The organism is Brevibacterium sp. LE-L (assembly GCF_050214925.1).
Classification (GTDB): Bacteria; Actinomycetota; Actinomycetes; order Actinomycetales; family Brevibacteriaceae; genus Brevibacterium.
The window spans coordinates 1,893,354-1,951,024 of record NZ_CP189759.1 but is presented as its reverse complement, the minus strand read 5'-3'; the positions used below and the strand labels follow the sequence as shown (position 1 = coordinate 1,951,024).

Below are 57,671 nucleotides of genomic sequence, written 5' to 3'. Positions count from 1 at the left end.
GCGGAGTATATCGAGGTGTTCTACAACCGGAAGAGGCGTCACTCGGCGTTGGGCTATGAGATCCCTGCCCGGGCGATGGAGTCGTTCTTCGATCGCACCGAGACGGAATCATCGGCAGCCGACCGGGCTGCTTGAGGAAATAGTGTTCTCCTGTCGAAACAACTTGACACAGTCCAAATGATTACTCGGATTACCGCACTGCTGCGTACCGAACCTGATACGTCCGACGCCATCTCGATCTCGCTCGAGGAACCCGACTTTGCGAATTATCAGAAAAAGGTCAGCATGGCAATCGCCAAGATCAAGAGCCGCGCCTTGGACAAGGTTGTTCTCTCGAGGGTCGTGCCACTTCCCGCTGAGCCCAAGATCGACCTGCCGCAGACTTATCTGTCAGGTCGCCGCGCGAACACGCCAGCGCGTTCGTTCCTTATTGACGTCGGCGGGTGGAAGGCAACTGGGTTCAGCCCTGAGACCATTGTCGAGGTTGACCCGACTGGACGTGTGCGTACACAGCCGCTGGCTGGTACTCGCGCGCTGCATCACCATCGTGAAACAGATAGTCGATTGCGTTCAGAGCTACTCAGCGACGCGAAGGAAGTGCATGAACACGCGATCTCTGTTCGTCTCGCTCTCGACGAGACACGATCGGTGAGCATACCGGGCTCGGTGGCCGTTACAGAGTTCATGGACGTAGAAGAACGTGGATCGGTGCAGCATATCGCCTCTCGCGTCACTGGGCAGCTGCAAGAGAACATGTCGTCTTGGTCGGCATTCGCAGCGCTCTTCCCAGCCGTGACCGTTACCGGCGTTCCGAAAGGGGCTGCGCTGCGAGTCATCCGAGAACTCGAGGGCGAGGAACGCGGCCTTTACGGCGGAGCGGTTCTCCTGGCTGACACGCAGGGTCAACTGGATGCCGCGTTGACACTTCGCACTGTCTTCCAGCGTGACGGACGAAGCTGGCTTCGTGCCGGTGCGGGTGTCATGGGCGAGTCCACGCCCGAACGTGAGTGGGAAGAAACCTGCGAAAAGCTACGCAGTATCGCCCCCTATCTTCGTGGACTGCGAATGTGAGTCCAGATCGTCCATCGTCCTCAGTGCACGGCGAAGAACGCTGATAGCAGGAGCCAGACGCGCGCCGTCGCCGATGCTCACTTACATCCGGAGCACCGGACCCTTGAACGGCCGTTTGCTGTGCCGCGTCCGTCCGCACACCCGGTGACTTTCAAGTTCCACGGCCCACACGATCGACCTCTTTCAAACCCATATGAATCGAGCTGTGCTGGACGAACCATCGTCTTCGATCTCTGCATTGATGATTTCGGCAAGATCAGTCGGACGGGAGTACCACGCGCTGTGGCCACTATCTACGGTGAAGTGACGCGTCCGTTTGGGGAGCGAGTTCACATACTCGTGTTGCATTCGCGGCTTAATGGCTCGATCGCGGGTTGTGAGAACATAGCTGACTCCGACGTTCTCTGGAATCTTGTAGCGCAATTCGGTGTCGAGTATCTGCACTGGTTCAGGAACGAGGCTATCAAGGAGTCGGTCTTGGTCCTCACGCGACAGATCATTGCAGAACACCGCTCGGGCCATCCATCGTGGCATGATCGTCGTTTTGTCTCCGCTCAGAAGGAATCTGCCAAACCATCGCAGAGGCGCAGGCAGCATATCCCAGAAACACGAGCCCGATGGGGGAACTACTGCAGCAACGAAGACAATTTTCTTGATCTTTCTCGGAGCCCGTTCCGCGGCCGCCAATGCGACTATCCCGGCCAGTGAATGGGCAACTATGACAGCTTCTCCTGGTTCATCGTTGATGGCGTCGACGATGGCTTCGGCAAATCCGTCTAGTGTCGGCGGCTGCTTCCCTGCCCCGGGTCGGCCGGGCAAGTTGATAGCAATCGTCCGATGCCGCAGGTGTGGGATCACCCTCTCCCAGCACCAAGCGCCGTGCATCCCGCCGTGGACGAGCAGAGAGAAACTACTCGTCATGTCTAGCCGTCTTCCTATTGAGGTGGTCCAGGGCGAGTCCGAAGGTGTCCGGTTCGAGTGGGACGTCTGCTGTGAGAGTTTGATCTCGGACCAGGAGCATTCTGGTGCAGGCCTTCCGGATGAATTCTGGATCGTGAGTGATCACCAGAATCGTTTTACCGCGCTCGGCCTGTTCGGTGATGCAGTCGACGACGCGGCGGAGATTTCTCCCGTCGAGTCCCGAAGTCGGTTCATCGAGCATGATGAACTGTCGGTTTTGCATGAGCGCTACAGCAATGGTCAGGCGTTGCTTTTGCCCACCGGACAGCGAGCCTGGGTGTCTGTTCCGGTACTCCCACAGCCCGAGTTGTGTGAGAACCCGTTGCGCTTGGGCCATAGAGTCGGGGGTGGACTTGGCGCCGTGCGTCATTTCTCCGAGCACGCTGTCTGAGAACAACTGGCTGTCGGCGTCCTGCATGACGAACCACGTGTTCAGGGACCGTTTGGCTCGGCGGGAATGGGCTCCGCGCAGGCAGATCGTACCCCTGCCTGCGCGCTCGAGTCCGCACAGGGTGCGGCCGAGCGTGGTCTTCCCGGCGCCGTTCGGTCCGGCGAGTGCGACGACTTCACCCGGTTGCAAGGTGAACGACAAGCTCGTCAACAATGATGCGCCGCGCCCTTTCCTGCGGACCGTGAGGTCTGTGACTTCGACGGTAGGGTCGCCGCCGAGCGAAGTGTGGGAGACATGCCGTGCCCCCGGTTCCGTGGTGCGGAGAACCGGGTCACGCAGGCCGAGTTCTTCGAGCGTGGCCTGTGGCAGGTTCTGCAGCTGGGCAGGGGTGTATTCGTGTCGGATGTCCCCGTCGTCCATGTAGACGATCCGGTCGGCGAGGTGCATGAGGTAGGTGAGGCGGTGCTCGGCTATCACGATGGTGCTGCCGGACTCCTTGAGCGTCGTCAGCACGCCTGCGAGTTCTCGGGTGGCGTCGAGATCGAGGTTGGCGGAGGGTTCGTCCATCACATAGAGGGGAGGGCGTGTGCCTGCCGCAGCGGCGACCGCGACCTTCTGCTTTTCGCCGCTGGAGAGGGTGAGGAGTGCGCGATCGAGGAGATGGCTGACACCCAGCCGGTGCGACAGGTCCTCGATGCGTGCCTGAATGTCTTCGGGTGGGAACCCGTAGTTCTCACATCCGAATGCCAGCTCGTCACGCACGACCGGTGCGAAGAACTGGGTCTTCGGATCTTGGAACACGCTGCCGACGAGCCGACCGTACTCCCACGATTGCAGTTCGCGGGCGTTCGTTCCATCGATCTGCACGCCGCCTTCGAGTTCCCCGCCGTAGAACCCGGGGACGAGCCCGTTGAGGACCCGGGTGAGGGTGGTCTTGCCACAGCCGCTGGGCCCGGTGAGGACGACGAACTCGCCGCGGCTGACTTGGAAGGACACGTGGCGCAGTTGCGTGGCCCCGGCCGTGTACGAGAAACTCACGTCGTCGAGGTGGATCATATCGATGTACCTGTCACGAGCTGGTCTGCCAGCACCCATCCGAGCGCCGTGATCGCGCATGCCGCGGCGATCACGTCGACCGGTTGGAAGCGAAGCTGCCGCAGCGATGTTCGGTGACCGGGGTTGTCGGCCCCGCGGGTGGCCGCAGAGACCGATAGGTCGTCGGAGACCTTCATGCTCCGCATCAGCAGAGGCACGTAGATCGATTCGACGACCATCATAGGGTGTGCCGCAGTTCGCCACGACAGCGCGGACAAGCCACGCAGTTTCATCCCGTCGCGAATCGATGCGAACTCCGACCTGATCGTCGGCAGAAAGCGCAGAATGACCGCGCAGGGAAGCACGAGCGCACGAGGCGCCCGGAGCCGCTGCAACGCCCCGACGAGCTCACCTGGCGGTGTCTCGGCAAGGCATTGCACCAGCATCGCGACGGGCATGATCCGTGCTGCGAAGAATACCATGAAGCCGAGCATCAGCCCTGGCCCGGTCGCATACTCAACGATTCCGTACTGCACCAGATACAGCAGCACGAACACGCATACGCCGGTCATGGCCTGCAGCCACATGCCCGTGAGCAGCAGATAGGCCGATGCTCCGGCGACGAGACAGAACAGGCCCGCTGCGTCTACGAGGAGCGTGAGCACGCTGCACAGCAGGAGCAGGAGCATTGTCGTGCGCGGGTCGAACCGCAGCCAGCCTGGTCTCATGCGGCGCTGATGATCCCGGCCTTGACGAAGTGCTTTGACAGGAGCTTCCGCCCCATCCAGTGCCCGAGCAGGGCCAGGACGGCACCGGCGATCACGGACACTGCCACCGCACCCGGGGAGGTCGCGAAACGAAGGAACAGTTCGGCCGAGGCGCCCATGCTCTCGAACTGGTCATAGTAGGTGTCGCCGAAGAGGTAGATGGGCAGGTAGGAGCCGATCGAGAACATGATTCCGAAGATCATGTAGGTCACAGCGTTGAGCATGCCGTTGCGGTACGCTCGCGGTCGCCACAGAATGGTCTCGCAGATCAGGCCGGCGGCCAGGTAGAAGGGGATCATGTAGAAGAACCCCGGCAGCGCGGAGATGATCGCGATGATCAGGTAGAACAGCACAGCGGTTCCGCGCTTAGCGACTCGATAGCTCATCAGGACATACACCGGGGCTGAGAACAGCGCGCACAGGCCGCCGACGACAGGGTAAGCGAAGCCATAGATCGGGGTGAGGATCATGCCGATCACGGTGTTAATCACCATCGCGAGGACACCGCAGATGCCAATGGTGACGAGGTCTTTGACCCCCAGCCGCCTTCGCGGCGAGGTGGAATTGTCCCGGGTTGAAGTGTTCATAGCGGTCCTTTCGAGCAGTGTTTAGGCAGGAAGTCACCAGTAGGCATTTGGCGCGAGACCGTACCGTCGAATTGGTGCGTGCCGGCCCTCGACCTCCTCGATCCGTGAGGAGCCAGGCTCATATGGAGGGCGAGTCTAAAGCTGTGATCCACTCCGATCGTGTCCCCAGCGTTCCTGGCTCGGCCACTCACCGAAGCAGGCTCCAGGCTCCCGGTGATGCCTGCCACGACGTTTGCCTCAACGTTCATGGCCGGCGTCCTGCGTTGGCACGTCCGAATTCGTCGCATCGCCTTCGGGCGGAGTCGGGATGCGTCGGAATCGGGGGTGAAGGAGAACGAACACGGAGACGATGGCCATGATGGCCGCGCCGACGATGATCGGCAGAGAGGTCCAGACGCCGTACAGGACGGTACCGGCGGTGGGTGCGACGACGAAGGTGAGACCCATGTTGGCGGCGATGAGCCCGGCCAGGCCTCCTTGTTCCTCGCGGGAGACCAACAGTGTTGGTCCGGCGGTGTAGCCGGGCATGGCGGTACCCAAGCCCAGGCCGATGAGGGCGATCGATCCGAAGAGGGCGACCGGCCCGGCATCGGGGATCAGCACGAGGAATCCGAGCAGCGCAACCACGCCGCCCACACGCAGCAGGGTGGCCGGGCCCCATCCCGTACTAGGAACAACGACTGTCTGGGCGAGGATCATGCCGATACCTGCGGCCAGGAGGGCCGCGCCGGTGAGCACTCCGGCTGTCTTCGCGTCCAGGTGAAGTCGGTCTTGGACTATGAAGCCCGTGACGATCTGGATGAACCCCAGGGCGGTGAACATGCCGAACCCGGCGAGCAGGAACGGCCACACCCGCGAGTCTGTCGGCCGGACGCTCGTAGGCTTCTCGATCAGTGTGGTGCGCGCCTCGGGGCGCAGCCGAAGGGCGACCAGCACGAGGCCGAGGGCGAGGAGCACCGGGACGGAGAGGATCGGGGCCATCAGCCCGAAAGCGGCGAGCAGGCCACCGACAACGGAACCGGCGATCTGAGCCACGCCCTGGACCGCGCCCACACCGGCCATGCCCTTGATCCGGGTGGTCTCATCGGTGGTGACATCAGCGATGTAGGCCTGCGCGGTTGGTTGGATAGCAGCAATGGCGGTGCCGAACCCGATACCGCGCAGCACGACGAACAGCGCGAACAGAACGGTGCCGCTGAGAGCGCCGATCATGCCGACCTGGGAGATCAGCGCGAAGGCTGCCGTCGCGATCGCACCGAGGGCCAGCGCCGCGAGGAGAACGCGTTTGCGTCCCAGCGACTGCGACCGGCGCCCCCATATCTGAGCCGTGAGCACCACCATGATCGCTGCTGTGCTGATGGTCACCCCGACCTGCCATTCGGCCAGGCCGACCTCGCGTGAGAGCGGGGCAATGATGGGGTTCAGCGTCATCTGCGCCAGGTAGGCCAGGAACACCGCCGTTAGCACCAGCTTGATCTGCGCGGGGTTGCTTGTCGTCATCCTCGGGGGTCCTTCAGTGCATCCGGGTCGGTCACGATGACGGCGTAGCATGTGTGCGCACACCGCGCTGTTCTCGCGTGTCGTTTCATGAGGCGTCGGTGGGGTGGGTGACGCGCCAGCCTTGGGCCCGTTCGCGTTCGGCCCAGAAGTCGGCGTACAGACCTGTGCCGGCGACGAGGTCGGTGTGGGTGCCGTGCTCCACGATCGCGCCGTCATCGAGGACGAGGATCTGGTCGGCTCCGGCGATCGTCGTCAGGTCGTGGCTGACGATCAGCATGGTTCGGCCTTCAGACAGTGCGGCCAGGCCGGCGTGGACGGCGATCGCGTTCTCCGGATCGAGCGATGCGGTGATCTCGTCGAGAAGCACGATGGGCGAGTCCTTGAGGAAGGCTCGCGCGATGGAGACGCGCTGACGCTCTCCGCCAGAGAGCGCGACTCCGGCCTCGCCGACCTGCGTGTCGAGGCCGTGGGGCATCCGGTCGATGATCTCGTCGACGCGGGACAGACGGATCGCCTCGCGCAGTTCGTCGTCAGTGGCCTCCGGGTTGCCGAAACGGATGTTGGCCTCGATCGTGTCATCGAGCAGGTAGACGTTCTGTTGGACCACCGAGAGCTGCTCCATCACGGTCTGTACCGGCAGCAGCCTGGCATCGACACCGCCAATGCGCACAGTGCCTGCGTCGGGTCGAAGAACCTGGCGGCCAGCTGCAGGATCGTGCTCTTGCCCGATCCTGACGGCCCTACCAGAGCGGTAGTGGTTCCCGGGTGCGCCGAGAAAGTCACCTCGTGCAGCACTTGTCGACCCCCGGGATATGTGAAGTCGACGTGGTCGAAGGCGAGTTCTCCGGCCTGTTCGATGCTGTCTGTGCCCTCGGGTTGCGCGGGTTCGTCGAGGACATTGTCGATGCGATCCAGGTCGTGACCGGCGAGCCGGAGCGCGGAGCCGAGGTCGGCGGCGTCGATGAGTGGACCGGTGAAGCGTGCGGCGGCGAACAGCACCACGGCGGCGGTCGCCGCGCTCGCCGCGCCGGTGAGGGACTGCCACACGGCGATGACGATGACGGCGGCGAACATCAGCTGCACGGCGGTCGCGAAGCCGATCAGGCCGGGCAGGCTGGTGCGCAGCGAGCGGCGGGAGGCTTCCTGTTGGGCGCGGTGTGCTCTCGCCAGCATGCCGTTGCCGGCCTGATCGGCCCGGAATGCCCTCATCACCGGCTGGGCGCGAGTGAACTCCACGACGCGGCTGGCCGCCTCAACCGCCGCCTGGTCGATCTGATCGGCCGAGCGCTCAGCGAGCGCGGCCGCCCACCGGTACACCAGATACAGGAGTGGGGCGGCGATCAGCATCGTCAGCGCCACCGGCCAGTCGATGAACAGCAGCCCTAGCGCGATGGTCATGGGCGTAACGACGGCGGTCACCAGCGGCTGGATCAGGGTCGAGGCGGCCGTCCACACGGCGGTCGTGCCCTGGGAGACTGATTGCGAGAGTCTTCCGGTGCGATCGGAGGAGAACCAGCCCACCGGCAGCACGCCGAGGTGGTCGATGATGCTGCGGTGCAGGCCGCGCATCAGGGCGAGCCCGATCCGGGATCCCAGCACGCTCTGGATCGAGAATGCGATGCCCGCGATGACAGCGGCACCGATCACCGAGAGGATCCACGGCCAGCTCGCAGAAGCTTCACCTGCGAGCAGGTGGCGTAGTGCGGGGATCGCCAGCAGCAGCGCGACGCCCTGGAGGATCCCGTAGGCGACGCAGACGGTGAGGAAGGCGCGCATCTTCGCCCGGTCGTCCGATGCGAGGATCGGCAGCAGCTTGCGGATCATGCGGTCGTTCCTTCCTGGGCGTTCCACAGAGCGGCGTAGAGTCGGCCATGGTCCAGCAGTTCGTCATGGCGGCCGGTCTCGACGACCCGGCCGCCCTCGAGAACCACGATCTGGTCCGCGTCGGTGATCGTGCGCAGCCGGTGCGCGATGACGAGGACCGCACGGCCTGCGATCAGCGTTGACAGGGCGTCCTGGACGGCTGCTTCTGATTCGGGATCTGCGAAGGCGGTGGCTTCGTCTAGCACCACGATGGGAGCGTCAGCGAGCATGGCCCGTGCGATGCACAGCCGCTGGGTCTCACCGCCGGACGGAGTCACCTGCTCGTGCACGATCGTGTCGTAGCCATGCGGCATGGACATGATCACGTCGTGGATCTGCGCCGCTCGCGCTGCCGCCTCCACGGTCGCGTCGTCAGCGTCCGGGGCCGCTAGGCGCAGGTTGTCGCGCACGCTCATGCGCAGCAGAACGTTGTCCTGGAACACGAATGCGACTCGCCGGTAGATCTCTTCGGGAGCCGCGTGCCGCAGGTCGACTCCGCCGATCCGGATCGCACCGTCGGTGACGTCCCAGAACCGGGGCAGCAGCCGCGCCAGCGTGGACTTGCCGGAGCCCGATGGGCCCACCAGTGCTGTGACGGTGCCGGGTCGCAGTACGAGGTCGATGTCCGAGAGCACGTCGGTCTGCCCATCGTAGGAGAATCGCACGCCGTCGTACTCCACCACGGCACCCTCCGGGGTGCGTGGATGCGCGACCTGCGGTAGTACCGGGGTGCGGAGCAGGTCGCCCAGCCGCGCCGCTGCCGCGGTGGCGGTGCGCATTGCCTGCGCCCCGATCCCCATGTTCAGCACCGGTGCACCCAGTCCGACCCCGATCATCAACGCCAGCAGCACCTCGGCCGGCGCCCCCCACCCTGAATGGACGAACCAGGCCCCTGTCGCGAGCACCAGGGCGATCACCGTCGGCGGTGCCAGTACCGCACTCGCCAGCGCGTTGACGCGTAGCAGTGGTCCCATCCAGCGTTCGAAGAACACGGCCAGCTCGTCACCGACTGCGTGGTAGCGCTCCTGAGTGCTGCGCGTCCGGCCGAATGTCTTCACGACCGCGATGCCCTGCACGAACTCCACGATCCGGGAGTTCACCCGGCCCAATGCCTCGTCCCAGCGTGCCGCGTTCTCCGTGTTTCCGCGCATCATCACGCTCAGTCCGACGAAGTACAGCAGCACCGGCACCAGGCACACCAGGCCCAATCGCCAGTTGACGACGAACAGCAGTACGAATCCCGCGAGCGGGGCCACTATGGCTCCCACCAGGTCGTTGATCGCGTGTGCCACCAGATGATGCACGTCGTGCACGTCATCTTGCAGGCGGCGCTTCACCTGACCCGAGGAGCGTTCTCCGAACCAGCCCAGCGGCACCCGCCACAGCCGATCGGTCAATCGTTGCCGAAGCGCCTGGCCCACCGTTCCGTCCGCTCCGTGAGTGATGGTGTATGCCGCCCCTGTCGCGGCAGTGCGCACCAACACGCCGATCACGGCGATGACCGCCCACGCCCACACCACGTTCCCGCTCGCGCCTGCCGGCTGCAACAGTTCCTCGACGATCCGATAGATCGCGACATACGGCACCAAGGACGTCAGCGCGCCAAGCGCTTGGAACGCCCCCGCCAGGATCAGCCGCCCACGCACCGGAGCGAGCAGCGAGCCGAGGCTCTTGTCACTACCAGCGGCTCTCGTCTCGGGCTCAAGCGTATCCGGCGCCGACTCGGATTGAGCGTCGGGCAACACAGCCTGAGTAGCGGTCGCATCATCGGGCATGAGCCATCCTTTCAAGCATCCACTCATCGACGGTCTGCACGGTCCCCGATCGCGGGCCCTGTGCAGTGCACAAATCTTTGAAGTGAGTGTACCCTTACCCGGCGCGTTTGTTCAACGGACAACTACGCCGGGTATCGTGGTGGCACGACACTCCGCGGATGGGAGCCGAGCATGACAAAGCCGAAGGCAAAGAAGAGCAAACGCCAGCGCGGACCGCGCACCGCCGCGGACGAAGCCCCCTTGACTACAGAGCAGATCATCGAAGCCGGAGTCCGCCTCACAGCCGCCCGCGGCCTAGCCGGGTGGTCCACTCGGGACCTCGCGAAAGAGGTCGGCTGCTGGCCGACGGCGATTGCGCACCGCGTCGGCCCACGCCACGAGGTCGACCGCGTCATCGTCGACGCCGTCATGTGCTCAGTCGACTTACCGTCACCAGAACTCTCGTGGCGACCGTGGTATCAGCAGCTCCTCACCTCGCTGCACGACACACTGTCTGCGCACCCCGGCGTCGCCCGCTGGCTCGGCATGGCCGCCACGACCGTCCCTGCGGCGGTGCTGATGATCGATACCGGGGTCAGCAAGCTCGCTGAGGCCGGCTTGGGCGACGAAGCACCCGCCGCACACATCATGCTATTGAATACCGCCGTGCACCTGATCGCCTCCGAAGACGAGCGAGATGTCGACCCCAAGCTTCAGGACGCGATCCTCGCAAGCCTCGGCATGTTGTCCGAGGACAGTCAGCATCCAGGGGCGGCAATGTTCGCGGACACGCTCGCCCATGCCTTTGACCTCGATAGGCTCTACAACTACGCAGTCGAGCGTGCACTCGACGGCGTCGCAGCCCGCATTGCGACGAGACAGCCGATGAAACCATAGGCAACATCTCATTAGGGTAGCCTCACCTAAAGGCATCGGGTACACTAGCACCGATCGATAATTTGTGCACTGCACACCTGGCATCGGATTGTCGGTCCTACCCGGCGCGGACACCCTCCCCAGGCGGATCTCCGGTCACCCGCGCTTGCCGAGCCCATCGGAGGTGATTGCCTTGTCCGCGACAGACAGCACTGACGCCTGGCCGCCGGACTCCGATGAGTCCCTTCGGTCAACTCGCAGAGCGTCGCCGCCAGCGCACAACGATCTCGACGAGTCACTGATGGACGCAGACCCCCAGCTGCACACCCTCGTGTCGGAGGAAATGTCACGTCAGCGGCAGACGTTGGAGATGATCGCATCGGAAAACTTCGCGCCAGTCTCCGTGCTTCAGGCGCAGGGTTCGATACTGACAAACAAGTATTCCGAGGGATATCCGGGCCGTCGCTACTATGGCGGATGTGCCCATATCGATGAGATTGAACGTCTCGCGATTGATCGGGCTCGGAAGCTGTTCTCGGCCGACCACGCAAATGTGCAGCCGCACTCTGGAGCTCAGGCGAACGCCGCTGCGTTCGGCGCCCTGATGAAACCTGGTGACACGGTGATGGGTTTGGCCCTTTCCCACGGCGGGCACCTCTCACACGGCACGACAATGAATGCTTCAGGAACCTTCTACAAAGCTGTCCGATATCACCTGGATTCCGATACCGGGCTGGTGAACTTGGAGACCGTGGCCCGTCTCGCGCGCCAGCATCGACCGCGAGTCATCGTTGCAGGGTGGACAGCCTATCCGAGGACGGTTGACTGGGCCGGGTTCCGACATACCGCCGACGAGGTCGGCGCCTTTCTCGTCGCGGATATGGCACACCTTGCTGGCCTCGGTGTGTACCCCTCGCCGGTGCCGTATGCCGATGTCGTCACCAGCACGACCCACAAGACTCTCGGAGGTGCGCGCGGTGGGCTGGTCCTCTGCCGGGGCTCACTGGCCGACCGAATCGACGCGGCTGTTTTCCCCGGGCACCAAGGCGGAGCGCTCAATCAGAGCATCGCCGCCAAGGCTGCCACCTTCCATCTCGCCGGCCGACCTGGGTTTGTCGAGCGCCAACGGCGAACACTTCAAGGCGCGAAGATCATCGCCGAGCGGCTCTGTCAGCCCGACATCAGATCATCGGGGATCCAGGTGGTGACCGGTGGCACTGACTGTCATCTCGTGTTGCTTGATTTGTCCGAAGCAATAGAACAAGGCCAGTTCACCGACGGTGCAGACGCAGAACAGTATCTGGAGAGTATTGGCGTGACAGTCAATCGCAATACGGTTCCGAACGAGACGCGCACATCCCGTCGACCTTCTGGGCTTCGGCTGGCCACTTCGGCCCTTGCGACTCGCGGTTTCGACGACTCCGCCTTCGCCGAGGTCGCCGAGATCCTGGCCGACGCCCTAACCCGAGCGGAGAACGGTCCCAGCCTCGCGAGCCGCGTCTCCGCACTGGCCAACCGGTATCCGCTCTATGCCACAACCAGCCTGCCCTGAGCACCCATACACTTCAAGGAGATCCATGTCGTCCAACGTTGATCGAGCTGTCCCGTTAGGGTCATCGTCTGAGGCCGACGCGCGTCCGTCGGACATCATCGCGGACTTGATTGCCGCGCGGCTCGGCTGCGATGTCAGAGCTCTCAGCGACGATGCCGAGCCGTTGAAGCTCGGCCTCGACTCGCTCGGGATGATGTCCGTCATCAACCAGGCACGCCGACTGGGAGTATCGGCCACCTTTGAGCAGCTCGCGGAGCGCCCGACTTTCGGCGCCTGGCGGCAGTTGCTCGATGCCCCGCGCGCCGAGCCCGAGGCTGTGGACCCGGCACCACCGGTGAGTCCTGGCGAGCCGTTCGACCTGGCGCTCATGCAGCATGCATATTGGGCCGGACGAGACGCGGACATGGAGTTCGGAGGTGTGGCAACGCATCTGTACAACGAGTTCGATGGCCCCTGCATCGATACGGACCGACTCGACAGAGCCGTGCGGCTGCTCTTAGAACGCCATGGGATGCTCCGAGTCGCGATCGGCGACGACGGGCGGCAGCGTATTCTCCCGCAGCCGGCGTGGCCGGGCCTCACCATTCATGATCTGCGTGACCTCGATGACGCGGAGCAGGCTGCCGCGTTGGAACGTGTTCGTCACGAGGCCTCACATCGACAACTCGATATCGCGTCCGGACAAGTATTCGATGTCGCGGTGTCGCTGGTGAGTGAGAGCAGAACGCGATTGCACGTCAATCTCGACATGATTGCCGCCGATGCAGCCAGCTTCAGGGTCCTCATGGCCGATCTCGCTACCTACTATCACGACCCGGACTCCGTACTGCCGAGCCTGACGTACAGCTTCCCTCAGTATCTTGCCGACCGCCGTCAGGCGGAACAGTCCGAGACTCACACGCGGGAGTATGCCGAGGCTCGCGACTGGTGGCAGGCACGGTTGCCCACACTGCCTGGTGCTCCTGACCTGCCGCGTCTGAGGCAGACACCCGGGCGGACGCCGATGATTCGTCCCGGGTTTAATGGAGACCAAGCCACGAATCCCGAAAGGACCAAACAACAACCATGGCGACCTCCAAATATCCCGACGAGCTCCGCGACCGGGCCACCCGCCTTGCCCTCGACGCCCGCCGCGACGCCGACACCCGCAACGGGGCCATCGCGCGCATCGCTGAACAGACTGGCGTCGGAAAGGAAGCCCTGCGTACCTGGGTCCGCAAGGCCGAAGCCGCCGACATTCCGCCAGAGCGCGAAGATGCTGAAGGCCGGATCCGCCGGCTGGAGAAGGAGAACCGTGAGCTGCGCCGCTCCAACGAAATTCTCAAAGCCGCAACAGCGTTTTTCGGCAAAGCGGAGTTCGACCGCCTACAGAAGTGATCGTCGCGTTCTGCGATGAGCACCGGCAACGGTGGGGACTCGAACCGATCATCCAGGTCCTCAAACACGATCTGGGACTGCCGATCGCCCCATCGTCGTACTATGCGTTCAAACAGCGCCCCATCAGCGCTCGCGCTGCCCGCGATGCTGTCCTGAAAGAGAGAATCATGACCATTCACGCCCATCCGAGGAAACGCGTGTACGGAATTCGTAAGATCCACGCCGAGCTGAACCGCACCTTCGACCCAGTGGCCCGATGCACCGTCGAGAGACTGTGCCAGGAACTCGGTCTCCGCGGTCTCGTCCGCGGAAAGTACCCGTGCACGACACGGCCCGCACCAGAAACGAAGAGACCGGCTGACCTCGTGAAACGAAACTTCACTGCAGTTGCGCCGAACCGGTTGTGGGTCGCCGATCTCACCTACGTGCCCACGGATTCAGGGTTCGTTTACGTCGCATTCGTCCTCGATGTGTTCTCCCGGATGATCGTGGGGTGGAAGGCATCGTCGAGGATGTTCACCGACCTGGCTCTTGACGCTCTGAACATGGGTATATTCGCACGTCAACGGGCTGGTCAAGGTGTTGAAGGACTCACCCACCATTCGGACCGCGGGGTTCAATATCGTGCGGTGCGCTACGCGAAGGCTCTTGAGGAGGCTGGCGCGGTAGCGTCGGTCGGGTCCAAGGGCGATTCTTACGATAATGCGATGGCTGAGGCGCTGAACTCCTTGTACAAGGCTGAGCTCGTCTTCCTCGAGGGGCCGTTCGCGGGACTCGACGATGTTGAAGTCGCGACCGCCCAGTGGGTGCACTGGTTCAACACGGAGCGCCTGCATTCGATGCTGGGGTACCGTACTCCGGCCGAGGTTGAAGCCGAGTACTTCGAGGACAACGAAGTGCTTGCCGATGCTGCCTGATCACTGAACGACCGTTCATCCTCCACAAAAACCGGGACTTGACAGTGTTGTTCACACGTAGCGTACGGCCCGTGGCCGTTTACCTCGGACGAGGCGGCCGATGAATTCCACGACTCGATCAGCTTCCGAACCGAAAGGGTTGTCCGTGACCATATACGTCCACGTGGAAGACGGCCTGCGAAGGCCAAGATCCTCAATGGCACGTGCCTCGTCATGAGCCCTGCACAGAGTCTCCGCACAACGGGCAAGGTAGTCAGACTCAAGATGCGCTAACGACTCGTTTGCGATGATGAGGAACTCGTCGAGTGGATTCTGCCTACCCAGAACTCGCAAGTGTATTCCTTCTCGAACGCCAGCTAGGTGTTCAAGGTGATCGGCCCAGCCCTGATCGATATGGAAGAGCACGACTTGGCGAACAAGCTCTCGCTTCTCGGGTTGCTTCCATCGCTGCCTCGCAGCTGACGCATCGGGAAAAATGCTGTCAAGGAGACCGTCGAGAGACCCTGGGGAATCGGAGAGGATCTGCTCGCGAAGGCGGAGGGTCAGGACTCTGTGTCTGTCGGTCACGGTGTGGTAGGACCGGGTCGTGCGGTGGAGCTGTAGCGCTTTGCCTTCGGCCACCCGTTGGGCGTGTTCGTAGACTTCCTGGAACCAGGCGTCTTCAATGAGTCCAATTCCGGACACACTATCGGGGGTGACACCAATCTCCAGGTTCTCCGTGACAACGGGGTCCTCGAGGCTGGTGTAGAAGACGGATTCTCCTGGATCGCTCTGACGGCCGGCGCGTCCTCGCAGTTGATGATCCAGTCGCGTGCTGTCGTATCGTGCGAGGCCGAGCACTAGCAGACCGCCCGCACGAGACGCCTCCTCATCGAGCATGATGTCGACTCCTCGGCCGGCCATCTGCGTCGACACGGTGACAGTACCGGCGGTACCGGACCGTGCGATGATTTCTGCTTCCTCCGCGTCGTTCTTGGCGTTGAGGACGGCCGCCGAGATTCCGTGGTCGGCGAGGACGGAGGCGAACTCTTCAGACTCTCGGACGCTTCCCGTTCCGACGAGCACAGGTCGGGACCGTGATCGAGCCTCTGCGACGTGGAGTGCCGCTGCCTCGTTTCGTTGGGCTCTTGTGAGGAAGAGGCGGTCGGGCAGGTCCGTGCGGCGAAGTGGACGGTTCCGCGGTATGACTCCGGTGCGGAGTTCGAGGTCCTCTTGGATGCGTTCGGCGGCTTCGGCCGCGGTGCCGCTCATGCCGGTCAGGGCGGTGTACTCGCGGACAACGGCCTCGACGAGCATCTGGTCGAGTACTCGTGCCTGCTGGGACACTGGCAGACGTTCTTTCTGCTCTACGGCGGCCTGGAGGCCATCGGGCCATCTCTGGCGGTCTGCGACGCGTCCCCGTGTGGTGTTGATGAGTTCTATACGGTCGTTTGACACGACGTAGTCGATGTCGCGGTGGACCAATGCGTGAGCGTGGAGGGCGAGGTGTGCTGCCGTGAGCAGGTCGTTGGAGTCGTCGTCATAGAGGTTCAGTCCTCCGAGGGCTGCCTCCAGCGACTCTACTCCCTCTTCCGTGAACGACGCGGCGAGTCCGTCGGCATCAACTACATAGTCGACATTGGGCCGCAAAGCTCGAACCGCGTCGACGAGCTCAGCGTCTGGCGGCTGACTGTCTGCTTCACCGGCGATGACGAGAGGAACCATTGCGTCATCGATCAGGACGGCGTCGATCTCGTCGACGATCGCGACATCCATGGCGTCAACGATGGTGTCGGGGTTCTGTGTGCGTTGGCGATCCCGGAGGAGATCGAATCCCACCTGATGCACGGTTGTGTAGACGACTTCGGCTTTGAATGAGTCTCGGCGGGAACGGCGGGGCATCGACTGGGTTACCGCACTCACCGACAGTCCCAAGGACTCAAAGAAGGCAGACCCGAATTCAGCGTCTCTTTCTGCAAGGTAGTCGTTGGCTGAGAGTACGTGGACCCGTCGGCCCATGGTTGCGTACGCCGCGGCTACAAGAAGGCCGACCAGAGTCTTTCCTTCACCTGTTGCCATATCGACCACGCGTCCGCGAAACATGTTCATGGCAGCGAGGAGTTGCACGTTAAACGGACGCAATCCGAGACGTCGGCGAGCAAGCTCACCGGCGACCGCAAAGAAGCCCGTGGACTCCTCGGGACTCGGCGGATTTCGCAGAACCTCATCTACGACATTTTGGAGCTCCGCGGACGTTGCCGTCTCCAACTCAATCATCCTGGCATAGCAGCTCTCGGCGGAGCGTTTGAGTCGCAGCAGGTTCTCGGACCCCGGTTCCTGCTTCCACGACCGCACCCACCCTCGAACTGTCGCCCAGGGGGACCTCCGATCAGACAGCCGCGGCTCAGTCACCGTGCATCACTCGTCTTAACTTGTGCAATCACGATCGCTTGGGCCTCCGGCGTGGCCACTGGCGAGGCTACTCCAGGCGTCACGCAGGAAGGGTTCGTGCGTGGCTGCGGCAAGGATTGCAAGCGCGCATCCGGGTCCATGCCCGGTTGCCGATTGACTGTACACATATCAACACAGTCTATAACCAAACTCGCGCCTTGGTACATGCCGTCATCCTGCCACGGAGGAGGCTGGTAGTGTACCGTAACATGATCACCAAGCAAGAGGGACGCCCCAGGAACCCAGCCATCAGCCAAGCCCTCCGCCAAGCGGCTGAACGGCGCATGGAAGCTGACGGGTTCGGCAGCCTGACCGTCGATGGCCTCGTCAAAGAAGTGGGAACTACCCGGCAAGCCTTTTACCGACGATACTCAAGGGTTTCCGTACTTGCCTTGGAGGTCATTCTTACCCGTTTCGGCGAGTCGAACCCCGTGGACACCGGATCGTTAGAAGCCGACCTCCTCAAACTTCAGCGAGACGACGTGTCCATGATGACCACGTCGCTGGTCCGCAAGAATCTCCCGGGCATGTTCGAAGACATTCGCACCATCCCTGAGGTCTGCGCCATCTACTTCGAAAGGCTGATCTTGCCACGTAGGCAGAATGTCGGAAGGGTTATCGACAACGCCGCAGCGCGGGGCGAGGTGAATCCGCCTCACGTCGATGCAGAATACATCTGCGACTTAATGTTCGGCGCCATTCTCTCCCGGCTGCTTCTACCCACAGGCCTACCTGTCGACGACCATTTTGCCCGAGAGACGGTTGCGACCGCAGTCCATATACTTACGTGTCCGCAGATGAGCGTTTCATCAATCGCCGCTGAAGGAAGGTAGTACACGCGACCTGGAGTGCTACAGGGGCAGAGCAGGCCTCTCCCATTCCCGCCCAGACCGCGACGCTCATCGTCGTCCATCTTGCAATTCCGATTCGTTAGCACATCAACGTCCCGGGCCCCCTGGTTCTGTGGTCGAGTCGAGGTCTTGGCTTACTCGACCGCTACTGGCCAGGAAGGTGGTGATGCTCGCCAGTAGCTGCGCGGGGTCCGGGCGGTCAAATGCGTGTTCGAGTAGGTGGGCGATCTGATCGAGGATGCGGCTGTCATGCTCAGCAGGAGGAAACGCAGCCGACGCGTCCACCTCAGGCCCGCTGCTGGTGGGGCCGACGACGACCCTGAATTGGCTTTCGCCGTCGAGGCCGGTCGCCGGGTAGATGCCGGGATCGATCCATTTGTGGGCCTGTGAGGCCGGTCCCTCGTATAACTCTGGGCCCTCCGGATCATCCGGATCCGGGATGCGCACCTCGACATCGGCAGCCTCGAGCAGGGCTATCAGATGCTCACGATGGTCCTCGGTCAGAATCTGGCCGACCACCTGAGGGTCGGCGGACAGGAGCGCCTGCAACGTGGTCACGGCGATGAGGTCGCGAGGCACCCACTCGCGGTGGAACTGCGGCGGCAGATTCGCCGTGCGCGGCCCCGCCTCGCGTGCCGCCTGCCCCAGAGCCTGCTCCCGGGCGGTCACCGCCTCGGCGACCAGATCTCGCCACCGGGCATGGTCCTGAGCGTAGGGCTCCCACACGAGGAACTCGCCACCGGCGGCGATGTCCTCGGCACTGGGCACATAGTCTTCGCGCCGGGGCTCTGCCGGCAGCTGATACCTGTCAAGGACGTCAAGGATCGCGTCCCGGCCCTGTTCGGCTTGCTTCATCCGCTCGAGCAGCTCCGGCAGACGACTGGCCTGTGTTGCAAGCGTCGTGCACGTCTCCACCCACTCCCGGTGCGCAGCCTCGAACGCCTCATCGTTGCCGTAGACGACGTCTTCGGGCTCGGGCGGGAACATCGCCGCGAGCGCTTCGACCACGCGTGGCTGGTGCAGCGCAGCCGGCAGTGGGGAAGAAAGTTCCCTCGGCTGCTCTAGCTCATGCGGATCCGCCTGGTTGGGGGTCGGTGTCATGGTGGGCCGTCCTTCTCATCGGTGATGCCCGAAGAGGAACGGGCAGGTCTGCGTTCTGGCTTACCCGCCGCCGCACTGGCACGGCGAGGGTTCGGGGTGAAGATGCGCGAAACCGTCGTGAACATGCGTCAAACCGTGCCGAACCAGGCAGTGTTAGAGCCCTCGCCGCCAGGCAGTCTCGGGGCCCGAGTCGCGGCGGGAGCGCTGCGGTTCGGTGCCGCCGAGGCGGTCGACGCGGGCTTCGAGCATCGCCCCGACCGTGTCCGAATCCGCGGACCGTCCTTGTCCCTGTCGGGTGTGCTGCCAGCCGAGGAGGCCTGTCACATCCCCGTCGGGGCGCACGCGCTGTCCGCGTTGGACCACGGCCGGTGTTCCAGGCTCTACGTTCCCGGTCAGGGCGTCATCGACCATCTGCTCAGCCTCGCCGCGGGTGCGGGCGGAGACCTCGACATCCAGCGACACCCGATACGTGAACAGCTCCTCATCCTCGGCAGGCGAGGCAGCCGTGCGCTCGACGCCGACTGCGGTAACGGGGCCGGCCGGCGTGCGGGGTGTCTCCTCCGGTGCGGTTCCCGGTGGTGGAGCACCGACGCCGACGCTTTGGATCGAGATCGCCGGCAGCGGTGTCACCTGGTCGAAGGCATCGAGCCAGGCATCGACATCCTCGGGCCTGTGCCACTGTTCCGGCGAGAGATGGGTGTCGAGGAACGCGGCAGCCCCGTCGAAGGCGGGGTTGCCGTCGAGGTTCTCATACAGTGTGGTCGCGAGATTCCGGGCGAGGCGTACCGGATTGGTGTCGACGAGGATCGTCGGGTCCTCGTCGTCGAGATCAGTCCAGGTGATCACTCCGACAGACACCCGCTCCGGACCCTGCGAACCAGCGACGGCTGGCCGAGGCTCACTGGATTCAGAAGTTCTCTCCACATCGCCGGTACCGGGGCGTTGCGGGGTGGACGGCACCTCGGTCGGGACTGCTCCAGCGCTGCTGGTGTGCAGTGCTTGGGTGAGGGCTTCGTCGCGGCGTTGGCTGACCGTGAGGTACTCATCTCGCCACTCATGGTGAGCCTCGTGGAAGGCGTACCAATCCTCGTAGTCGTCGCGTAGCGGCTCGGCGGGCTTCCGATAGTGTTCCAGGACCTCGGTGATCGCCTCGACGGTGTGCTCGGCGCTGTCGAGACGCCCCAGTAGTTGCGGGAGCTGGGCGGCGGCGATCGCACGGTCGAGGCATTGCTCACGCCAGTCGGCGTGGACGTCTTCGAACGCGTCCTCATCGATGCCGCCGCCGGCCAATCGGAAGTCTTCCATCGCTGGTTCGGGCTCAAACATGTCAGCCATGAGGTCGAGCACGCCTGTTCCCTCGAACTGTCCGAACGTCTCCACGAGGATCGGGTTGGTGAAGTCCCACCCGCGTAGCGCCGGCCGTGTCCCCGACGAGGCCGCGTGCCGGGCGGAACCGTCCTCGGTGAGGCCGGTCATGAGCTCGTCCACGACCGTCCGCGCTTCCGCCAGTGTCGGAGCCTCGACATTGAAAGACACCGATACCTGATGGTGGCGCGCCGTGGCGCTGGGCTTGTCGTTCTCGTTCACACTGCACCGTCCCTCTCATCATGACGCTCTGGGCTCACAGGTATGCCCGCCACCTCCACCCACATGCGCGAAGCAGGCTGGGTGGACTGTGTCAAGTTGTTTCGACAGGAGAACACTATTTCCTCAAGCAGCCCGGTCGGCTGCCGATGATTCCGTCTCGGTGCGATCGAAGAACGACTCCATCGCCCGGGCAGGGATCTCATAGCCCAACGCCGAGTGACGCCTCTTCCGGTTGTAGAACACCTCGATATACTCCGCGACCGCCAGCCGTGCCCTTGCGCGAGTAGCGAATCGCTGACGATGGAACATCTCATTCTTCAACGAAGCGAAAAACGCCTCCGCGACCGCGTTGTCCCAACACACCCCAGTCCTGCCCACTGACAAGCGAACCTGCATCAATCGTGCGACTTCCGCATACTCCGCAGAGGTGTACTGGCTGCCTCGATCCGAATGCGCTATTGCGCCCTCGGCAACGTATCCGCCCTGGTAGGCGACCTTAAGAGCATCGATGATCAGACTCGTGCGCATATGCTTCGCCGTCGCCCACCCCACCACCATCCGGGTCGTGAGATCGATGACCGTGGCCAGGAACAACCACCCCTCACCCGTCTTCAGATAAGTGATGTCGCTGACCAGATGCGTCGTGGGTACCGGCGGGTTGAACTCCCGCCGCACCAGATCCGCCCTGTCCTGGGCATCGGCGGCAGGGATCGTGGTTCGCTTCGTTGCCCGGGGTTGGACACCCGCGATCCCGAGCTCGCGCATGATCGCAGCGACCAACCCCAGCGAAACGGTGATCCCTTCGGCTGCGAGATCCTTGTGGATCCGGCGAATGCCGTAGACCTTGTTCGACGCCAACCACAGGGCGTAGACCCGGTCGGCGACGATCTGGCGGCGACCACGCCTGGACTCAGGGTCCGGTTCGGTGTCCTGCCGGTTCTTCCACGCATAGTAGCCGGTGCGCTCAATTCCCAGAATCTGGGTCATCAAGGTGACGGGGAAGGCGCCTTCTTCGGTGTGGATCAGCTCGTACTTCGCGCTCACGGCTGTTCCTTCGCGAAGAAGGCCGCGGCTTTTTTCAAGAACGCGTTCTCCTGCTTCAAACGAGCGATTTCCTTGGCCATCTCGGCCGGGTCATCACTGTTGGCGTCGGGAGCGCGTCGAGCTGATCCGGAGCCGGTTCCTTCAGTGCCAGTGGCCTTCGCGACCCACCGGCCCAGCGTCGACTCGTTGATGTCGAGGTCGCGGGCGACTTCGGCTCGGGACTTCCCGAGGTCGGTGACCATCGCGACGGCGTCGGCCTTGAACTCCGAGGTGAACTCTCTGCGGGGCCGCCGCGGGGATTGGTTGGTAGTCATGTGCAGCAGTTTCCTTTCATCGGGTTCTGCTGTCTACTCAAATCATGACACCCCAGGGCTGTGTTATCCCCGGGGCCGTCGGGTCCCGGCCGGCCTTCCCTCCGGTGGAAGCGGTTGGTGGAGTCCTCGTCGCCGGGCAGCTCAGCTGCACGCTTCTCGAGCACCGGCTGGTCTCGGGGCGTGGGCTCCCGGCTGTGGTCCGGTCGATGCGTGCCAGACGGGCCGGCCTGATCGTCACCGCTGGGAAGTCGGTGGTGCGGGCCCGGTCGCGCAGCCAGGTCACTACCGTCATCTGCGAGTCCCACTGCTCCGGCGGGGCGTGCTGGGCGAGGAAGCCCGTGGCCCCTCATAGGCTGGGGAATCCTGCAGCTCGTGATGCACGATAGTTGCGACCTCGCGCATGAACACGAGCGGGTCGGGGTCGGTGAAGCACTCCGGATCTGTGTCCGGTGACCACCGCACTTCGGCGAGGAAGACCTCCTCCGGAGCCTTCATCTGCTCTTCCGGCGTTGGGCCGAGCCATCGCGCTCCCAGATTCCGCGCACGGTTGGGTTCGACCATCGCTGACCACCTTCCTCACGCGCCGCTTATCCTGCCCGCGAGTCGGCCAAGGCACACCGGCTTCCCGACAGGTATGACGGCCCGACGAGGTGTTGATGGTCGCTTCCATCCTCGCTGATCTTCAAGTCCCCGGCAGCAGTACCGCCGGCACTCGGACGCGACCACCATCTGCAGGCGAGCGCGGGGGCCACTGCGCCTTCTGTTCGCCGCAGTGGCCCTGGCTGGTTCTCCGGCCTGCTACCGGCAGGAGCAGGCCGGGTGGGTGGTCACCCGTGGAGGCGGTCGAGGCGGGATTCGATCAGCGGCAGGTAGGACTCGTCACGTTCGATCGCGACGACCTGGAACCCGGCCAGTGCGGCGGCCTCGATCGTGGTGCCCGACCCGGCGAACGGCTCGAGCACGATCCCACCGGGAGGGGTGAGCAGAGATACCAGCCACCGCATGAGTGCCAGAGGCTTGACCGTCGCATGCGAGACGCCGAACGCCCGCGGCCGCTCGGCGGGCCCGGGTTTCGTCTCGAACCGGAAGATCGGGAAGCGTCGAGAGGTCGGCTCGTCGCTGTCCCACGTGCCGGTCAGGACATCGAGAGCGTCGGCCTGCCCGGGATCCAGGGCCGCGTTCGTCGGCCACTTCCCGTCCCCGAACCGGCCAGCGTCGATGCCGAGTCCGCCGGTGCCGTGCTCGAGGAGATTGTTCACCGTGGTCGAGGACATCGGGGCGCGGGCGATCACGATCGGTTCGAACGCCGGCCGCAAGGCCGTGCCGTATCCGTCCCACTTCTGAGCGTCCTCAGTGACCGGGGTGCCGTGGTCGTCGACCGAGCGCGTGATGCCGAGGATGCCCTCGGTCTGCCCCTGCTGCACTTGCCGATCGGGTCGCTGCACGCCGTGGTGCTTATCGAGCGCGTAGGACACGTCCATGCTCTTGGGCATGCCCGCCGAGTGCAGCCATGCGATCTGATCGCGGATCTCCAGACCTGCACGCTCGAGGCCGTGCACCATGCGATGCCAGGTGCGCGTGCCGCCGAATGCTGCAACATGTGCACCCGGTTTGAGTGCATGCAGTGCACCGCGGCCCCAGGCCGTGCACCACTCCTCGAACACGTCTGCATCGCTCATGCTGCTCGTATCGACGTCGGTCAGGGACTCGCGGAACCCGTCGGCGCCGTCCCACCGGTTTCCGTTGAACGAGAGCCCGTAGGGCGGGTCAGTGATCAGCGCGTGGACGGATGCGGGTTCGAGCCGCGAGAGTAGGTCGATGGCATCGCCGTGGAAGACGGTGATGCCGTCCCGCTGGATCGCGGGTTCGGGGCGGGCGGGGGTGGTGGGCAGCGTGGTTGTCACGGAAACGGCCTCCTGGTCTCTGCCGTGTCCGTCGCCGTTCGACGTCCATCGGCTGCCACCAGGTGCGGCGTTGTCGCACCGATCCCCCCGGGAACCTCAGTCCGCTGCCAACAAGCGCGAAAATTCGAACACGTGTTCCCTGACCGTTTTCTGAGGATCGCTGTTGGCTACAGCGCCTGTTCTATTCTCGCGGACAGCCGGTTTTCCATCAGGCTCTGAGGTGGTCCACACGATCGGCAATCGACGTTCCGGCCACTCAAAATCGGGCACGATGCGACGCCCTCATGCGAGCTCCAGTCCGGGAGCCACCGAAGCCCGAATCTGACCGTCAACGAGCTTCAGGAGCGCTCGGCCTGACTGCGCCGCTCACCCATAGACGGAATCAACCCGCGAGACAGGAGCAGGCCGATGGACAGCGTCACCGAACCCACCCGCGCCAACAGGGCGAGCCGGGCGATGGCCGCCGCTGTCTTCGAACCCGGCGCCGGGGCACTGATCCGCACCGAGGGAGCAGCGGGCACTCTGAGCATCGCCCGTCACACCGGGGCGTTCCCGGACTCGGAGCAGGGTATGAGGACCTCTGGCGGGCACGCGCACAAGCGTCTCCGGAGGATCTCGGCGACCAGATCGTTGCCGAAGCCGAGCATCTCGGCCTGCGGATACTCATCCACGGCGGCCCCGGTTGGCCAACCGAGCTCGAGCAACTGGGTGTCCGTGCACCTTTCGCACCGTGGGTCCGCGGGAAGCCAGGCATCCTGGGGCACGATGCGCCTGCACGCCTGGGCATCGTGGGTGCACGAGCTGCAACACCCTACGGAGCAGACACCGCAACCACTATCGCCGGGGACCTCGCTCAGCAAGGCGTGCACATCGTCTCCGGCAGCCAGTACGGCATCGACGCGGCAACGCACCGTGCAACCCTGCTCGCAGGCGGAGTCGCCATCGCCGTGATGCCTTCTGGACTCGACCGGCTCCATCCAGCCGGCAACGCATCTCTGCTCCACCACGTCGCTGAGAACGGGCAGTTAGTCAGCGACCTGTCGCCAGGCACCGAGCCCACCCCGCACCGGACACAGCAGCACGGACGCATCATCGCCGGGCTCGCCAACGGCGTCCTGGTTCCGGAGGCCGGCGCGAACGCTTCGTCTCTCCGTGTAGTCAGCGAAGCACGAGCCCTCAACCGGACTATCGGCGCTGTTCCCGGACCAGTCACGAGCCCGACGAGCACTGGATGTAACTGGTTCATTCAGGGAGACGGCGAGCAGCTGACCATGGGAAGCGGTGATGCCCGCAGGTTCTTGCTCAGCGGTGGGGCACGCCTGGATTGTCAGCTCGACCTCACTGATCAGGCATCTGGGCTCCACCGTCCGATTGAAGTTTGTGACAACGGGCCCTGCCGCTAGGCTCCGCCTCCCGTTGCGAAGCTGTGTCCTCACGACGTAGTAGCTGCGCTCCGCGAAGGCGTGGGACCAGTGCCTGTCGTGCCGCAGGAGAGGTCTCTTTTCGTCACGACCAAGGACCGTCCGGGCCCGATTGCGGCTACGCGACCCTGTGTTGTCTGCCTTCGAAGTGCGTCGCCGCAAAGCTCTTGGGGCTCACTCCGTATCGCTTCTTGAATGCGCGGCTCGCTACTGTCGGATTGGACCAGCCTGCCTGCCGGGCCGCCTCGCTGACTCCGATCGTCATGGTGCTTAAGAGTTCGGCCATCCGATCGGCTCTCACCTGCCGCAGATATGTTGCCGGTGAAACCCCCAGATCAGTACGAAAGATCCGCGTGAGTTGTGACGGTGATATTAGGACTTCCCGGGCGAGGTCATCCACGGTCCAGGCCCGACCTGGATGCGAACGCAGGATACGCGTTGCAGCGGCTACCTCATTGCGCGGCAGCCGCCTGTTCTCACTTGCCGTGATAGTAGCGCTGCCGCTGGCCCTGCTGATGATGTCGAAAATTTCCGACGCTGACGCTAAGAGTGCGAATTGTCGTGATTCGACGATCGACAGCCGAACGATGCGCAACAGCGCCGGGGACAGCGCATGCATGACTGTTGAGGGCAGATCAAGCCTGCCGAGCGTCGACGCGTCCTGGACGTTTCGGTGAAGCTGATGCACCAATGGATGGTCCACGGGCAGCCACCGCAACTGTTCGACGAGGTAGCCAGGATCCACGAGAAGAGTAATCGTGCGCAGCAGACCGTAGGGCTTCAGCATCGTCTTAGCACCGGCGGGGATCGTCAGAATGCTGCCACAAGTAAGGGGAACCTGCCGTTCCGCACCCACAATCTGCGCCCACCCGTCTATGGTGAATACGATCCTCTCGAACTCACTCGAATCTGCCATTGACCGAGAGGAGATGGTCCACTCGCTTGCGAGTAGAGGCGCATCGTTAAAGCGACCAGGGTTGGAGTGCCATTGTGACTGTTTGCTCCTGAAACTCGTGAGGACTGGCAGGCGTCTATTCGGGACTTTGCCCTCGATAACACTTATCGCCGGCGCAGCTGGCATGCCAACCAAGCACCTGGGAGTCGGGCCAGCGTCGGCACGACGGTCTTCGTCCCACCGTGGTTGTGCTGCGTCAGCGGCCGTGGGGGTCATGATGCGCTCAGAGCAGGATTTCGCGTAGTCCTGAACACATGGTTCGCCGTGGTCGACGTCCAATATGAACCGTACGCGGTGAGGGAGCTACTTCACCCATTCCGCGCCCAATTGCGCAAGGGGGCAAGCGGTCAGCTGCCAAGGGACGCCCAGATCTATGGGTGCCACAGGTGCTTCTCGACGCTCCGGCAAAATCGAGGGTGCCACGATGGTCGGAGCCGGTAGAAAGGCGGGCACAGCAGTCCGGAAACATCCCCAGGGGCAAGTTCTCAGGTGCCCGAGTTCCATCGGTCAGCGCACGAGGAGCCCTAGGCAACACGCTGGGCATCGTCGGCTCGGCATCTCGGCACATTCTTCCCCCTCGTGAATTGCGTAAATACGTCGGTGAGGTCGCTCCTCACCTGAGACCAATGCCTGAACGTGTTCGGCGCTGGGTGCAGTGCCGTGCTGCCCGCTTATCGAGATGACAAGCCAGCAGCACCGCGCCTGCGTTTCACCGGCTACGTGGCCGGCGATCGGCATCAGATCTCCTCGAACCAAAAGATCTGCTCGACGTTTGGACCGATAAACGCGCCGGTGTCTTGGCCGAAGTCTCCGATGCTCGTGATCGTGGGGGACTCATACGCTGTCGACATGTCGTCACCTCCTCTCCGTCAGTGAATGGACAAGAACGTCTGGGTCGTTTGCGGCCCCTCTATCGGTGTCGCCACGGACGTGACTACATCTCCTGGAGCACTTGGGTGATGCCCCCGATCCAGGCCACAAGCATCACGATGTTCAGCACACCGACGGCCGTTGCCACGATCATGGCGAAGAGAGCAGGCCTATTGCCCTTGTTCTGCCTGTACGCCCGAAGCCCGATGAACGCGCCCGCGAGAGCGAGGAGCACACCGATGGGTGGGAACGGGACCATGAGAAGCAGACCGATCCCCGCGAGGATGTACGCCGTGATCACCAGCCCCTGGCCTGCCTGGGCTCGAGCGTGGTCGGTTTCCGCGGATTCGATCGGCCGATCTGGGTAGTTGGAGGCCGTCGTGGACTGCTGCTGGTTCCAGAAGTCGGAGGGCTGATGGGACTGATTCGGTGAGGACATTGTTCTCTCCTTCGGCGTTGGGCTAGTCGGACTGTGGTGGGTCAGGCGCGAGTATCGCTGCGGTTGAGGATTGTCGATGTTCCGGCGATGATCACCGCGGTGAGCAGGGCCGAGAGTCCCAGAGTGATCGCAATTACGCCGGGAGTGAGAGCGGAGACGTCGAAACTCGTACTTCCGGACATGACTGCAGCGCTACCCGCCTGGGTGGTCTGGGTGAGGAGTGCGTACGGAGTCACGATGATGCCGGGGATCTTCATCAGTAGCGCCATGGTGCTCGCTCCGGTGAGGAGAAGACCGATCGCGACCGGGGCGGCGAAGGAGCGGAAGAACGTCGATAGTGCCGATTGGAATGCGATGACTGGGATCTGGGCGGCGATTACAAGCGCTCCGGTGATGTAATAGTCGGTGGGGAGCATTCCGGGAAGGCCGAATACGAATTTGCCGAGCACGATGACGGTCGCGATGAAGATGATCTGCATGACTGTCGCGAGTACCGAGATCGCTGCGATCTTCCCGATCACGATTTGCGAGGTGGTCACTGAGCGGCTCATCAGCGCGTTCCAGTTGCTGTTTTTGTGCTCGACTCTCCAGACCAGTGATGCGAGCACAGCGATGCCGATCGAGAGGATTGCCATGCCGTAGAAGCCCACGGTTCTGATCCACAGGGTGTCCCAACCTTCTGTGAATTCTCCTTCGCCGACGAATGTGCTGAAGGATCCGAAGAAGACCATGAGAACAGGTAGGAGGATGACTACCGACCAGCTCATGGATCGCTTGAGTTTGAGGAACTCGGAGATGATTGAGCCCATGGTCATGCCTCCTGTCGGTCGAAGCGTCCGGTAATGGCGAGGAAGAGTCCACCGCCGACGACGGCGAGGCCGAGGACGCTGAAGTAGGGAAGGTCGAAGTACACCGGTTCCGTTCCGACGTATGCGGACTGAATGGTCAGTGCGTAGTAGCCCCACGGGGTGAGATGTGAGATCCAGTCAGGGAGGATCTGGCTGAACATGGCGATGAGGATGCCAGCGATGCCGACACCGACGCAGACGAGTTGATTCTCGATCTTCGCGGAGAGCAGGATATGGAACGCCAGAACGGCGAGATTGATTACGATGAGTGCGCCGATGTAGGCCGTCCATCGTCCGCCGGGAATGGGTGACTCTATTCCGATCGCGGCGCCGAATCCGATCAGGGCAGCGCCCCATGCGATGGTCGCCAGGATAACCAATCCGCCGAGGGCGATGAACTTAGCACGGCACATTTGACCGGGCGTGAGTCCCGCGGTTGAGGATGACAGCCAGCCGTTTCCGGTGTGTTCGATCTCGACCTGTCTGCTTGCGAGCACGGCGAGGAGAATTGGTGCTACGAGGGAGACGCCCATGCCGAGGCCGCCGAACATGACCTTCCAGCCGAAACCGTCAGGATCGTCGAGACGGTCGAGGAGGCCCGAGCCAAGGCTGGTGTATGCGGTGAGCGCGGATGCGCTGACCGCGAGCAGGGCGATGATGAGGCCGATTTGACGATGTCTCATCTTGGCGAATTCGTTGGTCACGGCTTTCGCGTTCATCGATTGCCCCTTTCCGAGGGTCGAATCAGGCTCGAAGCTACTCGGACATGACCCTGTTCAACGTGTGATCGCCGGAGCCATACTCGGGCGCACACGGTGCCCACAGCCACGAGGGTGAAAAGCGCTGGAGCCCCGAGCAACAGGGTGCGCTGACGCGGAGTGATCTTCGTCTTTCGGAGCTTCTTCTTGCCTGTCTTAGGGGCCGCCGGAGAGAGGTTGCCAAGGACCTTGCCTGCGGTCGTCGTCTTCTGGCGCTCCCGATTCACAGCCCGCCTCCTTCGGTGAGGCCCATGAACACCTGCTCGAGCGTCTGCTCGTCGCGGCGGACCTCGTAGATGCCGATTCCTTCGCCTACGAGAGATGCGATGACGCCGGCCGTGGCTTTCTCTCCGATGCCGGGAACGCGTACATCTGTGCGGTCCAGGCGACTGTCCAATCCGCTGGAGAGCACGGCGTGCGCGCGGTGGGGGTCTGAGCATCGGATGAGCACGTCTGGGGTGGCTGCGGAGAACAGTTCGTCGCGGGTCCCTTGGAAGATCATCCTGCCGCCGGAGAGAATGCCCAGGGTGGTCGCCGTCTTGTCGATCTCGCCGAGCAGATGCGAGGAGACCATGACGGTGACTCCGCCTTCGGCGAGACGACGCAGCAGATCGCGCATCTCCTCGATCCCTGCGGGATCGAGGCCGTTTGTCGGCTCGTCGAGGATCAACAGCTTCGGTTGCCGGGCCAGTGCCATGGCGATTCCGAGCCGCTGCTTCATCCCGAGGGAGTAGTTGCGAACCTTCTTGTCCATCTGCCCCTGCATGCGTACGGTCGCGATCGCGAATCCGATCTGCTGATCGTTCAACCCGAGGAGTCGTTGGATGATCCGCATGTTCTCTCGTCCCGTCAGGTGCCCGTAGCCAGGAGGCGACTCGATGAGTGAGCCGATCCGTCCCAACTGCCCGCGACGGGTGGACCGTGTCATGGGCTGTCCCATGATCTGCACCTCGCCGGTGGAGGGCTGAATGAGTGAGAGCAGCATCTTCATGGTCGTAGACTTGCCCGACCCGTTCGGGCCGAGGAACCCATAGATCGCCCCCTCGGGGACGCGAAGGTTCAGGTTCTCTACGACAGTGCGGCTGCCGTAGCGCTTGGACAGGTTCTCTGTGGCGACGATCGTTGACATGCCATCTATGCTTCTCTGATCAGCGCTTTATGTCGTCCTCCCTGGTAGTGAACCTGCAGTAATCCTTCTGAGCGAATCGGGCTCGAACGGCACGATTCGGCGACCCTGTGAACTGCATTCGCGCCGTCACCGACGGCCGACGATGCCCGTGTTGTACGCGAATACCACCGCCTGCACCCGGTCGCGCAGGTCAAGCTTGGTCAGAATCCGGCGAACATGAGTTTTCACCGTGTTCTCGGCGATGAAGAGCTCTGCGGCAACTTCAGCATTTGACATTCCTTGCGCGAGTGCCTTGAGCACCTGGATCTCGCGCTCGCTGAGCATGCCAACCTGACAATTTTGCGCTTCCACCTGGGCCGAGCTTTCCTGGCCGTTGGTGGAAAAGTGCTCGATCAAACGCCGTGTGGTGCTCGGTGCCACGACTGCATCACCCCGATGGACGTGCACGATCGCAGAAACTAACTCCTCGATTGGTGCCTCCTTGAGGATGAAGCCGCTCGCGCCGGCTCGGAGAGCGTCGTAGACGTATTCATCCAAGTCGAACGTGGTGAGAATCAGAACCCGGGGCCCTTCGCTCTCACAAATAGCTGCCGTGGCCTCAACCCCATTCATCAGAGGCATGCGAACATCCATCAAGACGACGTCAGCATCCATCGATCTAGCGAGGTCGACGGCCGTGACCCCGTTCTCAGCCTCTCCGACGATGTCGAACTCGGAGCGCGAGCCCAGCACCATGCGAAGTCCAGCACGGACCATCTCCTGGTCATCTACGAGAAGGAGCCGAATTGTCATGAGTCTTCTCCGATCATGAGTCGTACGGTGAGGGCGAAGCCTCCTGAAGGCAGATTTCTTGCTTCAACGGTCCCGGAGTAGAGAGACGCACGTTCACGTATGCCCACGACGCCATGACCGCCTTCGGATGAGCTGGCGCGCCTCCCGCCGCCGTCATCGCGGACATCCACGAGGACGTCGTTGGGGGTGTACCCGAGGCACACGTCCACGCGACTCAGGCCGGTGCCGCCATGCTTGCGTGCATTGGTGAGCCCTTCTTGAACGATTCGGAAGACGCAGAGGTCCAGGCCGGCCGGCAGGTCACGTGGATCTCCCTGGGTCGTCAGCGACGTGGCTATTCCTGTCGCACTCGAAGCTTCGATGAGCGTGTCAACATCAGCGACACCAGGCTGCGGTGACAGCGATGATGCTTCACTGGTGCGCAGCACGCCTACCATACGGCGCATCTCCGTCATGGCAGTACGGCCAGTATCGCGGGCCGTCGTGAGGGCTTCAGTAGCGCCATTGGGATCATCGCGAATCCGAGTCATCGCTCCCTCGGTCATGAGTACAACAACGCTGAGGCTGTGGGAGACGACATCGTGGATCTCCCTCGCGATGCGATTGCGCTCCTCGGCAGCGATGATCCGAGCTTGAGCTTCCTTCTCGCGTTCGAGCTGCAGTGTGCGCTCTTTCAAACTTGCTATATATGAGCGCCACACTCTGAGTGAGACTCCGATGAGCCATGCGGCGATGGTCACAAGTATGAGGCTTGATTGAACACCGAATTGGACGCCATAGTCGATGATTGCGGGAGCGAATGCAACCAGAAGGCAAGCTGATGCCAGCATCGCGGCGAGGGATGACACGGGGAGCTTGTAACGGGTCGCAATATTGAACACGGTGAAAAGCACCATGACGTTCGCCCCGAGTATTCCCTCGTTGACGATGAGCTGGAGAAGACACGCTGAGCAAATCACAGCGTAGCTGACGAGCGGATAACTCCTTCGCCAGAGGTAGGGAAAGCACAGTCCGATCGAGACGAGCAGGCCAGGGAGGGGAAAAGTACTCGGGTTGGGAGCCAACGCGAACACGATCGGCAAGTTGTAGAGGAACACGCCCATAACGAGGGCCGTGTCGATCGCCCATGCGTATCGCGCGGTCACTGTTGCGGGTTGAATTTCGGGCGTGAGAATCGAGGCGAACGTGCGTCGAATCGATGCTGGCATGGCTCCCGCTCTCGTCAGTGGTTCCGTGTGCCGTTCTCGCGCTGGCCGGCGCGCCGAAGGACAACGCCTGCGACGATTGCGCCGAGCACTGCCCAGGTCGCCAGCACTGCAAGCGTTGCTCCTGGCACCCATGCTCCCGTGAGTACCTCTGTGTTGACTGTGGGCGGCAGCAGAGCCGACCGCATACCGGCACCCAACCAGTACAGGGGAAAACCAAGCCCCAGCCACTGGAGGAATACTGGGATCGTGGTGATCGGATAGAAGATCCCGGATACAACGGTCATCGCCATCATCGCAAGCGAAATGAAACTCAACTGTCGAGGCCTACTCAAGAACGCACCGAAAATGACGCCAATCGGAAGAGTCGCCGCAAGACCCAAGGGAACAATCCAAAGGAGGGAGAGTATCTGCCACGCGGGCTCAGATTGCACGCCGCCGAGCATGACGACAGCGAACGTCGTCACGAGAAGAAAGGCGATCAGCGCGAGGGACGATTGAGCGACAATTTTTCCAACGAAGTAGGACAACGTTCCGTGTGGAAGGCATTGCGCGCGTAGGAGCGTACCGTCGTCCTTCTCCTGCATGAGGGTTGAGGCGATGCCCATGAGTCCGGACAGTATCGCGTTCAATGCGATGATTCCCGGGATCGCGTAAGAGCCAACCGAGGAGTCAGTGGACTGTGTCAAGTTGTTTCGACAGGAGAACACTATTTCCTCAAGCAGCCCGGTCGGCTGCCGATGATTCCGTCTCGGTGCGATCGAAGAACGACTCCATCGCCCGGGCAGGGATCTCATAGCCCAACGCCGAGTGACGCCTCTTCCGGTTGTAGAACACCTCGATATACTCCGCGACCGCCAGCCGTGCCCTTGCGCGAGTAGCGAATCGCTGACGATGGAACATCTCATTCTTCAACGAAGCGAAAAACGCCTCCGCGACCGCGTTGTCCCAACACACCCCAGTCCTGCCCACTGACAAGCGAACCTGCATCAATCGTGCGACTTCGGCATACTCCGCAGAGGTGTACTGGCTGCCTCGATCCGAATGCGCTATTGCGCCCTCGGCAACGTATCCGCCCTGGTAGGCGACCTTAAGAGCATCGATGATCAGACTCGTGCGCATATGCTTCGCCGTCGCCCACCCCACCACCATCCGGGTCGTGAGATCGATGACCGTGGCCAGGAACAACCACCCCTCACCCGTCTTCAGATAAGTGATGTCGCTGACCAGATGCGTCGTGGGTACCGGCGGGTTGAACTCCCGCCGCACCAGATCCGCCCTGTCCTGGGCATCGGCGGCAGGGATCGTGGTTCGCTTCGTTGCCCGGGGTTGGACACCCGCGATCCCGAGCTCGCGCATGATCGCAGCGACCAACCCCAGCGAAACGGTGATCCCTTCGGCTGCGAGATCCTTGTGGATCCGGCGAATGCCGTAGACCTTGTTCGACGCCAACCACAGGGCGTAGACCCGGTCGGCGACGATCTGGCGGCGACCACGCCTGGACTCAGGGTCCGGTTCGGTGTCCTGCCGGTTCTTCCACGCATAGTAGCCGGTGCGCTCAATTCCCAGAATCTGGGTGGACTGTGTCAAGTTGTTTCGACAGGAGAACACTATTTCCTCAAGCAGCCCGGTCGGCTGCCGATGATTCCGTCTCGGTGCGATCGAAGAACGACTCCATCGCCCGGGCAGGGATCTCATAGCCCAACGCCGAGTGACGCCTCTTCCGGTTGTAGAACACCTCGATATACTCCGCGACCGCCAGCCGTGCCCTTGCGCGAGTAGCGAATCGCTGACGATGGAACATCTCATTCTTCAACGAAGCGAAAAACGCCTCCGCGACCGCGTTGTCCCAACACACCCCAGTCCTGCCCACTGACAAGCGAACCTGCATCAATCGTGCGACTTCCGCATACTCCGCAGAGGTGTACTGGCTGCCTCGATCCGAATGCGCTATTGCGCCCTCGGCAACGTATCCGCCCTGGTAGGCGACCTTAAGAGCATCGATGATCAGACTCGTGCGCATATGCTTCGCCGTCGCCCACCCCACCACCATCCGGGTCGTGAGATCGATGACCGTGGCCAGGAACAACCACCCCTCACCCGTCTTCAGATAAGTGATGTCGCTGACCAGATGCGTCGTGGGTACCGGCGGGTTGAACTCCCGCCGCACCAGATCCGCCCTGTCCTGGGCATCGGCGGCAGGGATCGTGGTTCGCTTCGTTGCCCGGGGTTGGACACCCGCGATCCCGAGCTCGCGCATGATCGCAGCGACCAACCCCAGCGAAACGGTGATCCCTTCGGCTGCGAGATCCTTGTGGATCCGGCGAATGCCGTAGACCTTGTTCGACGCCAACCACAGGGCGTAGACCCGGTCGGCGACGATCTGGCGGCGACCACGCCTGGACTCAGGGTCCGGTTCGGTGTCCTGCCGGTTCTTCCACGCATAGTAGCCGGTGCGCTCAATTCCCAGAATCTGGGTCATCAAGGTGACGGGGAAGGCGCCTTCTTCGGTGTGGATCAGCTCGTACTTCGCGCTCACGGCTGTTCCTTCGCGAAGAAGGCCGCGGCTTTTTTCAAGAACGCGTTCTCCTGCTTCAAACGAGCGATTTCCTTGGCCATCTCGGCCGGGTCATCACTGTTGGCGTCGGGAGCGCGTCGAGCTGATCCGGAGCCGGTTCCTTCAGTGCCAGTGGCCTTCGCGACCCACCGGCCCAGCGTCGACTCGTTGATGTCGAGGTCGCGGGCGACTTCGGCTCGGGACTTCCCGAGGTCGGTGACCATCGCGACGGCGTCGGCCTTGAACTCCGAGGTGAACTCTCTGCGGGGCCGCCGCGGGGATTGGTTGGTAGTCATGTGCAGCAGTTTCCTTTCATCGGGTTCTGCTGTCTACTCAAATCATGACACCCCACAGATCCAGCGATCGTCACATCGCGCAAAAAGTACAGAACGACGATGGCGACGAGCGGGAAGAAGATGTATCCGCCGATCGTGTTTATTGAGTTTCGAAACTCGATAAGTCCGCGGGAGAACCCTGCCTGCAACGCGACTGCCAACTGGCTCCTATTTACTATTGGCTTCACCCGGCATCCCTCCGATCAACTTCAAGTACGCGTCTTCCAACGTCGGTCGGTGAACCTCAAGGTCAGTGAGATCGGCTTCGTGCCTGTTCAAGACTTGGCGGACGAATTCAACGGTCTGCTGTGGATCTATATCGTGCTGGTGCAGCTCGTCGGCAACGCGGAAGGAGACTCGATCAGAGCCCACCATTGAACTGGAGACGGCCCCGGTCGAGCCGCGCCTTACAATCGTTCCGTTGACGAGTATGGCGATGCTCTCGGACAGCTCTTCCGCCTCGACAAGATCGTGTGTGGTCAGAATAATGCTCGTGTGCCACTCTCGGGATAGGCGGAGAATCATCTGGCGAAAGTCTCGACGTGCGACCGGGTCGAACCCGACGGTCGGTTCATCAAGGAATAGGAGTTCCGGGTTTCCTATGAGCCCGATTGCGACATCCAATCGGCGGCGTTTGCCACCCGACAAGGCACCCACTCTTTTCCTGCCCTCGGCAGTGAGGCCCACCTGTTCGAGAAGTTCATCCGTGGAGAAAGGGCGCGCGACTTCCGGCGACGAGTACGGCGAGTAGTAGGTGCCCATGTGATGAAGTAGTTCTCGGACTCGCCATCGTCGATGATCACGCCAAGATTGCAGCACGATACCGATTCGTGCGCGCCAGGCATCGTCCGCGAGATCAGGATCCAGACCGAGCACTTCGACGCAACCAGAGGAGCGACGTTTCAATCCGGCGAGCACGGCGATCGTCGTGGTCTTGCCTGCACCGTTCGGTCCGAGAAGAGCGACAACCTCTCCTGCACGGACTTCCAGATCTACGCCGCGGAGTACGTCGACGTTGCCGTATCGCATGCGCAGATCTTTGACGCGGACGACCGGGCGTTCGCTATGATGGGTCATTGGGCGACGAGCGTAGGCCAGTCGGCTACGATTGCACCAGTCTCACTGTGCAGCAAGAACGGGCTCGCTGCGGGGCAGTTACCATCCACAGCGAGCCCGCCTTCCCTCGTTAGACCCGAACGCCTGGTGGTCGGTGTCCAGCATGATCGGTAGTCATGCTGGGCATCGATTGGCTTGTTCGTGCCTGAGGGTTGCTGAAGTGGGCTCAGCCCTCATCCGAAGCTCTCGTTCTGTTCGAGAAACCGTGCGCTGAGGCGGAGACTCTCGGGCAGCTGAGCATTGGCCTCCTCGATCGCGATGGCGAGGCCGAGGTTGGCCGGGCCGAAGCCGACGCCGAGGACATCGATCTCGTCGCCCTGGGCCGTGAGTCTTCCGTTCGCCGCCGAGGACTCGATCGGGGTGACCGGGTCCGGCTTCACGCCGGTCGTCGTATGCATCTGTGTCTGTGCTCCTCTTCGGATCGGTGGCGTTCGTATCGGACGGGCCGCTCGGTGCACCGCGGTCAGCGGGCGGAGACCGGACCCCGCCCAGAGGCGGACAGCTCGACAATATCACCCGAAGTAAGGTTAGGCTTAGATGAACTTCAGATTCACCGACAATCACGATCAACATCGAAGGCCGAACGCTTTGCCGCAACTCCCCACCTGGTTCGAAGCTCCGGAGGAAGCCCCTTCCGAGGAGCTCATCCGCATCCATCCCTCAACCTCGGCGCCCGGCCTCGGGTGGGCGATCATCCGCTCCGCACGATGGTTTGCCCTGGCAGGGGCCGTGCTTCTCGTGCTCTTCAACGTGGCGAACATGCTCCTCCCCGTCGCGCTGGGAAGGACGATCGATGAGGGGATCGCACCTCTGACGAACGGTTCTCCATGGGAGGACACGGTGCCGAGGTTCCTCTTCTGGCTGGGTGCGATCGCCTGCCTCTACGTCGTGATGAATCTCACGTTCAGATTCGGCGGCCGCCTCGGGTGGTACGGGGTGCAGCGCGCTCAGTACGAGCTGTCCGCGAAGATCCTCGACAGGATCCTCGACCCGCGCGGGTTCGGCGATCGTTCTCGGATGCCCGGCGAGCTGCTCGCAGTGACGACCCTGGATGTGCGGCGTGCGTGCTTGGCACTGTACGTGGCGGTGTATCCCATCGGAGAGCTCGTCGGAATCCTCGTCGCTGCCGTGTCGCTGTTCCTCATCCACCCGGCGCTGGGATTCGGCGTGGTCATCGGGGCACCCGCGCTCCTCGTCATCATGTCACTGGCGTCCAGGCCCCTGCAGCGCCGCAGCGTCAGCGAACAGGAGCGCACGGCCGATGCCACAGGAGCGGCGACCGACCTCGTCGCCGGCTATCGCATCCTCGCCGGCATCCACGCCCAGCCGTTCGCCGAGCAGCGGTTCCGCCGACTGAGCCAGGCAGCGCTGCGGGGAACACTGTCCGCCCGCACGGCGCTGAGCGGATTCGAGGGAACGACCACCATCTTCACCGGGCTCTTCGCCGCAGCGGTCACGGCCGGAGCCGCCTTCCTCGCCTTCGGCGGGCAGATCAGCATCGGAGGACTCGTCACGGCCGCCGGTCTGGCGCAGACGATGATGTATCCCCTGCGATCCCTCATCGGTCAGGCCGGAAGCTTCTGGGCCATGGCAATGGCATCGGCGTCTCGCGTGCTCGACCTGCTCCACTCGCCCCACCGCAACGACGCTCTCGGCACCCGCACCGTTCCGCGGCACACAGATGGTCCAGGTGCCGGCCGCGACACCGCGGACACCGCCGCCCGCCCGCCCGAAGTGCGCTTCGATCGGGTGCCACTGCCCGCGGGAGAGTTCTCCGCGACGGTCGGACCGGGCACTTTCGCGGTGCTGGACCTCTCGGCCGCGGATGCGCATGCCCTGTCCGATGCGCTCTCCTACCGCTCGCCCCTCGGCCCCGATTCGCCGTCCTCGTCCATCGCCATCGCCGGGCAGCCGATGGACATCCTCGACCCCGAGGCGGTGCGGAGCATCGTCCTCGCCGCCCCGCACGATGCCGATCTCTTCGAAGGAAGCCTCCTCGACAACGTCCGGGTCGGCGCCGACAGCGCCGCCAGCACTGGCGCCGACGGCGACGACGAGGGGCGCCGTCGGGCGGAGGATGCGCTCGGGACCGCCGGCTGCAGGCCCCTCGTCTCCGAACTCGCCGAGGGCTACGACACAGTCCTGGGCGATTCCGGAATGGGGCTCTCCGGCGGCCAGCGCCAGCGAGTGGCCTTGGCGAGAGCCATCGCCGTCGATCCTCCGGTGCTCGTCCTGCACGAGCCCTGCAACTCCCTCGACCCCGTCACCGAGGCCCAGGTGGCTGCGGACCTCAAGGCTCGGCGGGCCGGCCGGACCACCATCGTGCTCACCTCTTCACCGCTGTTCGCCCAATGCGCGGATCTCCGCATCTCCGGCCGACACACAACACAGAACGAGGAGCGCTCATGACCTCCACTGCGACCGCATCCGCCGGGATGCCGGGGCGCCTCCCGCTCGCCGACGGCAGACAGATGCGCGGCATGCTGCGCTCCCTCAGCGCCGGGCACCGATTCGCACTCCTCGCCGCGGTGGTCTTCCTCATCACCGCCGCCGCGCTCGGCCTGGTGTTCCCGATGGTCGTCGGCTGGATCGTCGACACCGTCTCCACCAGCGACGGGAAGGCGATCCCTACCGTTCTCTGGTGGCAGCTCGGGCTGCTGGTCCTCTCCGTCATCGCCGCGGGTGCGGCGGAGTTCTTCGGGCTGGTCATCATGGCCCGCACGATGGAGACTATGATCGCCGGGATGCGCGAGCGCTACGTCTCGCGAGTTCTGCGCCTGCCGGAGGAGACCGTGGACGCCGCCGGCTCGGGCGATATCGTGTCCCGGGCCTCGAGCGACATCCGGGAGATCTCGGATTCCGTGCCCCGTGTCATCCCCCAGCTCGCCGCGGCGGTATTCACGCTGCTCCTGTCCCTCGGCGGCATGGCGGTCGTCGACTGGAGGTTCGGTGTCACGATACTGGTCGCCATGCCGCTGTACCTGCTCGCCGCACGCTGGTATCTGCGCACGGCACCGCCTGTCTACGCCGCGGAGCGGGCGGCCGAGGGCACCCGCAGCCAGCATGCCCTCGACACCCTCCACGCTCTCCCCACCGTCCGGGCCTATCGCCTGGGATCGGCCCGGATGGCGGGCATCAGACGGAGCACCTGGGAACTGGTGCGATGGGCGATGCGGGCCCGGATCATGCAGAACCGGCTCTTCAGCCGGATCAACCTCGCCGAGGCGATCGGAATGCTGCTCATCCTCGGCTGCGCCTTCTGGGCGACGGCCGCCGGCCACACCACGGTCGGGCAGGCGACCGCGGCGGCCATGCTGTACTTCCGGATCGTGGGGCCGCTCGGGCAGCTGATGTTCGTCATCGACGATCTGCAGTCCGCGCAGGCGTCCTTCGCCCGCGTTGCCGGCGTGATCAACATGCAGCCGCACATCCGATCGGCGGATCGGCAGCAGCCAGACGTCCCCGGGACGACTTCGGCAAGCGCCGAGGCAGCATCCGCCGGCGGAGTCACCGAGTTCGGCGGTCGCGCGGGCGACCGATCGAACTCCACATCTGCGCTGGTCCGGCTCGACGATGTCGGCTTCTCTTATCGTGATGGCCACGATGTCCTCCACGACATCAGCCTGTATGTGCGAGAGGGCGAGCGGATCGCGCTGGTCGGCGCCTCCGGCTCGGGGAAGACCACAGTGGCCAGGCTTGTCGCGGGTCACCGCCAGACCCACAGGGGCACGCTTCGGAGGGCCGTGCCTCGGGACAGCATCGCCTATCTCAGCCAGGAGCATCACGTCTTCGACACCTCCCTGCGCGACAATCTCCTGCTGGCGGCGCCGGAAGCCGATGACGATCTGCTCCACAACGCTCTCAATCGCGTGCACGCCGGGCATCTCGTGGAGACACTGCCCGAGGGCCTCGACACCGTCGTCGGCGAGCATGGGCACCGCCTTACGGCCGCCGAGGCCCAGCTCATCGCCCTGGCGCGGCTGCTGTTGCGCAACCCCGCGCTCGCGATCCTCGACGAGGCGACCGCCGAGGCCGACTCCGAACATGCGCACCGCCTCGATCGTGCCGCCGAGTCGGCCGTCGCGGGCCGCGCGGCGATCGTCATCGCGCATCGTCTCAGTCAAGCAAGGATCTGTGACCGCATCCTCGTCATGGATGCCGGGCGGATCGTCGAGCACGGCACTCACGAGGAGCTCGTCGGCGCCGACGGCCGCTACGCCCAGCTCTGGTCAGCCTGGACGGCCGCTCCAACCCAAGTCTAAGGCCAGCAATCATTTATGATATCTCAGTATCGAGCCACCTCTATCTTCGACGGATGATTCTGCGCGTTGAGATGTCGGTTGATGATTCTGGCGAGGTAACTATTGGAGCAGAAGCAAATCTCACTATCGGTCTTCCCCCACGCCTGCAGTCCGTGTTTTGTGAGTCAGCTGCGCTCCTCACTGCAGTAGCATATTCGCTGCTATGAGAATCCATGGAGATCAAGGCGCTTGTGCAAGGTGCCTGCCATCGACGCATAGTTCGTGAGTCAAGTACTTCACGAAATCGACTCCGTATCCAAAAGGACATCGCTTTCCTGCAACTCATGCTCTGCAGATAACGCCCTTTTCGATTGGTTGATGAATAGACCATCGTCTGCAAAGAGCAACATCAGTTCGTAGGGTAAGTAGTTCTTTCCCAAGACCTTAACCCATGATTCCCTACTTCGATGTCCCACTTTGACCCCTACCACACCATCCGAACCACCGTCCGAAGCAGGATCGATCAGTCACTCTGGTGCATGGTAGCTGCCAACGAGGCCCTACCGATTTGACGCTACGAGGGCCTTTCGGACGAGGCCCACGCCACCCAAGAGCTACGTCTTCGAGGTCGACGACATGGCCGGTCGTTGCCCAGCCGTCGCCCTTGGAAGAGAGATGAAGGCAACGGAGGACTCCCTACGGCTGCCGTCTCCGTGCAACGCCGAGGCGTAGAACCTCGGCCTTCCGGGTAAGCTCTCATTTCAACATCGAGCAGGCTAGCCCCGGGTGACCGTCGCCCTCTACAAAGCTGAGAAGCTACATGTGCACAGGCACAATGGACTGCGCTCACGACTCTAGGAAAGGTTGAAACGCCGGGACCAAACCGGGACCAGAATCATGCATCCCATGCATTGCATGACGTGAAATTGCCGTCGCAGGACCGCAGAAATCCCAGGTCAGAGTAATAAGAGGGCTTGTCGCCCACCTGGGGGTGAAGAGGTCGTGGGTTCAAATCCCGCTAGCCCGACGCCCGAATGTGTCGCGACATCGTTCACTCGATGACGCGGCACATTTTTTCTTTTCCCGCCCGTCTCCTGGCTTTCTGCGGCATCCAATCTGTCGCAAAGCAGCTTTATGCGACTCCGCGCTTCTCACCCACCACTTTTCGTACACCTCATCAGTTTCGAACCCGATGGGATGTACGAAATGTGACAGACGGGCGCACCAAACCTGGTCGGCACGGCAGGCGGGCGCAGCCAACCGGTCGATCCTGCCGCGAATCGTGTGGCCTGCGCGGTCGAGGTCGAAGCTCAGTTTCGGCCGGCCCCGGGTACGTCGAGCCTGCGGGCGAAGACGACGGTGAGCACGCCGACGAGGACGAGCAGCCCGAGGCCCCAGCGCAGTCCTGCCTCGGTGGCGATGACGCCGACCAGTGGACTCGTGCCGAGGTAGCCGACGCGCATCAGCCAGTTCACCAACGTCACTCCCCCGGCCCGTCCCACACCGGGCAACCGTGCAGCCGCCCCGAGGGCACCGGGCACGAGCGTCGCCGAACCGTAGCCGAGCAGTACCATCCCGATGAGCAGCATGACCGGCTCCTGCGCGAACACTGCGCCGATCCCGCCGATGCCGATGAGTCCGCCGCCGATCCGGGCAATCCGTCCGGCACCGAACCGCGTCACCAGGACGTCCCCGCTGAACCGGCCGAGGCACTGGCTGCCGATGACGATGCTGAAGGCGATACCCGCCGAGGCGGCCGGAACGTTCGCGAACTCGACGGCGGCCAGTCCCGCCCAGTTGTTCGCGATGTCTTCCACCGCGGCCCCGCAGATCGCGACGATCGCCAACGGCAATGCTGCGAGAAGGACCGCGCGCTTCGATCGGCCGGCCCGTGACGACGCCTCCGACCACGATTCCTCCGACGACCCGTCCGACTCCTTTCCCCTGCCGGCTTCACCCCTGGCAGCATCTCGCGCACCGGAGTCTTCCCGCGATGCATCGCCCACGGGTCCGTCGGCATCCGAATCGATCACTCGCCGAGGAAACGCGGTGTCGCGGATGAGCCGGCGTCCGATCATTGTGAGGACCACCGCGATGAGGGCGACGACCGCCAACCACGCCCGCATGTCCGCGCCCGAGCTCGCCGCGGCCGTGGCGGCGGCGCCGCTGAGCAGTCCGCCGAGGCTCCACAGCGCGTGCATCGAGGACAGGATCGTGCGTTCGAGCTTCTCCTGCACAGCGATGCCGACGACGTTCTGGGCAACATCGACGATCGCGTCACAGCAGCCCAGCAGCAACAGGCACAGTGCCATCATCACGCCGTTGACCGACCACGCGGTCGCGGCAGCGGCCGCACCGAGGAGCACCGTCCCGCCGATCACGACCCGGTGAGCTCCGAAGCGGGCGATGAGCGCGGCCGGCAGCGCTGAGGACAGCAGCGAGCCCACCGCGAAGCAGGCGACGACGAGTCCGAACTGCCAAGAACTCAATCCCAGCCGTTCGACGAGGAGCGGATACCAGGGCAGAAGCCCGGCGAAGACGGCCCCGTTCCCAGCGAAGTAGAGGCCGACGCCGGCGGCTGCCCGCGGACCGGATCCGTGCCCGCCGCCTACCGGCACACCGGACCCGCCAATCGACGCACCTGTCTCACCTCGTCGAGGCTCATGAGCCGGAGGAGACCTTCGCCCCGCGCAGGTCGCGTCCGGCCTGCCCGAGGATGAGCAGTCCGAGGAGCACGCCCAGCAGAGGCAGCCAGATGCCGTCCGTCATGAAGATGAGCACCATCGAAGCGAGGATCGGCACGAGGCGGCGCAGCGACCACCAGACGTAGCCGCCGAAGCTCGGCATGGCCACATTCGCAGAGTCGGCCACGGACTTGACCATGAAGTTCGGTCCATTGCCGATGTAGGTCACGGCTCCGCCCATGACTGCGCCGAGGGAGACCGCGATGAGCAGGGTCTCGGCGACGCCGGCGACCTGCGGTTCGCCGGGAACCTGAGAGGCCATCTCGAAGAAGGTGACATAGGTCGGCGCATTGTCGAGCACCGAGGACAGCCCGCCGGTGAAGACGAACAGCGAGATCTCGTTGAGCGGTATCTTGTGCGCGACCTGGCTGAGGTACTGCAGCGCCGGCATCATCGTGAGGAAGATGCCGATGAAGAGGGCACCGACTTCGAGGATCGGCGTCCAGGTGAACTTGTTGAGGTTGAATCTTGCGCCCCGGTCGCCGACGAGGAACGACGTGACCGCCGAGCCGAGCATGACGAGCTCGCGCCAGGGCACATAGTCGGCGAACGTCGCGTGCCCGGTTTCGACCGCGTGCATGTCGACCGAGGGGATGAAGGCGACGGCGAGGATGATGATCGCCAGGAAGATCAGACCGCTGGCCCCGCGCAGACCGAGTTTGGTCACGTACTCGGCGTCCTTCGCCAGAGCCTCCTCCGGCTCTCGCGCATACATCTTCGTGTCGAGGGCGAAGTAGCTGATGAGCAGCAAGACGTTGACGAACAGCCAGTACGGCCACAGTCCGAAGGTCCATTCGAACGGCACACCGCGCAGCATGCCGAGGAACAGCGGCGGATCGCCCAGCGGCGTGAGCAGACCGCCGCAGTTCGCGACGATGAAGATCGTATAGATGACCGTGTGGGTCCGGTGTCTGCGGTCCTGGTTCGTGTTGAGGATCGGTCGGATGAGCAGCATCGCCGCACCCGTGGTGCCGATGAAGGAGGCGAGCACACCACCGACGGCGAGGAAGATCGTGTTGTTCCTCGGCGTCGCTTTGATGTCGCCGACGAGGAAGATTCCGCCCGAAGCGACGAACAGACTGCCGATGAGCACGATGAACTGGAAATATTCGAGGAGCGCATCGATGACGGTGGTCGCCTCTCCGCCGATGAGGAACCAGACCGCGATCGGCACGCCGAGGACGAGCGCGACGATGAGTTTGACGAGGTTGCGATCCCAGATCTTCTCAGTAGCCGGGATCAAGGGGAGCACCGCGATGCACCCGAGCAGCAGAACGAACGGAATGATGCTCCACCAGGCCACGACCATCCGCGGACCCTCCTTCTCTTACTGTCGACGAGCGCTCTCGTCCTGTCGACGCTGACAGAGCACCACTCTACTGAACCACGAGACAGGTTCCATCCTCGACTTGCCAGGTGGACGGAAACCTCCCGAGGCCGCTCACCACGGCGATTGCCGGACACGCGCACCTCGCCGAGGCGGCCCACCGTAACCGGGTAAGTACACGACAGCTTCACCGAGGCAGCCCACTCTGACCGTGTCAGTCCGACACATCACCGAGGGCGCCCACACGCCGGTGCGCGACCCGGCACGGGGGCTCAGGCGCCGGTGGGTTCGGTATTCGACGGGTTCGGCCCCGCGTCCGAGCGGGTTCCGGCGGCCGCCTCGGTGGGTTCGGTCGGCTTCTTCAGTCCGATGACCAGACCAATGATGGCCAGGGCGAAGCACACGGCGAGCCCGACGGTGAGGCCGGGAGCTGCCTGATATCCGGCGGCAAGCGCTTTGAAGCCGATGAGTCCGACCGTCGAGTAGATCGTCGCCCACATCGCTCCGCCGACGGCGAGCGCCGGAAGGTACCGCCGGTAGCTCATTCCCGTCGTCCCCGCTGCGAGGTTGAGCACGGTCTGCACACCGATCATGAGGAAGCTCACCGCGATCACCGGAGCGCCGAAGCGTTCGATCATGCCTTCGGCCTTCCGGTACTTCGATCCGGACATGATCTTGTCGACGCGTTCGATCTTGCGGATTCCGGTGCGTGCCAGACGCCCGAGCAGGAAGGTGCCGCCGGCACGGCAGATGATGATGCCGAACATGATCAGCCAGGTGACGGCGATCGGGAATGACCAGTCGAGGGGGTTCATCGGTGGGCGCGTTCCTCCTGCTCGGCATCGACGATTCGGCTCCACCCATCATACCCCTGTTAAGTTAGGTTCCCCTCACCAGACGATCGGTGGAGACCGATCTCACGCGTCGAGGCCGCTGGACCGACAAGCCCCAGACCGCTCAGTGCCCGCTCACCCAGCACCGGACCGCCGGGCAGACAGTCGACCACGGTTCAGACGAGCACGCCTTCGAGGTAGACGGCATTGACCCGGCTCTCGATCCCGCGGACATCGTCCGTGCGCAGATCCCCCTCCACGACGACGAGATCGGCCAGCCCGCCTTCGCCGAGGTGACCCACCCGATCATCGTCGAGCACACGAGCCGCCACCGAGGTCCCGGCGCAGAGGGCTTCGACGGTCGAGAGTCCCACCTCGGCGAGCAGGCTGATCTCTTCGAGGTTCTGCCCGTGTGGGCCGACTCCGGCGTCGGTGCCCAGCGCGATCGGCACCCCGGCCTCATGGGCGCGGGCGATCGAGTTCTGGTGCGTTTCGACGACACGGTGGGCTTTGTCGACGACGGTGGCGGGCAGGCTCGCCCCCGCCTCGGCGGCCTTGATCACTGCCTGCGGGGCCTGCAGGGTCGGGACGAGGTAGGTGCCGTGTTCGAGCATGAGGTCGATGGCTTCGTCGTCGAGGTAGATTCCGTGTTCGATCGATCGGACACCCGCACGCACGGCGGACTTGATTCCCGGCGCGCCCTGGGCATGGGACATGACATGGGCGCCTTGGGCGGCCGCCTCGGCGACGATGACTGCGATCTCGGCTTCGGTGAACTGAGAGTGGCGAGGATCGTCCCGCGGCGAGAGCACCCCACCGGTGGAACAGATCTTGATGTGGTCGGCACCTGCCCGCAGCAGTTCGCGCGTCTTCTTCTGCACGCCTTCGAGCCCGTCGGCGACGCCGGAGGGTCGGCCGGGGTGGGGGCCGAGAAACGGCGATTCGGTTCCGGAGACGAGGTGGAAGTCTCCGTGGCCGCCGGTCTGGGACATGATGTTGACCGCAATCGTCAGCCGCGGCCCACGCACCACGCCTGTCTCCACGGCGACTTTCGCCCCGAGGTCGGTGCCGCCGGCGTCGCGGACCGTGGTCACCCCGCCCTTGAGCGTGGACTCCATATGGGCGACGGAGTTGTAGAACTGCAGCGAGAACGGATCGTGGAAGTTCGAGGACGAGGCCGCCCCCGAGCTCGTCAAGTGGACGTGGCAGTCGATGATTCCCGGGATGATCGTCTGGCCCGTGCAGTCGACGAAGTCATCTGAGGCGTTGTGCGATCCCTGGCCGCCCTCCGTCACCGAGGCGACCCGCCCTCCGTCGAGGACGACGTCCCGGGTGCCGGGCAGGAATCGGGTGCCGTCGAAGACCGTGGCGTGGGACAGAACTGTGACCATAGGCGTGCTCCTCATCATTGAAAACCAACTGGTCGGCCGTGTGCAGCCGATCCTTCACATCTATCACGGACTCCCCCGCCCGTACACAGTGAAGCAGTGAGGCCGTGAAGCTGTGAGGTAGCGAGACCGTGAAGCAGTAAGGCCGTGGGGCGGTGAGGCAGCCAGGAAGCGAGGCAGTGAGACTGTGAGACTGTGAGGCCGTGAGTGATGTTGGCGGTCAGACTCGCACGCGACTGTCTGACACGTCGGGACCACGCTCCGGGCCCGACGTGTAGGGTCAGTCCGTCTTGAGTCGTCGGACGAGGACGTCGGAGCCCCCATTCCGACCGACCGAGACGAAGCCCCGGTCGGTGTAGAGCTTCGCTGCGCCGTTGCCGTCTTCGACGGCGAGGCTCACTGCGGGGTATCCGCTCATCCGCACGAGCGCACACACGGTGTCGACGAGGGCGCCGCCGATCCCCTGCCCTTGGTATTCGGGGAGGACTGCGACGGAGAGCTCGGGGATGTCAGCGGCGACCCAGCCGTACCCGGTGAAGGGCGCAGCATCGTCGGCCGGTGTCAGATCGGCGGACGCCGTCTCGGCACCTTCCCCCTCTGCTTCCGCGGCGGCGGTGTCAGCGGTCTCGTCCTCCACGCTTCCACCGTCAGCCTCGCCCGCGGCACCGGCTGAACCCGCAGCCTCAGCCCCACCTGCGACGTCGGTCTCCCCTCCACCGTCAGCCTCGCCCGCACCGTCAGCCTCACCCGCACCGTCGGCAGCCCCTGTGCCCTCAGCCTCACCCGCACCGGCCGTACTCTCAGCTTCTCCCGCTGCGTCGGTCACGATCTCGCTGGGGACCACCTCGGCGCCGGATTTCCCCAGAGCCGCCGCGAAGTCCCCGCCCACACGTTCGTCGACCTTGCCGACGACGTCGGCGATATCGGCCAAGCGCACCCAAGCGAGCCCGACGATCGGCGAGTCGGTGTCCGCCTCGGCGTGGGCGGCCACGGCGATGTCACCGTCGCGTCCCCAATCGCGGTAGTAGAAGACGGCGTCGCTGCGGTAGCGGAGCTCGTCGATCTCGATGCGCGGCTGGTCCATGGACCAGTTGAAGCACAGGTCGAGGAAGGGCAGGAAGATTTCGTCGTCGGCCCCAGCCGGCAGCGGACGGATCCGTCCGCGCAGCCAGGAGGACCCAGCCTCGGCGGGGGTGGTCTGCGGGTCCTGAGCTTCGTTCTTCCCAGCGGTCATGAGATTCCTTTCTCAACGGCGCGATCGATCCACGCCCGGTTGCGGACTCGCCAACCCAAGGTCACGGCGCGCAGGCCGACGAATCCGATGCAGAATGCGGCCCAGAGTCCCGGCGCGCCCGGCCACAGTGCGACGATCGGAACGAGCAGGATCGCATACCCGACCACAGCGACCAATTGTGCCAGAGCGAGGTAGCGCGCGTCCTCGGCTCCCATGAGAACGCCGTCGAGGACGAAGACGTACCCGGCGATCGGCATGCTCACCGCCAGCACCGGCAGCAGTGCGGTCAGTTCGGTGACCACCTCGGCGTCAGAGGCGAAGGCCCGCGGGATGATGCCGGAGCCGGCGAACAGGATGACGCCGACGACGAGGCCGAAGACGATTCCCCACAGGCACAGTCGCCGGTTGATCGCGGCGACTGCCTCGGCGTTCCTCGCCCCCAGCTCGAGCCCGATCATCGCCTGGCCTGCGATGGCAAGCGAATCGAGGGCGAGAGCGAGAGCGAAGAAGATGCTCTGGGCGACCTGGATCGCGGCGAGTTCCGTGGTGCCCATCGATGTGGCGATGAACACGAGGATGATGAGTGCGGCACGCAGCGAGATGTTGCGGACGAGCAGCCAGCCGGAGGTCTTCGCCGAGGTGAACACGCCCGACCAGTCGGGGCGGACGGTGGCGTGGAGACGCTTGGCCGCACGCACGGAGATGACGATGTAGACGGTGCACATCCCGGCCTGCGCGATGACTGTGCCCATCGCAGAACCCGCCACACCCATATCGAGCCCGTAGATGAACAGCGCGTTGAGGCCGATGTTCGCCACACATCCGACGGCCGCGACGATCAGCGGGGTCTTCGTGTCCTGCAGCCCGCGCAGGAGTCCGGTGGCGGCGATGACGGTGAGCATGAACGGCAGACCCCACCAGGAGATCGCCAGGTAGGAATGCGCCCCCGAGGTGATCGCCGGCCCCGGATCGAAAGCTGCGATCGCGGTGTCCAACAGGGGCAGTCCGATGATGATGAGCAGCACCGAAGTGCACAGGGCGAGCCAGATTCCGTCGAAGCCGGCCGTGATCGCTCCCGCCCGGTCCCCCGATCCCATCCGTTTGGCGACGCGCGGGGTCGTGGCATAGGCGAGGAAGATCATCAGACCGAGGACCGTCTGCAGAATCGTCGAGGCAATCGCCAGTGATCCCAAAGCACCCGCGCCGAGGTGGCCGACCATAGCCGTGTCCGTGAGCAGAAAAATCGGTTCGGCGATCAGGGCTCCGAGTGCGGGGAGGGCCAAACGGAGAATGTTCTTGTCGATCGCTGCCACAGGTCGATTCTAACGAATCGCCCTCGCCGAGAGCCCAAGTGAGCAGTGGAGTGACCGCTGTGTCGGGAATGCAGGTCGGGTGGACGCAGGGTCGGGGACACTGACCGGGCAGCCGTCGGACCGAGCGCAGAGCCTGCTCGGAATCTCGTGTCAGTGGCGAACGATACTGTGGGATGACAAACAACGGAGAGATGAATGGATTTGCAGTCAAGCTATTTGGACGGACTGTTTGTGACTGGCTGTTCTATTTGTAATCAGATAGTAATATTCATCTCTATCTCCTGATCGTATAATTGAGGTAGGGACTTTCCCGACGCTCGACTTCCACAGAGACGTGGAGAGAGGCAGCACCGATGAAGACCATCGGCAACAACGACAGCTCGACATCGATCCTGCCTGCTGCTCCCCCTGCCGACGCGGACGCTCAACTCCTGGCTGAGCACCGCCGGACGCATGGTCGTCGGCTCGAGATCGCCGAAGACAGCGACCTCATTGACTTGCTCCGTGCCTACACCGAAAGCAGTCTCGCTCAGTTCAATTCCCTCATCGCCACCAGCCGAGCGGTCGTCCAAGACGTGGCCTATGTCCTCGGCCTCAAGGCAGGAAAGCCTGACTCTGTCTACGAGTTCGCCCCTTTCACGGAGACCGTCACACGCCACTGCGGTGCCGTGCCCGGGACATCCGCTGGCTGCGCGGAAAGCGCCGCGGAGGATGCTCACGGCAACAGGGCCCTTGCAGGCGGTGGCTCCCCGACCGGCGAGGAGGCGAGCGCACCAGCCGTCGAGGAGTCTTCGTCTCCATCAGCGTCCCCATCGGTTGCGGCGGAACGCTCCCGTGCGTCGGCGCCTTCCGCCGACGCCGGCCGGCGCTCGTTCACGGGTCAGCTCACGGCCGCTGAGACTCTCGCCTGGACGACGGCATTGGCTCAGGTCGAAGCGGAGACCGGCACGAAGTTCGGCACAGGACGAGGACGGAAGAAGAACCGCGCCGCGGGCCGGCACCTGCGTCGTGTGCGCATGTTGGCTCAACAGCTGCTCGACAGCCCCGAACCCCTGCCCGACTTCCCCGGCTTCGACCCGAAGCTCACGTTCTTCACGTGGCTGCGCGGCAACATCGAGATGACGGAGGCCGGCGTGTACTCCAGCCTGCTCGGAGCCACGACGAGCAATTCGCTTCGCCATATGACCTCGGCGATGACATTTGCGCACGGACTGCCGAAGTTCCTGCGCCGCTGCCTCGACGGCGATTTCACCATCGAACACGTCGACTGTGTGACCCGCGCGTGCCGCGATCTCCATTTCGAGCATTTCCCCGCGATCGACAACTTTCTGGCCAGGCGGCGCGCCGATATCACGATCGAGACGTTCAAGCGTTCACTCGCACTCAAGATTGCGGCAACCCAGCCGCCCGACGACACCCTCGAAAGCGTCGCCCTGCGCCGTCGCGTCGACTATTCCGCCGGTGACGACGGAACCGCCTACCTCACCCTGACCGGGCCCGCGCCCGAACTCCAGGCCTGCTACCGGAGACTGGATGCATTCGCGCGTGCCGTCTATAAGAGCAACACCAGTGCCTTCTCCGGCCAGCTGAAGGACGGAGACTGCTTCGATGACGACCGATCGATCTCGGCGCTCATGTTCGACATCCTCACCCGGACGAGACCGCAGATGAAGCTGCGCATCATCAGCACCAACGGGGTTGACGGCAAGTCGACGAATACGGACTTCCCACTCGACGGGCTCCTCTCCGGGATCGACGGCGTCCCTCTGCGTGAGGGCGAGTCTCTGCTCGACCTCATCGAGCGCGTCTTCGATGACATGGACGCCAACGGATACTCCCACCAGACACAGGCGGAGTCCGCCAGAGCCCAGGATGACCCCGTCGCGAGTCGGCCAGAGACCGCCGACCTTTCACAGATCACCCCAGCCCATCGTGCCTTTGAGTCACAGCTCCTCGAAGCCATTCTCAGCAGCCGCACCACCCCGAGCGACAGCACCGGCCCAGCGGCCAACAAACCCGTCGGAGAGGAACTGACCGGCGCTCTCGCTTCCCTCATCGGATCACGCGCCAGCGGGGCACGACCCGCTGGCGAAGACACAGGCGAAGCAGTCGTCGGTTCTCCCGACGCGTTCGGACTGCCGATCCGTCACGAAGGAGCCCGTCGAATCAGCTTCGAGTTCCTCCTGGACATGCCGACGAACGAGTACTGGCTGTCGAATCAGGCACGGACCTTCATCACCGTGCCCATGCTGACCCTGCTCAGCCAGCTCCAAGAGCAATGCGACGGAGACCACGTCGATGCTCACGCCGGCGAGGCCGCTGCTCCCCCACCCTCAGGAGCACCACCAACGTCCGAGCCACCGCCCGAGGGCGCACCACCTGTATCCGAGCCACCACCCACTGGCGCACCATCAACATTCGACCCACCGCCGACCGACTCATCACCAACATTCGAGCTACCGCCCTCCGACGCACCATTGACTTCGGACGAGGTGTGCAATCTCGCTGGAACACTGCCGGACGGATCCCCGATCCCTGCCGATATGGCACGCAGGGTCGCCGGGTACTCCACCACCTGGACTCGCCTGCTCACCGACCCGGCGACCGGCACTCCCGTCGACGCGAAGGCGACGACTTACGCAATCCCCAACAGCATTCGAAGAACACTGGTCGCACAGTTCGTGACCTGCACGTTCCCCGGATGCACTCGGCCCGCCGAGACAACAGAGATCGACCACATCGACCCCTTCAACCACTCTGATCCGAGTCAGGGAGGACTCACCCGGTTCGGGAATCTCCACTGCCTGTGCAAGGTCCACCACCAGCAGAAGACCGACGGAAAGTACGACGTCAGGATGACCGAACCCGGTCATCTGGAATATGTGTTCCGTCGGGGCGCCACCGTTGAAGTCGTCGTTCCAGACAATCCCCTCAACGTTGAGCACGCGCGCCTGTTCCTCGAACGCTTCGGCCGCGGCATGCCCCGAACGAACAAGCCACCCGATCAGGAGAAGCAGCCAGCTCCCGGCGGGAAGTCGCCGTCGTCCAACGAGAAGTCATCGTCAGCGCACGACAAGTCATCGTCGTCGCACGAGAAGCCATTGCCTTCGCCCGATTGCGGTTCTCTGCCGACCCCCGGTGAACGGCGGAGGGCATCGGCTTGCCCCGAGCCGGCTGCCGCCGACGGACAGCCCGGATGGAGAGAAGCCGATCCCCACTCCATTACGAGCTTCCAACCTTCTGCCCCAACCGATCCTGCCGAACGTCGGAGGGGAAGTGAGTCCCCGACCGAACATAGGGCGGGAAGCGAGTCCGGCGACGAGTCCGCCGTTCTCCGCGACTGGTTCTGGGACTCCGGAGAACCACCGCCGTTCTGATACACGGCCACGAGTCCGTACGACACAAGCCGGTGGCATCTGGATCAATCTCAATCCAGATGCCACCGGCTTGTCAGTCCCTCAAACAGTCGACGCTTCAGACTCTCAGCCCTCCAGCGCGTCAACCTTTCAATACATCAGCGCATCATCGGTGCGGCGGACCGCTGTCACATCAGGAAGTCCGGGCAGCGAACCATCGTCACATCAGCGAGTCCGCGCAGCGAACGGCCATTGCATCAGCACAACAACACCTCGGGCCACCAGCGCACAGGGACTTCACCACTTGGGAGCATCAGCTCCTCAGCGGCCCAAGGTTCGAGCACCTCGGCGGATGAAACGTCGTACGAGATCAGCAGACTTCGAACAGTCCGGCTGCACCCTGGCCGCCGCCGATGCACATCGTGACGACGACGTACTTGGCGCCGCGACGACGTCCCTCGATGAGAGCGTGCCCGACGAGACGGGCACCCGTCATGCCATAGGGGTGACCGACGGAGATGCCGCCGCCATCGACGTTGTACTTCTCCGGGTCGATGCCGAGACGATCGCGGCAATACAGCGCCTGCACAGCGAATGCCTCGTTGAGCTCCCACAGATCGATGTCATCGATAGACAGACCGTGCGTCTTCAGCAGCTTCGGGATCGCGAAGACCGGGCCGATGCCCATTTCGTCCGGCGCGCAACCGGCCACAGCCATACCGCGGTAGATACCCATCGGCTCGAGTCCGCGCCGACTTGCCTCCTCGCTGGACATGACCACCGAGGCTGAAGCACCATCGGAGAGCTGAGAGGCGTTTCCGGCCGTGATACTCGGAACCTTCGATGCCACACCGGGTTCGAGCACCGGATTGAGACCGGCCAGGCTCTCCAGCGTCGTCGAAGGACGATTGCCCTCGTCGGCTGTGAGGAGGACCTCCTGTCGCGAAGTCTCCTTCGTCTCCTTATCGACAACGACTTTCGTCGTCGGCAGAGGCACGATCTCTTCGTCGAAACGGCCGGCTTCCTGACCGGCAGCAGTGCGCTGCTGCGAGGACAGCGAATACTCGTCCTGAGCTTCACGGCTGACGCCGTAGCGCTCAGCAACCACCTCGGCGGTGGCCAGCATCGGGTAGTAGATGCCGGGAACATTCTCTTCGAGCCACGGATCCTTCGCCCTGAACATGTTCATCTTGTCGTTCTGGACCAACGACACCGATTCCACGCCACCGCCCACGACGATCTCCTGACCATCGAAGAGCACCTGCTTCGCAGCAGTGGCGATGCCCATCAGACCCGACGAGCACTGCCGATCGATCGACATCCCCGGGACCGTCACGGGCAGACCCGCGCGCAACGCTGCCTGGCGGGCCACGTTCGTGCTCTGGCTGCCCTGCTGGAGCGCGGCGCCGAAGACGACGTCCTCGACCTCACCGCCTTCCAGACCTGCCCGCTCAACGGCATGCTTGATCGCATGTCCGGCAAGCTCCTGGGCCTGAGTGTCGTTGAATGCACCGCGGTAGGCCTTGCCGATCGGCGTGCGCGCGGTCGAGACTATGACTGCTTCTCTCATGGATCTAACCTTTCGAAGATGTCGAACATCGCGTCATGAGTTCATGGATGGTGCTGGCCTGCGAGAACTGCTGCCCGCCAGCAGGCACTGACGTGCGGGATCCGCTTCCCGCAAACAGGTGCTCACGGTCAGTCCTTCGGCCCACCGGCAACGTAGATGACCTGACCGGAGACGAATCCGGCGCCTTCTGAGGCGAGGAACGATGCCGTGTGGGCGATGTCCTCGGGCTTGCCGGAGCGCGCAACCGGGATGCCTTCGACAGAGGCCTTGACGAAGTCGTCGAAGTCCATGCCCACGCGCTCGGCCGTGGCCTTCGTCATGTCGGTTTCGATGAAGCCGGGGGCGATGGCATTCGCGGTGACGCCGAACTTGCCGAGCTCGATGGCCCAGGTCTTCGTGATGCCCTGGATTCCGGCCTTCGCGGCCGAGTAGTTCGTCTGCCCGCGGTTGCCCTGCGCCGAAGTCGACGACATCGAGATGATGCGCCCGAACTTCTCTTCGACCATGTACGACTGGACGGCCTTGGCCATGAGGAAAGCTCCGCCGAGGTGGACGGAGAGGACCTTGTTGAACTCCTCATACGACATCTTGAACAGCAGGTTGTCGCGCAGGATCCCGGCGTTGTTGACCAGAACGGTGGGCGCACCGAGGGTGTCAGCGACCTGCTTGACGGCTGCGTTGACCGAGTCCTCGTCGGAGACATCGGCTTCGAGCCCGAGGGCTTCCCCTCCGTCGGCCTTGATTGCTGCGACGGTGTCGTCTGTCGGCCCCATGTCGAGGACGGCGACCTTGAGTCCGTCGGCGCCGAGCCGCTTGGCGATTGCCGCGCCGATGCCGCGTCCGCCTCCGGTGACGATAGCTGTACGAGTCATATTCGTGCTCCTCAGAATAGTGGTCTCAGATATCAATGTCGTATCGCGCGATCACGAGCTGTCACCCTCCGCTGCAGTGCCGATGTGACCGGGGTCTCTTGCGCAACCGCTTTCACTCTAGACCATTTCTCGTCGCTGAACGATTGATTGCTCAAAGTGTGGGCATATCAGCGCGATAGCAGAGCCGCACAGGCGGCGCGAGCGCCCCGGATTCGGCTCCGCACCACGCCTCACCTCGCCTTTTACGGAAACAAGGCGACGAATCTGATTGATTATCGAACGTTCAAAAATCTCGTCGAAAATCATTGACTTCGCCGGATTGTTTTGGGAAGGTTCAAATCAGTCGCTGTCGATCTCATCTCGACGGCGCCTTCCGAGAACCGTCACAGAAGACACCTCGGACACTGTGTGGAGCGTCCTCGCTCCGGGAGCTTTTCAAAGGAGAAAAGATGCACTCTGTCTCGCGAAACCGCAGTCGAAGACTATTGGCCGCCGCAGTCGTGGGCGCATTCGCATTGTCGCTGAGCGCCTGTGGAGGTGGAGGTTCGGGAGAAGGCGACACAGTCGTCATCGGCTACACCGGACCGCTCAGCGGTGGAGGCGCAGCATACGGAGAGAACGTCCAGATCGGCCTCGAAATGGCCATCGACGACCTCAACTCCGACGGAGTCGAAGTCGACGGCAAGCCCGTCACTCTGGAGCTGAAGGCCCTCGACGACAAATACGCACCAGCCACGGCGGCAAGCAATGCCCAGCGCCTGGCCGATCAGGACAAAGCACCGGTCGTCGTCTCCCCCAACGCCGGTGCGATCAAAGCGATCCAGCAGATCAACAGCGGCAGATCGAACTTCCTCATCTCCGCGTACACCTCGGATCCGGCGATCGTGCAATCGGACAATCCATTGACGATGATGATCCCTCCGAACTTCGAGTCCTACGCCGATGAGTTCACCGAAACCGCCATGGAACATGGCGGGAAGAAGCTCACACTGCTGGGAACGCAGAGCGAATACGGTCAGCAGTGGACCGAGTCGATCACCGAATCGTGGAGCGCCGCCGGCGGAGAGATCGGCAAGGACAACAGCATCGACTACGCCACGGTCTCCGACTTCGCCGGACCCGTCTCCAAGGCACTGGCAGAGAAGCCCGATGCGATCTTCGTCGGCGGACCCTCTCAGCCGACCGCTCTGATCATGGAGGAAGCACGCAAGCAGGGCTTCAAGGGCAGCTTCCTCGTCATGGATCAGGCCAAACTCGACGAGATGGCGACCGTGACGAAGCTCGACAATCTCAAGAACTCCGTCGGAGTCCTGCCTGTCGCCGAATACGAAGACCCGGGCACAGAGGACTTCCTCAAGAAGTTCGCCGACAAAGCCGGGGACAAGAAGGTGGCCACCAGCGAAACGGCGCTGAACTACCAAGGCATCGCCATCATCGCCAAGGCGATGGAAGTCTCGGGCAGCACCGACGATCCGGAGAAGATTCGCGAAGCCATCACGGACGCGCTTCCGGAAGTCGACGACCGGTACAAGGTCAACGGGTTCCCTGAGGAGATCACCGACGAAGGGCATCTGGTCAACCCGAACCTCGAGGCGACCTTCCTGGATGACGACGGCAAGTACACGAAGATCCCGATCGAACAGGTCTCGGACAACAAGTAACTTCCGTCTGCGGCACGACAGTGGGTGAGGCGCCACGACGGCGCCTCACCCGAGCCGCCCTCATGCCTGCAGAGGACCAGAATCATCATGACTCTCTTCATCCAACAACTCTTCAACGGCCTCGCACTCGGCGGTGTCTACTGTCTGGCTGCGATCGGTCTGACCCTGGTGTTCGGCGTCCTGCGCATTCCGAACCTGGCGCATGGTTCGCTGTACATGCTCGGCGCCTACATCACGTACTTCTTCCTCACGACCATCGGCGTCCCCTACATCGCGGCGATCGGAATGGCCGCGATCATCCTCTTCGTCCTCGGCGTCGGTCTCGAACGTCTGGTCTTCCACCCGCTTCGGAACTCTCCGCACACTCACCACATGATCGCGGCCGTCGGTGCGATGTTCTTCTTCCAAGCCCTCGCACAAGCGATCTGGGGCGCGGATTTCCGCCGGATGGACACACCGATCACCGGCGAACTGCGAGTCCTCGGCGCCGAGATCTCCGCCCAGCGCATCGTCATCATCATCACTGCGGTGATCGTGTTGGCCCTGCTGGCCTGGTTCATCAAACGCTCCATCCACGGACAGACGATCGAAGCGATCGAACAGGATCGCATCGGCGCCTCCCTGGTCGGAATCAACCCGTCCATGGTGTCGATGCTGACTTTGGGGCTCTCGGCCCTCCTGGCCACGATCGCGGCAGGACTGGTCGCACCGATCAACCTGCTCTCCCCCACGATGGGCGATGCCCTCAACCTCAAGGTCTTCGCCATCATCATCCTCGGCGGGCTCGGGTCCCTGCCCGGTGCGATCCTCGGCGGTTTCGTCCTGG

44 protein-coding genes, 2 pseudogenes and 1 other annotated feature (2 of these 47 cut by a window edge) are annotated in these 57,671 nt (G+C 63.5%); of the genes and pseudogenes, 13 read left to right on the top strand and 33 right to left on the bottom strand.

What is annotated here, in order from left to right; translation table 11 throughout:
• Nucleotides 1-135 (top strand): IS3 family transposase gene (locus ACQE2J_RS08700; RefSeq protein ID WP_425120641.1); it begins 1,100 nt to the left of the window's first position. Within the gene, nucleotides 1-135 belong to an annotated coding region that runs on past the window's edge; the region does not span the whole gene.
• A gap of 42 nt (nucleotides 136-177) precedes the next feature.
• Nucleotides 178-1,071: a salicylate synthase gene (locus ACQE2J_RS08695; RefSeq protein ID WP_426937454.1), complete on the top strand. Its 894-nt coding sequence runs from the start codon at nucleotides 178-180 to the stop codon at nucleotides 1,069-1,071.
• A gap of 183 nt (nucleotides 1,072-1,254) precedes the next feature.
• Here the strand turns inward: ACQE2J_RS08695 and ACQE2J_RS08690 are convergent, their stop codons facing one another.
• The 7 genes and pseudogenes from ACQE2J_RS08690 to ACQE2J_RS08660 form a co-directional block, all read right to left on the bottom strand.
• On the bottom strand, nucleotides 1,255-1,992 hold the full coding sequence (locus ACQE2J_RS08690) for an alpha/beta fold hydrolase (protein WP_096157080.1): 738 nt from the start codon (nucleotides 1,990-1,992) through the stop codon (nucleotides 1,255-1,257).
• Entirely contained in the window at nucleotides 1,982-3,460 is a 1,479-nt protein-coding gene (locus ACQE2J_RS08685) for an ABC transporter ATP-binding protein (RefSeq protein WP_425119625.1), read from the bottom strand. Before ACQE2J_RS08685 ends, ACQE2J_RS08690 begins: the two co-directional genes overlap by 11 nt.
• Nucleotides 3,461-3,474: 14 nt before the next feature.
• Nucleotides 3,475-4,185 carry an energy-coupling factor transporter transmembrane component T family protein gene (locus ACQE2J_RS08680; RefSeq protein ID WP_096157082.1) on the bottom strand — a complete coding sequence of 237 codons (711 nt, stop codon included), beginning with the start codon at nucleotides 4,183-4,185 and terminating at the stop codon, nucleotides 3,475-3,477.
• On the bottom strand, nucleotides 4,182-4,811 hold the full coding sequence (locus ACQE2J_RS08675) for an MptD family putative ECF transporter S component (protein WP_096157083.1): 630 nt from the start codon (nucleotides 4,809-4,811) through the stop codon (nucleotides 4,182-4,184). The genes ACQE2J_RS08680 and ACQE2J_RS08675 overlap by 4 nt, the downstream gene beginning before the upstream one ends.
• A gap of 237 nt (nucleotides 4,812-5,048) precedes the next feature.
• Nucleotides 5,049-6,311: an MFS transporter gene (locus tag ACQE2J_RS08670; RefSeq protein ID WP_073884835.1), complete on the bottom strand. Its 1,263-nt coding sequence runs from the start codon at nucleotides 6,309-6,311 to the stop codon at nucleotides 5,049-5,051.
• A gap of 85 nt (nucleotides 6,312-6,396) precedes the next feature.
• A pseudogene (locus ACQE2J_RS08665) lies at nucleotides 6,397-8,087 on the bottom strand (ABC transporter ATP-binding protein).
• A gap of 44 nt (nucleotides 8,088-8,131) precedes the next feature.
• Nucleotides 8,132-9,949, bottom strand: a complete 1,818-nt coding sequence (locus ACQE2J_RS08660; RefSeq protein WP_073884833.1) for an ABC transporter ATP-binding protein — start codon at nucleotides 9,947-9,949, stop codon at nucleotides 8,132-8,134.
• 171 nt (nucleotides 9,950-10,120) lie between these two features.
• Between ACQE2J_RS08660 and ACQE2J_RS08655 the strand changes: the two genes are divergently transcribed.
• The 4 genes and pseudogenes from ACQE2J_RS08655 to ACQE2J_RS08640 all read left to right on the top strand — a co-directional run bounded on the left by ACQE2J_RS08655 (nucleotide 10,121) and on the right by ACQE2J_RS08640 (nucleotide 14,650).
• A complete protein-coding gene (locus ACQE2J_RS08655) occupies nucleotides 10,121-10,825 on the top strand; it encodes a hypothetical protein (RefSeq protein ID WP_073884832.1) in 705 nt (234 codons plus the stop codon).
• Nucleotides 10,826-11,105: 280 nt separating this feature from the next.
• Entirely contained in the window at nucleotides 11,106-12,356 is a 1,251-nt protein-coding gene (glyA, locus tag ACQE2J_RS08650; RefSeq protein ID WP_426937453.1) for a serine hydroxymethyltransferase, read from the top strand.
• A pseudogene (locus ACQE2J_RS08645) lies at nucleotides 12,334-13,290 on the top strand (condensation domain-containing protein); the annotation flags it as partial. The gene glyA and the pseudogene ACQE2J_RS08645, both read left to right, overlap by 23 nt.
• A gap of 131 nt (nucleotides 13,291-13,421) precedes the next feature.
• Nucleotides 13,422-14,650 (top strand): IS3 family transposase gene (locus tag ACQE2J_RS08640; RefSeq protein WP_425120640.1). Its coding sequence is split into 2 segments (ribosomal slippage): nucleotides 13,422-13,701 and nucleotides 13,701-14,650, totalling 1,230 coding nucleotides; the frame shifts between segments, so codons are not numbered across the junction.
• Nucleotides 13,691-13,823: a sequence feature (AL1L pseudoknot), on the top strand. (Overlaps the previous gene by 133 nt.)
• Nucleotides 14,651-14,701: 51 nt before the next feature.
• On the opposite strand, the gene secA2 is transcribed toward ACQE2J_RS08640, so the two are convergent.
• Nucleotides 14,702-16,984 carry an accessory Sec system translocase SecA2 gene (gene secA2 / locus ACQE2J_RS08635; RefSeq protein WP_114329662.1) on the bottom strand — a complete coding sequence of 761 codons (2,283 nt, stop codon included), beginning with the start codon at nucleotides 16,982-16,984 and terminating at the stop codon, nucleotides 14,702-14,704.
• Between the two features lie 305 nt (nucleotides 16,985-17,289).
• Here secA2 and ACQE2J_RS08630 point away from each other — a divergent pair, with 305 nt between their 5' ends.
• Nucleotides 17,290-17,913: a TetR-like C-terminal domain-containing protein gene (locus ACQE2J_RS08630; RefSeq protein ID WP_096179128.1), complete on the top strand. Its 624-nt coding sequence runs from the start codon at nucleotides 17,290-17,292 to the stop codon at nucleotides 17,911-17,913.
• A gap of 105 nt (nucleotides 17,914-18,018) precedes the next feature.
• On the opposite strand, the gene ACQE2J_RS08625 is transcribed toward ACQE2J_RS08630, so the two are convergent.
• The 5 genes from ACQE2J_RS08625 to ACQE2J_RS08605 all read right to left on the bottom strand — a co-directional run bounded on the left by ACQE2J_RS08625 (nucleotide 18,019) and on the right by ACQE2J_RS08605 (nucleotide 24,402).
• Nucleotides 18,019-19,032, bottom strand: coding sequence for a hypothetical protein (locus ACQE2J_RS08625; protein ID WP_096179126.1), 1,014 nt, complete (start codon nucleotides 19,030-19,032; stop codon nucleotides 18,019-18,021).
• Between the two features lie 153 nt (nucleotides 19,033-19,185).
• Complete coding sequence (locus ACQE2J_RS08620) at nucleotides 19,186-20,619, bottom strand: hypothetical protein (RefSeq protein ID WP_096179124.1); 1,434 nt, start codon at nucleotides 20,617-20,619, stop codon at nucleotides 19,186-19,188.
• A gap of 123 nt (nucleotides 20,620-20,742) precedes the next feature.
• A protein-coding gene (locus ACQE2J_RS08615; protein ID WP_425120641.1) for an IS3 family transposase occupies nucleotides 20,743-21,977 on the bottom strand; the annotation gives its coding sequence in 2 pieces (ribosomal slippage) (nucleotides 20,743-21,692 and nucleotides 21,692-21,977; 1,236 coding nt in all).
• 827 nt (nucleotides 21,978-22,804) lie between these two features.
• Nucleotides 22,805-23,881, bottom strand: a complete 1,077-nt coding sequence (locus ACQE2J_RS08610; protein ID WP_240518555.1) for a DNA-methyltransferase — start codon at nucleotides 23,879-23,881, stop codon at nucleotides 22,805-22,807.
• Between the two features lie 338 nt (nucleotides 23,882-24,219).
• On the bottom strand, nucleotides 24,220-24,402 hold the full coding sequence (locus ACQE2J_RS08605; protein ID WP_426937542.1) for a hypothetical protein: 183 nt from the start codon (nucleotides 24,400-24,402) through the stop codon (nucleotides 24,220-24,222).
• Between the two features lie 105 nt (nucleotides 24,403-24,507).
• On the opposite strand from ACQE2J_RS08605, the gene ACQE2J_RS08600 reads away from it, so the two are divergent.
• Nucleotides 24,508-25,284 (top strand): DNA-processing protein DprA, encoded by a 777-nt coding sequence (locus ACQE2J_RS08600; RefSeq protein ID WP_240518556.1) that lies wholly within the window; start codon nucleotides 24,508-24,510, stop codon nucleotides 25,282-25,284.
• A 136-nt stretch (nucleotides 25,285-25,420) separates the two neighbouring features.
• On the opposite strand, the gene ACQE2J_RS08595 is transcribed toward ACQE2J_RS08600, so the two are convergent.
• The 12 genes from ACQE2J_RS08595 to ACQE2J_RS08540 all read right to left on the bottom strand — a co-directional run bounded on the left by ACQE2J_RS08595 (nucleotide 25,421) and on the right by ACQE2J_RS08540 (nucleotide 36,704).
• The gene (locus ACQE2J_RS08595) at nucleotides 25,421-26,218 is read right to left on the bottom strand and encodes a helix-turn-helix transcriptional regulator (protein WP_165771701.1); all 798 of its coding nucleotides are present in this window, start codon (nucleotides 26,216-26,218) and stop codon (nucleotides 25,421-25,423) included.
• A gap of 973 nt (nucleotides 26,219-27,191) precedes the next feature.
• Nucleotides 27,192-27,566, bottom strand: a complete 375-nt coding sequence (locus ACQE2J_RS08590) for a DUF456 domain-containing protein (protein ID WP_096179115.1) — start codon at nucleotides 27,564-27,566, stop codon at nucleotides 27,192-27,194.
• A gap of 41 nt (nucleotides 27,567-27,607) precedes the next feature.
• Complete coding sequence (locus tag ACQE2J_RS08585) at nucleotides 27,608-28,381, bottom strand: ABC transporter permease (RefSeq protein WP_240689366.1); 774 nt, start codon at nucleotides 28,379-28,381, stop codon at nucleotides 27,608-27,610.
• Nucleotides 28,378-29,133 (bottom strand): ABC transporter permease, encoded by a 756-nt coding sequence (locus tag ACQE2J_RS08580; protein WP_096179181.1) that lies wholly within the window; start codon nucleotides 29,131-29,133, stop codon nucleotides 28,378-28,380. The genes ACQE2J_RS08585 and ACQE2J_RS08580 overlap by 4 nt, the downstream gene beginning before the upstream one ends.
• A 262-nt stretch (nucleotides 29,134-29,395) precedes the next feature.
• Nucleotides 29,396-30,301, bottom strand: coding sequence for an ATP-binding cassette domain-containing protein (locus tag ACQE2J_RS08575; RefSeq protein ID WP_096179180.1), 906 nt, complete (start codon nucleotides 30,299-30,301; stop codon nucleotides 29,396-29,398).
• A gap of 126 nt (nucleotides 30,302-30,427) precedes the next feature.
• Nucleotides 30,428-31,093 (bottom strand): response regulator, encoded by a 666-nt coding sequence (locus ACQE2J_RS08570; RefSeq protein ID WP_135448420.1) that lies wholly within the window; start codon nucleotides 31,091-31,093, stop codon nucleotides 30,428-30,430.
• Entirely contained in the window at nucleotides 31,090-32,301 is a 1,212-nt protein-coding gene (locus ACQE2J_RS08565) for a sensor histidine kinase (RefSeq protein ID WP_165771709.1), read from the bottom strand. The genes ACQE2J_RS08570 and ACQE2J_RS08565 overlap by 4 nt, the downstream gene beginning before the upstream one ends.
• A gap of 14 nt (nucleotides 32,302-32,315) precedes the next feature.
• Nucleotides 32,316-33,095, bottom strand: coding sequence for an ABC transporter permease (locus ACQE2J_RS08560; protein ID WP_426937452.1), 780 nt, complete (start codon nucleotides 33,093-33,095; stop codon nucleotides 32,316-32,318).
• Nucleotides 33,016-33,888 carry an IS3 family transposase gene (locus ACQE2J_RS08555; protein ID WP_426937451.1) on the bottom strand — a complete coding sequence of 291 codons (873 nt, stop codon included), beginning with the start codon at nucleotides 33,886-33,888 and terminating at the stop codon, nucleotides 33,016-33,018. Before ACQE2J_RS08555 ends, ACQE2J_RS08560 begins: the two co-directional genes overlap by 80 nt.
• A gap of 28 nt (nucleotides 33,889-33,916) precedes the next feature.
• A protein-coding gene (locus ACQE2J_RS08550; RefSeq protein WP_425120641.1) for an IS3 family transposase occupies nucleotides 33,917-35,151 on the bottom strand; the annotation gives its coding sequence in 2 pieces (ribosomal slippage) (nucleotides 33,917-34,866 and nucleotides 34,866-35,151; 1,236 coding nt in all).
• Nucleotides 35,152-35,358: 207 nt separating this feature from the next.
• The gene (locus ACQE2J_RS08545; protein ID WP_425120377.1) at nucleotides 35,359-36,267 is read right to left on the bottom strand and encodes an ABC transporter ATP-binding protein; all 909 of its coding nucleotides are present in this window, start codon (nucleotides 36,265-36,267) and stop codon (nucleotides 35,359-35,361) included.
• 212 nt (nucleotides 36,268-36,479) lie between these two features.
• A complete protein-coding gene (locus tag ACQE2J_RS08540; RefSeq protein ID WP_425120376.1) occupies nucleotides 36,480-36,704 on the bottom strand; it encodes a SidA/IucD/PvdA family monooxygenase in 225 nt (74 codons plus the stop codon).
• A 190-nt stretch (nucleotides 36,705-36,894) separates the two neighbouring features.
• On the opposite strand from ACQE2J_RS08540, the gene ACQE2J_RS08535 reads away from it, so the two are divergent.
• Both ACQE2J_RS08535 and ACQE2J_RS08530 read left to right on the top strand, forming a co-directional pair.
• Nucleotides 36,895-38,715 (top strand): ABC transporter transmembrane domain-containing protein, encoded by a 1,821-nt coding sequence (locus ACQE2J_RS08535; RefSeq protein ID WP_205676887.1) that lies wholly within the window; start codon nucleotides 36,895-36,897, stop codon nucleotides 38,713-38,715.
• Entirely contained in the window at nucleotides 38,712-40,568 is a 1,857-nt protein-coding gene (locus ACQE2J_RS08530; protein ID WP_205676888.1) for an ABC transporter ATP-binding protein, read from the top strand. Before ACQE2J_RS08535 ends, ACQE2J_RS08530 begins: the two co-directional genes overlap by 4 nt.
• A gap of 1,289 nt (nucleotides 40,569-41,857) precedes the next feature.
• Here the strand turns inward: ACQE2J_RS08530 and ACQE2J_RS08525 are convergent.
• The 6 genes from ACQE2J_RS08525 to ACQE2J_RS08500 form a co-directional block, all read right to left on the bottom strand.
• Nucleotides 41,858-43,165, bottom strand: a complete 1,308-nt coding sequence (locus ACQE2J_RS08525; protein WP_425120375.1) for an MFS transporter — start codon at nucleotides 43,163-43,165, stop codon at nucleotides 41,858-41,860.
• A gap of 43 nt (nucleotides 43,166-43,208) precedes the next feature.
• A complete protein-coding gene (locus tag ACQE2J_RS08520) occupies nucleotides 43,209-44,600 on the bottom strand; it encodes a sodium:proton antiporter (protein WP_135542002.1) in 1,392 nt (463 codons plus the stop codon).
• Nucleotides 44,601-44,890: 290 nt separating this feature from the next.
• On the bottom strand, nucleotides 44,891-45,433 hold the full coding sequence (locus ACQE2J_RS08515; protein ID WP_135542004.1) for a DedA family protein: 543 nt from the start codon (nucleotides 45,431-45,433) through the stop codon (nucleotides 44,891-44,893).
• 194 nt (nucleotides 45,434-45,627) lie between these two features.
• Entirely contained in the window at nucleotides 45,628-46,842 is a 1,215-nt protein-coding gene (locus tag ACQE2J_RS08510; protein WP_426937450.1) for an amidohydrolase family protein, read from the bottom strand.
• Nucleotides 46,843-47,119: 277 nt separating this feature from the next.
• Complete coding sequence (locus ACQE2J_RS08505; protein WP_426937449.1) at nucleotides 47,120-48,073, bottom strand: GNAT family N-acetyltransferase; 954 nt, start codon at nucleotides 48,071-48,073, stop codon at nucleotides 47,120-47,122.
• Nucleotides 48,070-49,386 carry an MATE family efflux transporter gene (locus ACQE2J_RS08500; RefSeq protein ID WP_135542007.1) on the bottom strand — a complete coding sequence of 439 codons (1,317 nt, stop codon included), beginning with the start codon at nucleotides 49,384-49,386 and terminating at the stop codon, nucleotides 48,070-48,072. Before ACQE2J_RS08500 ends, ACQE2J_RS08505 begins: the two co-directional genes overlap by 4 nt.
• Before the next feature lie 353 nt (nucleotides 49,387-49,739).
• On the opposite strand from ACQE2J_RS08500, the gene ACQE2J_RS08495 reads away from it, so the two are divergent.
• On the top strand, nucleotides 49,740-52,763 hold the full coding sequence (locus ACQE2J_RS08495) for an HNH endonuclease signature motif containing protein (protein ID WP_240690051.1): 3,024 nt from the start codon (nucleotides 49,740-49,742) through the stop codon (nucleotides 52,761-52,763).
• 349 nt (nucleotides 52,764-53,112) lie between these two features.
• Here ACQE2J_RS08495 and ACQE2J_RS08490 read toward each other — a convergent pair whose 3' ends face one another.
• Nucleotides 53,113-54,312, bottom strand: a complete 1,200-nt coding sequence (locus ACQE2J_RS08490; protein ID WP_135542009.1) for an acetyl-CoA C-acyltransferase — start codon at nucleotides 54,310-54,312, stop codon at nucleotides 53,113-53,115.
• Between the two features lie 128 nt (nucleotides 54,313-54,440).
• Nucleotides 54,441-55,184 carry an SDR family oxidoreductase gene (locus ACQE2J_RS08485; protein WP_135542011.1) on the bottom strand — a complete coding sequence of 248 codons (744 nt, stop codon included), beginning with the start codon at nucleotides 55,182-55,184 and terminating at the stop codon, nucleotides 54,441-54,443.
• A gap of 449 nt (nucleotides 55,185-55,633) precedes the next feature.
• On the opposite strand from ACQE2J_RS08485, the gene ACQE2J_RS08480 reads away from it, so the two are divergent.
• Nucleotides 55,634-56,845, top strand: a complete 1,212-nt coding sequence (locus ACQE2J_RS08480) for an ABC transporter substrate-binding protein (RefSeq protein ID WP_135542013.1) — start codon at nucleotides 55,634-55,636, stop codon at nucleotides 56,843-56,845.
• Between the two features lie 87 nt (nucleotides 56,846-56,932).
• Nucleotides 56,933-57,671, top strand: partial view of a branched-chain amino acid ABC transporter permease gene (locus ACQE2J_RS08475; protein ID WP_135542015.1) — the 5' portion only. 128 nt of this gene lie beyond the right edge of the window; only the first 739 of its 867 coding nucleotides appear in the window; it begins with the start codon at nucleotides 56,933-56,935; its stop codon lies off the right edge, out of view.

What these genes read in the sequence shown, in the direction of transcription:
- ACQE2J_RS08480 (WP_135542013.1), top strand. Translation starts at nt 55,634, where the DNA reads ATGCACTCTGTCTCGCGAAACCGCAGTCGAAGACTATTGGCCGCCGCA.
- ACQE2J_RS08595 (WP_165771701.1), bottom strand. Translation starts at nt 26,218, where the DNA reads ATGGCAGATTCGAGTGAGTTCGAGAGGATCGTATTCACCATAGACGGG.
- ACQE2J_RS08575 (WP_096179180.1), bottom strand. Translation starts at nt 30,301, where the DNA reads ATGTCAACGATCGTCGCCACAGAGAACCTGTCCAAGCGCTACGGCAGC.
- ACQE2J_RS08505 (WP_426937449.1), bottom strand. Translation starts at nt 48,073, where the DNA reads ATGACCGCTGGGAAGAACGAAGCTCAGGACCCGCAGACCACCCCCGCC.
- ACQE2J_RS08660 (WP_073884833.1), bottom strand. Translation starts at nt 9,949, where the DNA reads ATGCCCGATGATGCGACCGCTACTCAGGCTGTGTTGCCCGACGCTCAA.
- ACQE2J_RS08560 (WP_426937452.1), bottom strand. Translation starts at nt 33,095, where the DNA reads ATGAGATCCCTGCCCGGGCGATGGAGTCGTTCTTCGATCGCACCGAGA.
- ACQE2J_RS08565 (WP_165771709.1), bottom strand. Translation starts at nt 32,301, where the DNA reads ATGCCAGCATCGATTCGACGCACGTTCGCCTCGATTCTCACGCCCGAA.
- ACQE2J_RS08495 (WP_240690051.1), top strand. Translation starts at nt 49,740, where the DNA reads ATGAAGACCATCGGCAACAACGACAGCTCGACATCGATCCTGCCTGCT.
- ACQE2J_RS08485 (WP_135542011.1), bottom strand. Translation starts at nt 55,184, where the DNA reads ATGACTCGTACAGCTATCGTCACCGGAGGCGGACGCGGCATCGGCGCG.
- ACQE2J_RS08570 (WP_135448420.1), bottom strand. Translation starts at nt 31,093, where the DNA reads ATGACAATTCGGCTCCTTCTCGTAGATGACCAGGAGATGGTCCGTGCT.
- ACQE2J_RS08675 (WP_096157083.1), bottom strand. Translation starts at nt 4,811, where the DNA reads ATGAACACTTCAACCCGGGACAATTCCACCTCGCCGCGAAGGCGGCTG.
- ACQE2J_RS08630 (WP_096179128.1), top strand. Translation starts at nt 17,290, where the DNA reads ATGATCACCAAGCAAGAGGGACGCCCCAGGAACCCAGCCATCAGCCAA.
- ACQE2J_RS08655 (WP_073884832.1), top strand. Translation starts at nt 10,121, where the DNA reads ATGACAAAGCCGAAGGCAAAGAAGAGCAAACGCCAGCGCGGACCGCGC.
- ACQE2J_RS08670 (WP_073884835.1), bottom strand. Translation starts at nt 6,311, where the DNA reads ATGACGACAAGCAACCCCGCGCAGATCAAGCTGGTGCTAACGGCGGTG.
- ACQE2J_RS08690 (WP_096157080.1), bottom strand. Translation starts at nt 1,992, where the DNA reads ATGACGAGTAGTTTCTCTCTGCTCGTCCACGGCGGGATGCACGGCGCT.
- ACQE2J_RS08585 (WP_240689366.1), bottom strand. Translation starts at nt 28,381, where the DNA reads ATGACCATGGGCTCAATCATCTCCGAGTTCCTCAAACTCAAGCGATCC.
- ACQE2J_RS08540 (WP_425120376.1), bottom strand. Translation starts at nt 36,704, where the DNA reads ATGCATACGACGACCGGCGTGAAGCCGGACCCGGTCACCCCGATCGAG.
- ACQE2J_RS08530 (WP_205676888.1), top strand. Translation starts at nt 38,712, where the DNA reads ATGACCTCCACTGCGACCGCATCCGCCGGGATGCCGGGGCGCCTCCCG.
- ACQE2J_RS08625 (WP_096179126.1), bottom strand. Translation starts at nt 19,032, where the DNA reads ATGACACCGACCCCCAACCAGGCGGATCCGCATGAGCTAGAGCAGCCG.
- ACQE2J_RS08680 (WP_096157082.1), bottom strand. Translation starts at nt 4,185, where the DNA reads ATGAGACCAGGCTGGCTGCGGTTCGACCCGCGCACGACAATGCTCCTG.
- ACQE2J_RS08590 (WP_096179115.1), bottom strand. Translation starts at nt 27,566, where the DNA reads ATGTCCTCACCGAATCAGTCCCATCAGCCCTCCGACTTCTGGAACCAG.
- ACQE2J_RS08695 (WP_426937454.1), top strand. Translation starts at nt 178, where the DNA reads ATGATTACTCGGATTACCGCACTGCTGCGTACCGAACCTGATACGTCC.
- ACQE2J_RS08580 (WP_096179181.1), bottom strand. Translation starts at nt 29,133, where the DNA reads ATGAACGCGAAAGCCGTGACCAACGAATTCGCCAAGATGAGACATCGT.
- ACQE2J_RS08545 (WP_425120377.1), bottom strand. Translation starts at nt 36,267, where the DNA reads ATGACCCATCATAGCGAACGCCCGGTCGTCCGCGTCAAAGATCTGCGC.
- ACQE2J_RS08515 (WP_135542004.1), bottom strand. Translation starts at nt 45,433, where the DNA reads ATGAACCCCCTCGACTGGTCATTCCCGATCGCCGTCACCTGGCTGATC.
- glyA (WP_426937453.1), top strand. Translation starts at nt 11,106, where the DNA reads ATGGACGCAGACCCCCAGCTGCACACCCTCGTGTCGGAGGAAATGTCA.
- ACQE2J_RS08490 (WP_135542009.1), bottom strand. Translation starts at nt 54,312, where the DNA reads ATGAGAGAAGCAGTCATAGTCTCGACCGCGCGCACGCCGATCGGCAAG.
- ACQE2J_RS08520 (WP_135542002.1), bottom strand. Translation starts at nt 44,600, where the DNA reads ATGGTCGTGGCCTGGTGGAGCATCATTCCGTTCGTTCTGCTGCTCGGG.
- ACQE2J_RS08510 (WP_426937450.1), bottom strand. Translation starts at nt 46,842, where the DNA reads ATGGTCACAGTTCTGTCCCACGCCACGGTCTTCGACGGCACCCGATTC.